The 54,650-nt window shown below is 68.7% G+C and carries 56 protein-coding genes, 1 other RNA gene and 1 pseudogene (1 of these 58 running past the window's edge); 29 read left to right on the top strand and 29 right to left on the bottom strand.

Annotation, left to right across the window (positions count from 1 at the left end; translation table 11 throughout):
• Together MKK84_RS00795 and MKK84_RS00800 are read left to right on the top strand one after the other, a co-directional pair.
• A partial coding sequence (locus tag MKK84_RS00795; protein WP_243916135.1) for an outer membrane protein occupies nucleotides 1-737 on the top strand: 737 nt, incomplete at its 5' end.
• A gap of 230 nt (nucleotides 738-967) precedes the next feature.
• Nucleotides 968-1,720: a DUF2076 domain-containing protein gene (locus MKK84_RS00800; RefSeq protein ID WP_243916136.1), complete on the top strand. Its 753-nt coding sequence runs from the start codon at nucleotides 968-970 to the stop codon at nucleotides 1,718-1,720.
• 90 nt (nucleotides 1,721-1,810) lie between these two features.
• On the opposite strand, the gene MKK84_RS00805 is transcribed toward MKK84_RS00800, so the two are convergent.
• Nucleotides 1,811-2,626, bottom strand: coding sequence for a L,D-transpeptidase (locus tag MKK84_RS00805; protein WP_243916137.1), 816 nt, complete (start codon nucleotides 2,624-2,626; stop codon nucleotides 1,811-1,813).
• A 290-nt stretch (nucleotides 2,627-2,916) separates the two neighbouring features.
• On the opposite strand from MKK84_RS00805, the gene MKK84_RS00810 reads away from it, so the two are divergent.
• The 6 genes from MKK84_RS00810 (at nucleotide 2,917) to MKK84_RS00835 (ending at nucleotide 8,400) form a co-directional block, all read left to right on the top strand.
• Nucleotides 2,917-3,627: a protein phosphatase CheZ gene (locus MKK84_RS00810; RefSeq protein ID WP_243916228.1), complete on the top strand. Its 711-nt coding sequence runs from the start codon at nucleotides 2,917-2,919 to the stop codon at nucleotides 3,625-3,627.
• A gap of 80 nt (nucleotides 3,628-3,707) precedes the next feature.
• Nucleotides 3,708-5,774: an excinuclease ABC subunit UvrC gene (gene uvrC, locus MKK84_RS00815; protein ID WP_243916138.1), complete on the top strand. Its 2,067-nt coding sequence runs from the start codon at nucleotides 3,708-3,710 to the stop codon at nucleotides 5,772-5,774.
• A gap of 73 nt (nucleotides 5,775-5,847) precedes the next feature.
• Nucleotides 5,848-6,447 carry a CDP-diacylglycerol--glycerol-3-phosphate 3-phosphatidyltransferase gene (gene pgsA / locus MKK84_RS00820; RefSeq protein ID WP_243916229.1) on the top strand — a complete coding sequence of 200 codons (600 nt, stop codon included), beginning with the start codon at nucleotides 5,848-5,850 and terminating at the stop codon, nucleotides 6,445-6,447.
• A gap of 48 nt (nucleotides 6,448-6,495) precedes the next feature.
• Nucleotides 6,496-6,747 (top strand): molybdopterin converting factor subunit 1, encoded by a 252-nt coding sequence (gene moaD / locus MKK84_RS00825; protein ID WP_243916139.1) that lies wholly within the window; start codon nucleotides 6,496-6,498, stop codon nucleotides 6,745-6,747.
• 223 nt (nucleotides 6,748-6,970) lie between these two features.
• Nucleotides 6,971-7,201 carry a hypothetical protein gene (locus MKK84_RS00830; RefSeq protein ID WP_243916140.1) on the top strand — a complete coding sequence of 77 codons (231 nt, stop codon included), beginning with the start codon at nucleotides 6,971-6,973 and terminating at the stop codon, nucleotides 7,199-7,201.
• 185 nt (nucleotides 7,202-7,386) lie between these two features.
• A complete protein-coding gene (locus MKK84_RS00835) occupies nucleotides 7,387-8,400 on the top strand; it encodes a DMT family transporter (protein ID WP_243916141.1) in 1,014 nt (337 codons plus the stop codon).
• Here the strand turns inward: MKK84_RS00835 and MKK84_RS00840 are convergent.
• The gene (locus MKK84_RS00840) at nucleotides 8,373-9,149 is read right to left on the bottom strand and encodes an SDR family NAD(P)-dependent oxidoreductase (protein WP_243916142.1); all 777 of its coding nucleotides are present in this window, start codon (nucleotides 9,147-9,149) and stop codon (nucleotides 8,373-8,375) included. The two genes, MKK84_RS00835 and MKK84_RS00840, sit on opposite strands and share 28 nt — an antisense overlap.
• Nucleotides 9,150-9,404: 255 nt before the next feature.
• On the opposite strand from MKK84_RS00840, the gene MKK84_RS00845 reads away from it, so the two are divergent.
• On the top strand, nucleotides 9,405-9,818 hold the full coding sequence (locus MKK84_RS00845) for a flagellar biosynthesis repressor FlbT (protein WP_243916143.1): 414 nt from the start codon (nucleotides 9,405-9,407) through the stop codon (nucleotides 9,816-9,818).
• Between the two features lie 13 nt (nucleotides 9,819-9,831).
• On the opposite strand, the gene flaF is transcribed toward MKK84_RS00845, so the two are convergent.
• From flaF to MKK84_RS00870, 4 genes are all read right to left on the bottom strand, one after another.
• Nucleotides 9,832-10,203 (bottom strand): flagellar biosynthesis regulator FlaF, encoded by a 372-nt coding sequence (flaF, locus tag MKK84_RS00850; protein ID WP_243916144.1) that lies wholly within the window; start codon nucleotides 10,201-10,203, stop codon nucleotides 9,832-9,834.
• A gap of 412 nt (nucleotides 10,204-10,615) precedes the next feature.
• Nucleotides 10,616-10,756 (bottom strand): hypothetical protein, encoded by a 141-nt coding sequence (locus tag MKK84_RS00860; RefSeq protein WP_243916146.1) that lies wholly within the window; start codon nucleotides 10,754-10,756, stop codon nucleotides 10,616-10,618.
• A gap of 88 nt (nucleotides 10,757-10,844) precedes the next feature.
• Nucleotides 10,845-11,180, bottom strand: coding sequence for a hypothetical protein (locus MKK84_RS00865; protein ID WP_243916147.1), 336 nt, complete (start codon nucleotides 11,178-11,180; stop codon nucleotides 10,845-10,847).
• Between the two features lie 125 nt (nucleotides 11,181-11,305).
• A complete protein-coding gene (locus tag MKK84_RS00870) occupies nucleotides 11,306-11,815 on the bottom strand; it encodes a metallophosphoesterase (protein WP_243916148.1) in 510 nt (169 codons plus the stop codon).
• A 180-nt stretch (nucleotides 11,816-11,995) separates the two neighbouring features.
• Here MKK84_RS00870 and MKK84_RS00875 point away from each other — a divergent pair, with 180 nt between their 5' ends.
• The 6 genes and pseudogenes from MKK84_RS00875 (at nucleotide 11,996) to MKK84_RS00900 (ending at nucleotide 19,594) form a co-directional block, all read left to right on the top strand.
• Nucleotides 11,996-12,715, top strand: a complete 720-nt coding sequence (locus MKK84_RS00875; RefSeq protein WP_243916230.1) for a cytochrome c biogenesis CcdA family protein — start codon at nucleotides 11,996-11,998, stop codon at nucleotides 12,713-12,715.
• A gap of 34 nt (nucleotides 12,716-12,749) precedes the next feature.
• Nucleotides 12,750-13,796 (top strand): annotated as a pseudogene (gene selD / locus MKK84_RS00880) (selenide, water dikinase SelD).
• A gap of 99 nt (nucleotides 13,797-13,895) precedes the next feature.
• Nucleotides 13,896-15,875: a glycosyltransferase gene (locus tag MKK84_RS00885; RefSeq protein WP_243916149.1), complete on the top strand. Its 1,980-nt coding sequence runs from the start codon at nucleotides 13,896-13,898 to the stop codon at nucleotides 15,873-15,875.
• On the top strand, nucleotides 15,872-16,987 hold the full coding sequence (locus MKK84_RS00890) for a glycosyltransferase (RefSeq protein WP_243916150.1): 1,116 nt from the start codon (nucleotides 15,872-15,874) through the stop codon (nucleotides 16,985-16,987). The genes MKK84_RS00885 and MKK84_RS00890 overlap by 4 nt, the downstream gene beginning before the upstream one ends.
• A gap of 275 nt (nucleotides 16,988-17,262) precedes the next feature.
• Complete coding sequence (locus tag MKK84_RS00895; protein ID WP_243916151.1) at nucleotides 17,263-18,738, top strand: GumC family protein; 1,476 nt, start codon at nucleotides 17,263-17,265, stop codon at nucleotides 18,736-18,738.
• A complete protein-coding gene (locus MKK84_RS00900) occupies nucleotides 18,731-19,594 on the top strand; it encodes a WecB/TagA/CpsF family glycosyltransferase (RefSeq protein WP_243916152.1) in 864 nt (287 codons plus the stop codon). Before MKK84_RS00895 ends, MKK84_RS00900 begins: the two co-directional genes overlap by 8 nt.
• Nucleotides 19,595-19,776: 182 nt before the next feature.
• On the opposite strand, the gene MKK84_RS00905 is transcribed toward MKK84_RS00900, so the two are convergent.
• The 5 genes from MKK84_RS00905 to MKK84_RS00925 all read right to left on the bottom strand — a co-directional run bounded on the left by MKK84_RS00905 (nucleotide 19,777) and on the right by MKK84_RS00925 (nucleotide 23,633).
• Complete coding sequence (locus MKK84_RS00905) at nucleotides 19,777-20,340, bottom strand: NUDIX domain-containing protein (RefSeq protein WP_243916153.1); 564 nt, start codon at nucleotides 20,338-20,340, stop codon at nucleotides 19,777-19,779.
• 39 nt (nucleotides 20,341-20,379) lie between these two features.
• Nucleotides 20,380-20,634 carry a sulfurtransferase TusA family protein gene (locus tag MKK84_RS00910; protein WP_243916154.1) on the bottom strand — a complete coding sequence of 85 codons (255 nt, stop codon included), beginning with the start codon at nucleotides 20,632-20,634 and terminating at the stop codon, nucleotides 20,380-20,382.
• A 169-nt stretch (nucleotides 20,635-20,803) separates the two neighbouring features.
• Nucleotides 20,804-21,124: a hypothetical protein gene (locus MKK84_RS00915; RefSeq protein WP_243916155.1), complete on the bottom strand. Its 321-nt coding sequence runs from the start codon at nucleotides 21,122-21,124 to the stop codon at nucleotides 20,804-20,806.
• Nucleotides 21,125-21,221: 97 nt separating this feature from the next.
• Nucleotides 21,222-22,589 (bottom strand): glutamate--cysteine ligase, encoded by a 1,368-nt coding sequence (locus MKK84_RS00920; RefSeq protein WP_243916156.1) that lies wholly within the window; start codon nucleotides 22,587-22,589, stop codon nucleotides 21,222-21,224.
• 291 nt (nucleotides 22,590-22,880) lie between these two features.
• The gene (locus tag MKK84_RS00925; protein WP_243916157.1) at nucleotides 22,881-23,633 is read right to left on the bottom strand and encodes a 16S rRNA (uracil(1498)-N(3))-methyltransferase; all 753 of its coding nucleotides are present in this window, start codon (nucleotides 23,631-23,633) and stop codon (nucleotides 22,881-22,883) included.
• Between the two features lie 220 nt (nucleotides 23,634-23,853).
• On the opposite strand from MKK84_RS00925, the gene MKK84_RS00930 reads away from it, so the two are divergent.
• Nucleotides 23,854-24,333: a hypothetical protein gene (locus tag MKK84_RS00930; protein WP_243916158.1), complete on the top strand. Its 480-nt coding sequence runs from the start codon at nucleotides 23,854-23,856 to the stop codon at nucleotides 24,331-24,333.
• Between the two features lie 178 nt (nucleotides 24,334-24,511).
• A complete protein-coding gene (gene ubiA, locus MKK84_RS00935) occupies nucleotides 24,512-25,474 on the top strand; it encodes a 4-hydroxybenzoate octaprenyltransferase (RefSeq protein ID WP_243916159.1) in 963 nt (320 codons plus the stop codon).
• Nucleotides 25,475-25,487: 13 nt separating this feature from the next.
• Here ubiA and MKK84_RS00940 read toward each other — a convergent pair whose 3' ends face one another.
• Complete coding sequence (locus MKK84_RS00940) at nucleotides 25,488-25,943, bottom strand: DUF6101 family protein (protein ID WP_243916160.1); 456 nt, start codon at nucleotides 25,941-25,943, stop codon at nucleotides 25,488-25,490.
• Between the two features lie 403 nt (nucleotides 25,944-26,346).
• Here MKK84_RS00940 and MKK84_RS00945 point away from each other — a divergent pair, with 403 nt between their 5' ends.
• Nucleotides 26,347-27,162: an inositol monophosphatase family protein gene (locus tag MKK84_RS00945; protein WP_243916161.1), complete on the top strand. Its 816-nt coding sequence runs from the start codon at nucleotides 26,347-26,349 to the stop codon at nucleotides 27,160-27,162.
• A 21-nt stretch (nucleotides 27,163-27,183) separates the two neighbouring features.
• Here the strand turns inward: MKK84_RS00945 and MKK84_RS00950 are convergent, their stop codons facing one another.
• Together MKK84_RS00950 and MKK84_RS00955 are read right to left on the bottom strand one after the other, a co-directional pair.
• Entirely contained in the window at nucleotides 27,184-27,420 is a 237-nt protein-coding gene (locus MKK84_RS00950) for an AsnC family transcriptional regulator (protein ID WP_243916162.1), read from the bottom strand.
• Between the two features lie 217 nt (nucleotides 27,421-27,637).
• Nucleotides 27,638-27,847: a cold-shock protein gene (locus MKK84_RS00955; protein ID WP_243916163.1), complete on the bottom strand. Its 210-nt coding sequence runs from the start codon at nucleotides 27,845-27,847 to the stop codon at nucleotides 27,638-27,640.
• A gap of 318 nt (nucleotides 27,848-28,165) precedes the next feature.
• On the opposite strand from MKK84_RS00955, the gene MKK84_RS00960 reads away from it, so the two are divergent.
• The gene (locus MKK84_RS00960; RefSeq protein ID WP_243916164.1) at nucleotides 28,166-28,555 is read left to right on the top strand and encodes a hypothetical protein; all 390 of its coding nucleotides are present in this window, start codon (nucleotides 28,166-28,168) and stop codon (nucleotides 28,553-28,555) included.
• A 9-nt stretch (nucleotides 28,556-28,564) separates the two neighbouring features.
• Here MKK84_RS00960 and MKK84_RS00965 read toward each other — a convergent pair whose 3' ends face one another.
• The 3 genes from MKK84_RS00965 to MKK84_RS00980 all read right to left on the bottom strand — a co-directional run bounded on the left by MKK84_RS00965 (nucleotide 28,565) and on the right by MKK84_RS00980 (nucleotide 32,605).
• The gene (locus tag MKK84_RS00965) at nucleotides 28,565-28,768 is read right to left on the bottom strand and encodes a hypothetical protein (protein WP_243916165.1); all 204 of its coding nucleotides are present in this window, start codon (nucleotides 28,766-28,768) and stop codon (nucleotides 28,565-28,567) included.
• Nucleotides 28,769-29,452: 684 nt separating this feature from the next.
• Complete coding sequence (locus MKK84_RS00975) at nucleotides 29,453-31,114, bottom strand: calcineurin-like phosphoesterase C-terminal domain-containing protein (protein ID WP_243916166.1); 1,662 nt, start codon at nucleotides 31,112-31,114, stop codon at nucleotides 29,453-29,455.
• 192 nt (nucleotides 31,115-31,306) lie between these two features.
• Complete coding sequence (locus MKK84_RS00980) at nucleotides 31,307-32,605, bottom strand: murein L,D-transpeptidase (protein WP_243916167.1); 1,299 nt, start codon at nucleotides 32,603-32,605, stop codon at nucleotides 31,307-31,309.
• A gap of 270 nt (nucleotides 32,606-32,875) precedes the next feature.
• Here MKK84_RS00980 and MKK84_RS00985 point away from each other — a divergent pair, with 270 nt between their 5' ends.
• The 5 genes from MKK84_RS00985 (at nucleotide 32,876) to MKK84_RS01005 (ending at nucleotide 37,661) form a co-directional block, all read left to right on the top strand.
• Nucleotides 32,876-33,223: a hypothetical protein gene (locus MKK84_RS00985; RefSeq protein WP_243916168.1), complete on the top strand. Its 348-nt coding sequence runs from the start codon at nucleotides 32,876-32,878 to the stop codon at nucleotides 33,221-33,223.
• 41 nt (nucleotides 33,224-33,264) lie between these two features.
• Complete coding sequence (locus MKK84_RS00990) at nucleotides 33,265-34,218, top strand: DUF1775 domain-containing protein (RefSeq protein ID WP_243916169.1); 954 nt, start codon at nucleotides 33,265-33,267, stop codon at nucleotides 34,216-34,218.
• A 51-nt stretch (nucleotides 34,219-34,269) separates the two neighbouring features.
• On the top strand, nucleotides 34,270-34,686 hold the full coding sequence (locus tag MKK84_RS00995) for a hypothetical protein (protein ID WP_243916170.1): 417 nt from the start codon (nucleotides 34,270-34,272) through the stop codon (nucleotides 34,684-34,686).
• A gap of 42 nt (nucleotides 34,687-34,728) precedes the next feature.
• Nucleotides 34,729-36,849 (top strand): TonB-dependent receptor family protein, encoded by a 2,121-nt coding sequence (locus tag MKK84_RS01000; protein WP_243916171.1) that lies wholly within the window; start codon nucleotides 34,729-34,731, stop codon nucleotides 36,847-36,849.
• Between the two features lie 281 nt (nucleotides 36,850-37,130).
• The gene (locus MKK84_RS01005; RefSeq protein WP_243916172.1) at nucleotides 37,131-37,661 is read left to right on the top strand and encodes a DUF1465 family protein; all 531 of its coding nucleotides are present in this window, start codon (nucleotides 37,131-37,133) and stop codon (nucleotides 37,659-37,661) included.
• 303 nt (nucleotides 37,662-37,964) lie between these two features.
• Here the strand turns inward: MKK84_RS01005 and MKK84_RS01010 are convergent, their stop codons facing one another.
• Nucleotides 37,965-38,786 (bottom strand): MetQ/NlpA family ABC transporter substrate-binding protein, encoded by an 822-nt coding sequence (locus tag MKK84_RS01010; protein ID WP_243916231.1) that lies wholly within the window; start codon nucleotides 38,784-38,786, stop codon nucleotides 37,965-37,967.
• Between the two features lie 378 nt (nucleotides 38,787-39,164).
• Entirely contained in the window at nucleotides 39,165-39,413 is a 249-nt protein-coding gene (gene rpmE / locus MKK84_RS01015; RefSeq protein WP_243916173.1) for a 50S ribosomal protein L31, read from the bottom strand.
• 242 nt (nucleotides 39,414-39,655) lie between these two features.
• On the opposite strand from rpmE, the gene MKK84_RS01020 reads away from it, so the two are divergent.
• The gene (locus tag MKK84_RS01020; RefSeq protein ID WP_243916174.1) at nucleotides 39,656-41,500 is read left to right on the top strand and encodes an ABC transporter transmembrane domain-containing protein; all 1,845 of its coding nucleotides are present in this window, start codon (nucleotides 39,656-39,658) and stop codon (nucleotides 41,498-41,500) included.
• 27 nt (nucleotides 41,501-41,527) lie between these two features.
• On the opposite strand, the gene MKK84_RS01025 is transcribed toward MKK84_RS01020, so the two are convergent.
• From MKK84_RS01025 to MKK84_RS01055, 7 genes are all read right to left on the bottom strand, one after another.
• On the bottom strand, nucleotides 41,528-42,541 hold the full coding sequence (locus MKK84_RS01025; RefSeq protein ID WP_243916175.1) for a peptidoglycan -binding protein: 1,014 nt from the start codon (nucleotides 42,539-42,541) through the stop codon (nucleotides 41,528-41,530).
• Nucleotides 42,541-43,533: a MotA/TolQ/ExbB proton channel family protein gene (locus MKK84_RS01030; RefSeq protein ID WP_243916176.1), complete on the bottom strand. Its 993-nt coding sequence runs from the start codon at nucleotides 43,531-43,533 to the stop codon at nucleotides 42,541-42,543. Before MKK84_RS01030 ends, MKK84_RS01025 begins: the two co-directional genes overlap by 1 nt.
• Nucleotides 43,534-43,701: 168 nt before the next feature.
• Nucleotides 43,702-44,520, bottom strand: coding sequence for a TIGR00282 family metallophosphoesterase (locus tag MKK84_RS01035; RefSeq protein WP_243916177.1), 819 nt, complete (start codon nucleotides 44,518-44,520; stop codon nucleotides 43,702-43,704).
• Between the two features lie 3 nt (nucleotides 44,521-44,523).
• A complete protein-coding gene (locus MKK84_RS01040) occupies nucleotides 44,524-45,129 on the bottom strand; it encodes a 5-formyltetrahydrofolate cyclo-ligase (RefSeq protein ID WP_243916178.1) in 606 nt (201 codons plus the stop codon).
• Nucleotides 45,119-45,275: non-coding RNA, 6S RNA (gene ssrS, locus MKK84_RS01045), on the bottom strand. The genes MKK84_RS01040 and ssrS overlap by 11 nt, the downstream gene beginning before the upstream one ends.
• Before the next feature lie 363 nt (nucleotides 45,276-45,638).
• Nucleotides 45,639-45,902 (bottom strand): hypothetical protein, encoded by a 264-nt coding sequence (locus MKK84_RS01050; protein ID WP_243916179.1) that lies wholly within the window; start codon nucleotides 45,900-45,902, stop codon nucleotides 45,639-45,641.
• 435 nt (nucleotides 45,903-46,337) lie between these two features.
• On the bottom strand, nucleotides 46,338-47,867 hold the full coding sequence (locus tag MKK84_RS01055) for a formyl transferase (protein WP_243916180.1): 1,530 nt from the start codon (nucleotides 47,865-47,867) through the stop codon (nucleotides 46,338-46,340).
• 256 nt (nucleotides 47,868-48,123) lie between these two features.
• Here MKK84_RS01055 and MKK84_RS01060 point away from each other — a divergent pair, with 256 nt between their 5' ends.
• The 3 genes from MKK84_RS01060 to MKK84_RS01070 all read left to right on the top strand — a co-directional run bounded on the left by MKK84_RS01060 (nucleotide 48,124) and on the right by MKK84_RS01070 (nucleotide 52,286).
• On the top strand, nucleotides 48,124-50,223 hold the full coding sequence (locus MKK84_RS01060; protein WP_243916181.1) for a GumC family protein: 2,100 nt from the start codon (nucleotides 48,124-48,126) through the stop codon (nucleotides 50,221-50,223).
• Nucleotides 50,220-51,524: a VpsF family polysaccharide biosynthesis protein gene (locus tag MKK84_RS01065; protein ID WP_313899308.1), complete on the top strand. Its 1,305-nt coding sequence runs from the start codon at nucleotides 50,220-50,222 to the stop codon at nucleotides 51,522-51,524. Before MKK84_RS01060 ends, MKK84_RS01065 begins: the two co-directional genes overlap by 4 nt.
• A 147-nt stretch (nucleotides 51,525-51,671) precedes the next feature.
• Entirely contained in the window at nucleotides 51,672-52,286 is a 615-nt protein-coding gene (locus MKK84_RS01070; protein ID WP_243916182.1) for a septation protein A, read from the top strand.
• Nucleotides 52,287-52,289: 3 nt separating this feature from the next.
• On the opposite strand, the gene MKK84_RS01075 is transcribed toward MKK84_RS01070, so the two are convergent.
• The 3 genes from MKK84_RS01075 to MKK84_RS01085 are packed head-to-tail and all read right to left on the bottom strand — an operon-like array spanning nucleotide 52,290 to nucleotide 53,855.
• Nucleotides 52,290-52,904 carry a DsbE family thiol:disulfide interchange protein gene (locus tag MKK84_RS01075; protein WP_243916183.1) on the bottom strand — a complete coding sequence of 205 codons (615 nt, stop codon included), beginning with the start codon at nucleotides 52,902-52,904 and terminating at the stop codon, nucleotides 52,290-52,292.
• Nucleotides 52,901-53,044 (bottom strand): heme exporter protein CcmD, encoded by a 144-nt coding sequence (gene ccmD, locus MKK84_RS01080; protein WP_243916184.1) that lies wholly within the window; start codon nucleotides 53,042-53,044, stop codon nucleotides 52,901-52,903. The genes MKK84_RS01075 and ccmD overlap by 4 nt, the downstream gene beginning before the upstream one ends.
• A gap of 10 nt (nucleotides 53,045-53,054) precedes the next feature.
• Nucleotides 53,055-53,855, bottom strand: a complete 801-nt coding sequence (locus tag MKK84_RS01085; protein ID WP_243916185.1) for a heme ABC transporter permease — start codon at nucleotides 53,853-53,855, stop codon at nucleotides 53,055-53,057.
• A 405-nt stretch (nucleotides 53,856-54,260) separates the two neighbouring features.
• Here MKK84_RS01085 and MKK84_RS01090 point away from each other — a divergent pair, with 405 nt between their 5' ends.
• Nucleotides 54,261-54,650 carry the 5' portion of a trna delta -isopentenylpyrophosphate transferase gene (locus MKK84_RS01090; RefSeq protein WP_243916186.1) on the top strand. Its footprint extends 285 nt past the window's final position, so 390 of the gene's 675 nt are visible here — the first part of the coding sequence; the start codon lies at nucleotides 54,261-54,263; the stop codon falls past the right edge of the window.

Here is a 54,650-nt window from a genome sequence, read left to right on the forward strand (position 1 = left end):
TCCCGGTGTTCACCTGGACCGGCGCCTACTTCGGTATCAACGCCGGCTACGCCTTCGACGCCAGCAGCCGCTCCAACAATTCGACCTTCGTCGTGCCGGGCGGTGTCGGCCTGACCAACGGCCCGGCCGCCGTCGCCACCTTCCGCAACCGCAGCCAGGACGGCTTCTCCGGCGGCGCCCAGGTCGGCTACAACTATCAGTTCACCCCGGGCTCCGGCGTGGTCGTCGGCATCGAGGCCGACGCCCAGTACCTCGACTTCGGCCGCAGCCGGAACAACGCCTTCATCAACGGCGCCCTCGCCCCCGGCTACTACGTCACCGACCCGCGCGGCCTGTCGAGCCTCGACTACTTCGGCACCGTGCGCGGCCGCCTCGGCTACGCCTTCGACCGCACCCTCGTGTACGGCACCGGCGGCTTCGCCTACGGCTCGGGCAGCGCTGACCGCTCCTTCGGTGGCTACGCCGGCAACGACAGCTTCCGCACCGGCTACGCGGTCGGCGGCGGCATCGAGTACGCGCTCCCCACCGACTCGTTCCTGAACTTCTTCCGCTCCTCGGCCGTGACGCTCAAGGTCGAAGGCCTGTACGTCAACCTCGACCGCAACACCCGCAACCAGGGCGCGTTCGTCATCAACGCCGCCAACAACTTCCCCGTCGTCACCAGCGGCGTCGGTCGCCGCTCCGACGAGTTCGCCGTCGTCCGCGCCGGCCTGAACTACAAGTTCGGCTCGTACTAAGACCGAGCATCGGCGCGGTCTCGACCGCGCCGGTCCTTCGGGGCACTCGTGATCTGACACGTCGAAGAAGCCCGGCCACAAGCCGGGCTTCTCGCGTTTCGGCAGGATCATCGGCAAGATCAGATGAAGTTTTCGCAAGGACCCCTGACAAAGCGTCGCCGCACTCCCATGTCGTGTCAGCCATGCGGCGCGTTCGGGCCCGCGGGTTACGATTCGAGGAGGACGACTCCATGAACAGCGAAGAACGCGACGTCATCTCGGGAATCTTCCAGCGCCTGGAGAAGGCGCAATCGCAGCCCCGCGACGCGGAGGCCGAGCGCTTCATCGCCGACAAGATCCGCGCGCAGCCCTACGCGCCATACGCGATGGCGCAGCTGGTCTATGTGCAGGAAGAGGCGATCAAGAGCCTGAACCAGCAGCTTGAGCAGGCGCGCAGCCAGGGCGCGCAGGCGCAGTCCTCCGGCGGCGGCGGCTTCCTGTCGAGCATCTTCGGTGGCGGCGGCAGCCAGCGCCAGGAGCCGCAGCTGGGCTACGCGCAGCAGCGGCCGTCCGGCCAGCCCTGGGGCAACGCGGCCCCGCCTCAGCAAGGCTACCCCCAGCAGGGATACCCGCAGCAGGGTTATCCGCAGCAGCAGGGCGGTCCGTGGGGCGGCCAGCCGCAGGCTCCGGCGCGCGGCGGCGGCTTCCTCGCCTCGGCGCTCCCGATGGCAGCCGGCGCGGCCGGCGGCATGCTGCTCGGTAGCGCCCTCTCGAACGCTTTCGCAGGTGGCCATTCCAGCCTTGGCAGCGCCGCGGCGGCCGGCCTCGGCGGGGGCGGCGAGACGGTCGTCAACAATTACTACGGTGACGGCGGCAACCAGGATCTCGGCTCGGCCCTCGACAACAGCGGCGGGGGCGGCGACTTCCAGGATGCAAGCTTCAGCGATCCGAGCAGTGATTTCGGCGGCGACATGGGCGGCGGCGACGACAGTGACTGGACTTGATCGTCGACAAACGAAACGTCCAAAGGCCCGGTCGTGCTCAGGCACGGCCGGGCCTCTTCTCTTGCGCGCAGCATCGATGCGCGTCAGGCCTCAGAGAACCTCGACGCGCGTTCCGACGGGGACGCGCTCGTACAGATCGATGACGTCGTCGTTCATCATCCGGATGCAGCCCGACGAGACCGACTGCCCGATCGTGGTCGGCTCGTTGGTCCCGTGGATCCGGTAGAGCGACGAGCCGAGATAGAGCGCCCGGGCGCCGAGCGGATTCGCCGGCCCGCCCGCCATGTGGCGCGGCAGGTCCGGGCGGCGGGCCAACATCTCGGACGGGGGTGTCCAATCCGGCCATTCGGCCTTGCGGCTGACGGTCTTCAGACCGCTCCAGGCGAAGCCCGGCCGGCCGACTCCGATGCCGTAGCGCAGGGCGCGCTGCCCGGACTGCACGAGGTAGAGGTGCTTTCCGGTTGTGTCGATCACGATCGTCCCGGGCCTCTGCCGACCGGTGAACGCCACCTCCTGGCGCTGATACTCCACCGACACCGCGCGAGCGATCCGGCTGGGATCGGCCTGGGATGCACCGTAGGCGGCCGCTTGCGCTGCCCCGTAAGCCTGCGCCGGCGTCGCATAAGCCTGGACCGGCGCCGCGTAGGCCTGTGGCGCTTCGGGCTCCGCGGGCAGCAGCTCGCCGGTATAGGGCTCGACCCGCTGCGCACCCATGACCCGTCGCGGTTGCGCGGCACGCTGCGGCCAAGCTCGGCCGGCGTTGCCTGCACCGCCGCCGGTGACGAGATACTCGATCAGGCCGCCACCGTAGCCACCTTCGCTGTAGCGCGCCTGCTGCGCCTGGACGGGTGCGCTCCAGAGCGAGACGGCCGTCGCCGCCCAGAGACACAGTCGGACACCGCGCATCGTACCCTGCTCCCGAAACCCGGCTTTCAATCCCGGCGCCTGGACGATTGGACTCGCTTTCCCCGAATCAGGTGAACGAACGTGGTGAATCCCGACGCGACACCGGTCCATCCCGTCCCGGCGCTAAGCAGCGTGAATCCGTGGTAAAGTGGCCGCGCTGCCGCTCCCGCACGAAACCTGACGGCAAAGAGCTCCGCGTTGCGGCTTGAGGCAAGCTTGGCAGTCACAGTCCGTCAACCGATATGTTAGACACTGGCGAACAGGCACCCTGAACGTCGACGTCCCGGATGATGACCCAGAAGCGCTACCGCATCGAAGACAGCCTCGGGCTTGCCGCAGCGCCGCCATCGGCTCCTCCCGCGTCGAACGAGCGCCTGGAGGAGATCTTCTCCGCCATCCAGGATCTGCGCCGCATCACGCAGATGAGTGCCAGCGAGACCATCGAAGCCTGCCGGCGCGACCTGCATGAGGCGCTGGCGATGCGCTCCGAGCTGGACGTGATGAAGGAGGCCATCACCCGCACCAAGTCGGAATTGGCCACGCTCCATCGGACCGAGTACAGCGGCAAGGGCATGCGCCGGGCGGCCGACGAGCTCGACGCGGTGGTCGATTCGACCGAGCGCGCCACGACGCAGCTCCTCGGTGCGATCGAGGAAATCGAGAGCCATGCCGGCATGCTCAACGCGGCGACGCTGCCGCCGGGCATGAAGCAGCACGTCGACGTGATCCTGGAGCGGGTAATCTCGGCCTACGAGGCCTGCAACTTTCAGGATCTGACCGGGCAGCGGATCAACAAGATCGTCGGCGTGATGAAGTTCATCGAGGAGCACCTCGATCGGCTCATCGACACGTGGTCGGAGCTGGACAGCTTCAAGGAACTCATCGCCGTGATGCCGGTCTCGACCGCCCTAGACGATGAGAGCAGCCTGCTCAACGGGCCGAAGCTCGATCACGATATCGGCCACGTCGACCAGAGCGACATCGACTCGCTGTTCGACTAAATCGGCGTCCGTCAGGCGGCACGCCAAATTTATTCGCCGCCCCCGTCCCGCTCGGGGGCGGGAAGGCTTAAATCGGAGGGATGAGCCGCAGAGCCCTCTCAGACCTGCCCCCCGACACGTTCGACGACGGCCGCGACGCCGAGCGGGACGAAACCGCCGACGCGCCTGAGGCCGGGACGCCGGACGACACGGCGGCGGAGATCGATTTTGATTTCGAGCCGGGTGCCGTCGAAGCGGGCACCGAGGTGATCCGCCGCTTTTGGTCGACGCTACCGGGCTCGCCGGGCGTCTACCGGATGTTCGATCATCGCGGCGACGTCCTCTACGTCGGCAAGGCCAAGAACCTGAAGGCCCGCGTCGGCTCCTACGCCCGCGGTCAGGCGCATTCGAACCGCATCGCCCGGATGATCTCGCAGACGGCGGCGATGGAGTTCGTCACCACCGCGACCGAGACCGAGGCGCTGCTGCTGGAAGCCAACCTGATCAAGCAATTGAAGCCCCGCTTCAACGTGCTGATGCGGGACGACAAGTCGTTCCCCTACATCCTGGTCACCGATGACGGCCCGGCCCCGCAGATCGTGAAGCATCGCGGCGCCCGGCGGCGGAAGGGCAATTATTACGGGCCCTTCGCCAGCGTCTGGGCGGTGAACCGGACGGTGAACGCCCTGCAGCGCGCCTTCCTGCTGCGCACCTGCACCGACAGCTACTACGAGAACCGCAGCCGGCCCTGCCTGCTCTACCAGATCAAGCGCTGCTCCGGCCCCTGCACGGGCGAGATCGCGACGGAGGATTACGCCGCCATGGCGGATTCGGCGCGCGCCTTCCTGGCCGGCAAGTCGAACGCGGTGAAGGATCGGATGCGTACCGAGATGCAGACGGCTTCCGAGGCCATGGAGTTCGAGCGGGCCGCCCGCTTTCGTGACCGGATCGCCGCACTCTCGGCGATCCAGGGGGTGCAGGGCGTCAACACCCAGGGTGTGGAGGAGGCGGACGTGTTCGCCCTCGACGATCAGGCCGGGCAGTTCTGCATCGAGGTGTTCTTCTTCCGGAACTTCCAGAACTGGGGCAACCGGGCCTATTTCCCGAAGGCCGACCGGACCATGACGGCCGACGAGGTGCTGGGCTCGTTCATCAGCCAGTTCTACGACGACAAGCCGGCGCCGCGCACGGTCCTGACCAGCCACGCGATCGAGGATGCCGAGCTCGTGGCCGCCGCCCTGTCGAGTCGCGTGGAGTATCGGGTCGAGCTTCACCGGCCGCTCCGCGGCGAGCGCAAGAACCTCGTGGACTACGCCCAGCGCAACGCCAAGGAGGCACTGGCCCGCCGCCTCGCCGACACCGCCTCGCAGGGCAAGCTGCTCACGGCGTTGGGCCAAGCCTTCGGGATGGACAAGGCGCCGCGCCGGATCGAGGTCTACGACAACTCGCACATCATGGGCACGAACGCGGTCGGCGGCATGATCGTCGCCGGCCCCACGGGCTTCATGAAGACGCATTACCGCACGTTCAACATCAAGTCCGAGGAGCTCACTCCGGGGGACGATTACGGCATGATGCGCGAGGTGCTGCAGCGCCGCTTCAAGCGGCTGGTCAAGGAGGCGCCGCGCACCGCCCAGGAGGCGGAGGTCGCGGCCGCCGAGGGCGGCATACCGGAGCCCGTCCCGGCCCCCGCCGAGGAGAGCGAAGCCTTCCCGGCCTGGCCGGACCTCGTGCTCATCGACGGCGGCAAGGGCCAGCTCGACGCCGCACGGGCGGCCCTCGACGCGGTCGGCGTGACGGACGTGCCGCTGATCGGCGTCGCCAAGGGTCGCGACCGGGATGCCGGACGGGAGACGTTTTTCGTCCCCGGCCGGCCGCCGTTCAAGCTTCCGCCGCGCGATCCGACGCTCTACTTCGTGCAGCGACTCCGCGACGAGGCCCACCGCTTCGCCATCGGAACCCACCGGGCCAAGCGCAAACGTGAGATGGTGAGGAATCCCTTGGACGAGATTGCCGGCATCGGCCCGAGCCGCAAGCGTGCGCTGCTGCACCATTTCGGAACCGTGAAGGCGATCGAGCGCGCCGCCTTCGAGGATCTGGCCAAGACCCCCGGCGTGAACGCCGCTACGGCGCGGGCCGTCTACGACTTCTTCCATGCCGGCACCTGAGAACCCCGGCGCCATGGCCGAGCCGAACACAGAAGCGTTGACGCCCGGGCCGGGCTCTGATTTCACCCCGACCATGAACGCCGTCCTTCCCCGACGACGGTCGCCGGCCTGGACGCTCGCGAACTGCCTGACCTACGGGCGCCTCGTCGCGGTACCGGTGATGGTCGCGCTGCTGTTCTGGCCCGAATCTCACACCGCCCGGTGGACGGCGCTGGGGGTGTTCGTGGTGGCCGCGATCACGGACTACCTGGACGGGTATGTCGCGCGGACCTACCACCAGAGTTCGGCGCTCGGCCGGATGCTCGATCCGATCGCCGACAAGCTGCTGGTCTCGGCATGCCTGCTGATGCTGGCGGCCGATCACACGATCATCGGCTCCAGCGTCTGGGCGGCGATCGTGATCCTGTGCCGCGAGGTGCTGGTCTCCGGCCTGCGGGAATATCTGGCTGAGCTGAAGGTCGGCGTGCCGGTGAGCAAGATCGCCAAGTGGAAGACGACCGTGCAGCTCGTGGCGCTCGGCTTCCTCGTCGCCGGCCCAGCCGGCGAGACGGTGCTGCCGGGGACGGAGCAGATCGGCATCGCGCTCTTGTGGCTCGCCGCGGTGCTCACGATCTGGACCGGCTGGGACTATATGCGGGCCGGGATCAAGCACGTCATCGACGATCCGCGCTGACGGGCCGGACTGCGCTTCCCGTCCCCTGACGCGTTACGGTGTGATCCGATGAAGCTCGTCTATTTCGCCTGGGTCCGTGAGCGGATCGGCCGGCCCGAGGAAGAGCTGACGCCCCCGCCGGCGGTCGGCACCGTGGCCGATCTCGTCACATGGCTTCGGGGGCGCGGCGAGGAATACGCCTATGCGTTCGAGGATCCGGGCGTGGTGCGTGCCGCGATCGACCGGGTCCACGCCAAGCCGGATGCGGTGATCACGGGCGCGCGCGAGATCGCCTTCTTCCCGCCGATGACGGGCGGCTGACGGCCAGCTACGGTCTCGGCGCCGGTAGTCTTCGCGGATTTGCGCCGGCCCGGGCCCCGGCCTCTATGGAGCCGTCGCTCCGGCTGTCCCCCATGCCGAACGGCGCGCGGACCGAGCCAAGTTGTTTACGGGTTCGGTCCGTTTCACGGGTCTCTCGATCGGCGGAACGCTTAAGCTGCGATTGCCGTTATTCGGTGCCGAATTCCGGTACTGGAGCCCCCGAATGCGCACTGCACTGCTCGCCACCGCCGCTCTGTTGAGTGTCTGCGCCTCCGCGCAGGCTCAGACCACCGTGATCGAACGCGACAGCCCCGCCGTCGTCGTCGAGCGCCCGGCCACCGAGTCGAAGTCCGTCACCGTCCACGACCACGGCGACGGCTGCGTCAGCAAGACGGTGCGCAAGGAGAACGACATGGGTGATTCCAAGACGGTGAAGAAGGAGTCGTGCGACTGAGGCACGGTTCGGCGCCGGTGCGGTTTCTTCCGCCCGGCGCCCCAGATTGAGCTCATCGCAAAGGACCGCCACGCCACGACGGGCGGTCGACGGCAATTTCTTCGATCACGTTCGAGCGCAAGAACCGCGTTGCGGCGCCGATCAGCCAAGCCTCAAGCTTACTCCGAATTGATCGGAGATTCGCCATGTGGGCCACCGGCACGCATAGGATGACGGCGACCGAATGGGCGTTGCTCGTCGGCCTGTCGATCCTCTGGGGCGGCTCGTTCTTCTTCACCCTTGTGGCGCTCGCCGCTCTCCCGCCGTTCACATTGGTCGCCCTGCGGGTCGGACTCGCTGCCCTCGCGCTCAACCCCGTCCTCGCACTGAGTGGAACGTCCCTCCCGCGCGAACGGGCGATCTGGGTGGCCTTCCTGGGTATAGGCCTCCTCAACAACGCCGTGCCGTTCAGCCTCATCGTCTGGGGACAGACGCAGATCGCCTCCGGGCTCGCCGCGATTCTCAACGCCACGACACCGCTCTTCACTGTCGCGATGGCGCATTGGACGACGGCTGACGAGCGGATGACCGGCCATCGGCTTGCGGGCGTCGTCATCGGTTTCATCGGCGTGGCCGTGATGGTCGGGCCCGATGCGCTGGCCGGCCTCGGCAGCACGGTCCTGGCGCAACTGGCGGTGCTCGGCGCCGCCCTGTCGTACGGGGCCGCGAGCATATTCGGCCGGCGCTTCAGGCGGATGGCGGTTACACCGCTGACCGTGGCGACCGGACAGGTCACCGCATCGACGCTGTTGATTCTGCCCATCGCGCTGGTGATCGATCGACCCTGGACCCTGACGATGCCCGGCCCGACCGTCTGGTGTGCAGTGCTCGGCGCGGCGCTGCTGTCCACGGCCCTGGCCTACATCGTGTTCTTCCGGGTCCTGGCGACGGCCGGAGCGACCAACATTTCCCTCGTCACCTTCCTGATCCGGGTTTCCGCGATCCTGCTCGACGCCCTGGTCCTGGGTGAGCGCCTCGACCCCCGGCATGGCGTCGGCATGGCTCTGATCGCCGCGGGGCTCGCGGCGATCGACGGGCGTATTCTCGATCGCCGGATCTGGTTCACCGGTCCGCGCGCGGCGACCGGGCACGGACCCGATCGGGATCGTAACGGTGCCGAGGCGGCACGCCTTCAGCGCCAGCCGGCATCCACGAAATAGCCGTGCCCCGTGCACATCCGCGCGTCGTCCGAGGCCAGGAACAGGACCAGAGCGGCGACGTCGGCGGGCTGGATCCGCCCGTCGAGGCATTGCGCCGCGACGATCTCGGCCTCACCCTCCGGCGTGTACCACTTCTCCTGGCGTGGGGTCTGGACGTTGCCGGGCACGATGGTCGCCACCCGGATGCCGTCGCGGCCGAGATCGCGCGCGAGCGCCCGCGTCATCCCCTCGATCGCCGCCTTGGCGGTCTGATAGACCGGCATGTTCCTCGAGCCCAGGTGCCAGCTGATCGAGCCGAAGTTCAGGATCACCCCGCCGCCGGCTCGTTGCATGCCCGGCACGGCCGCCTGAGCGGCGAAGAACAGGTGGCGCAGGTTCACGGCCATCCGGTCGTCCCAATAGGCCGGCGTCACCTCCTCGAGACTGTGGCGGTCGTCGTTGCCGGCGTTGTTCACCAGAACATCCAGGCCGCCCAGGGCCGCTTCGGCCTCGGCCACGAGGCGGCGGACCGCCTCGACGTCGGTCAAATCGCAACGCCGATAGAGCGGTGCGTGCGCCGGCGCCGGGGCGAGACGCGCGACCAGCGCGGCGGCGGCATCGTCCGCGACGTCGCAGAAGACCACGCGGGCGCCCTGCCCTACGAAAGCCTCCACGAGCCCGGCCCCGATCCCGGACGCGCCACCGGTCACCAGCACGCGCTTGTCCCTCAGGCTCGGATAGAGGGCGCGGCCCTCGGACGATGCCGACATCAGACAATCCCTCCCAACACGTCCGCGACCGGACCGGGACTTGTCTGAGTTTTAGCATGCTGGCGGCGCCTCGCAATGCGGACGTTCTTTCGGCGGGTTCGTGAAACGTTAACGACTGACAAATCAGAACAGCGTGTCGCTCCGAGCCGCTCCCGATCGCAGCGCGATTAAGGGCGGCGCCGGGCCGTTGCTTCGACACGCTCTCACCGCCGGACATTCAGCGACGGCGGTCAGCGCTCCAGAAAGGACCGCGCGATGCCCCTGCGTCTGGAACTCAAGCCGTTCGAGCGGCTGATCATCAACGGCGCTTTGCTGCGCAACGGCGACCGGCGCTCCACCTTCCTGATCGAGACGCAGTGCAAATTCCTGCGCGAGAGCGAGATCATCACGGAGAGCGAGGCCGATACGGCCTGCAAGCAGCTCCACCTGACGCTGACCGTGATCTACCTCGCCGACGATCCGGCGCAGGGGACGGACCTGTTCTTCCGCCAAGCCACCGACCTGATCCGGCAATCCCCGGCGGCCGCGCCGCAGATCGCGGCGATCGTCGAACAGCTCGAGGCCGGCGAATATTACCGCGCGCTCAAGCTAAGCCGCCGATTGGTCGAATGGGAGAGTGCGGGCCGGACGCCCGCGACGGAGCATCCGGCACCAGCAGCGGCCCCGTAGGAGCCGTCCAGGCTCAGCCCGGATTGCCCTGAAGACCGGCAGCGACCTGATTGTTGATCGAGACGAGCGTGGCGATCTTGTCCGGCGTCGGCGCGATCATCGTGTCGAGGCAGCTTTGCAGCACGAACGCCCCGAGGCGCCCGACACCCTGCTTCACATCGACGGGAAGCGGATTCTGGTCCGCAGTGGCCTCCGAACTGAGGAGGGTCCAGACGCGCTGGTTGTACGACAACGCCTCGTTGACGCGGGCGTGTTCTCCGGTGGCAAGGGCTTGGCTGGCTCCGATCAGGCGCTGCGCGGCCTTCAGCAGAAGCTGGGATTCAGCTTCGCGGGGCGTCAGCGCGCTGTGGGCGGTACGGGCGTAAGCATTGGCGGCTGTGTTCATCGGCGGTGCGGACCCCGGATCAATCCTGCCAGCAAGGCAGGCTTGGCCACAGCTGTCGCAGATCAGGAGTTAAGACAGCGTGAGCGGCAGGTCGGCCATGATAACGCCGGGTTGGACAACGAACACACAGTGTGGCCTGAGAAGCCGGCCCCGGATCACCGCGACGATGTTGAATTTCTTTTTTGGAACCGTGGCCGGAGGCCTCATCGTCGGCGTCTTGACGATCGCGGCCGCCCGGCAACCGGAGGTTCAGGTGCGCCTAGGCCTGAGGCCGGTTTTACCGCCCATGGCCCTGGCGGCGGCCCCAAAGGCACCTGAGCCGGATTGTGGGCGACGCCAGGAGGCGGCTCCGAACGGGGCGGCTCAGGAAATCCTTTTCAACCGCCAGCGCTTCTGGTCGGTCTCGCCGTGATCAAAGCGCGCCGATCAGCACCAAGAGCATCGTCGTCGCGACGGTGGTGCTGACGAAGCCGCACAAGGCGGCGGCGAAGGACGGACCGGTCCGGACAGCGGACGGCTCGAGTGAGGCGGTCGACAGGGTGGCGGGGGTCATCGGCGCAAAACCTTAGAGGCGACATGCGTCGCGCATGACGGGACGTTGCTGCGAACGCGGGCAGCTCGAAGTGCGCGAGCGCACCCGATCAGTCGCAGCGATTGATTTTCTTGGCGATCCGCAGGCCGCGCAGTTCGCTCCGCAGATCGATTGCTACGACGCCCTCGCCGCATTGCTCGAATGCGTCCCGGGCATCGTCGTAGCGGTCGCCAACTTCATCGAGCGTGTCGCAGACACGATCGTGGTTGCCGAGCTGCGCTTCCTGGCGTGCCTGGAAGCGCAGGGCATTCGCCTCGTCGACCTTGCGCTGGGCCTCCAGGCAGGCTGGCAGGGCCAGCGCCGCGGAGGTCAGGGCGAGGCCGGCCAGGAGGCCGGCCAAGGGGCCGGCGAGGCGGCGAAGAAGAGTAGCCGAACTGGCACTCACGGTTACACTCACGCACGCGTTGCAGGGCAGGCCGAACGGGCGCTGCCGGGTTTCCGAGGCAGCGCATGACCACCCCGTCTCTGTGGGCAAAAACGGTGAAGCTGCGGTGAAGGTTCCGGCCGAAATCAGCGCTTGCCCCGCAAGCGTGACGTGAGGATTGCGGGGAGCGTCACGGGCGCCGGGCCCATCGGATCGACGCCGACATCGTACTGCTTGGGCAACGGCTTGAGCTTGCCGTGGCTGTGACCGTGGAGATTGAGCGCGCCCTTGCTCATCCCGTTCCACGTGCGGAACGCGTAGTGGCAGAGCACCACCATCCGGCCCTCGACGGCGAATTCCGCGTAGTGGCGCACTGAGGCCCAGCCGGGCGCCGTGAGGGTGTCTGGCCCGTCGTTGTTGCCGACGATCAAATGTTTCTCGCCGTTGAGGCTGTCGAGGATTTCGTGGATCCGCGTGCCGCTTGGGCCGAGGGCGAAATCGCCGAGGTGCCAGACGATGTCGCCGGGCGCCACCGCGGCGTTCCAGGCCGCGATCAGGCCGGCATCGTGTGCGTCGAGGTCCGGATAAGGCCTGTGATCGAAGCGCAGGGCGCGGGAATCACCGAAATGCGTGTCGCCCGTGAAGAAGATGGTCACCGTTCGGCTCCGCTGCGGCCATGACGCGATCCGCGACCGGATGGCAGCCGAAGCGCGCTGCCCACGGCCGGGTTCCCAAGACGCTATGACACGCGGCCGTGATGCTTGGGCGCGTTGACGCCAGATCCGGCGGCGGCGAAGCCTACCGGCAACGAACATCAACTCGGGAGGACACGCTCGATTATGGGAACGGTGGCTTTCGCGTTCCTGGCCGGGCTGCTGTCGGTGCTGTCGCCCTGCGTGCTGCCGCTCGTGCCGATCGTCCTGGGCACCGCGGCGGCGGAGCACCGGCTCGGACCGCTGGCCCTGGCGGCGGGGCTCGCGATCGCCTTCACGATCATCGGCCTGTTCGTGGCGACCGTCGGCTTCGCCATAGGCCTGGATGGCGACGTGTTCCGCGCCGCCGGCGCGATCCTGATGGTGGGGATGGGGATCGTGCTGATGCTGCCGCGGCTCCAGGCCCGGGTCGCGACCGCGGCCGGTCCGGTCGGTGCCTGGGCCGAGGCACGCTTCGGCGGCGTCGGCCCGGGTGGCCTGTCCGGCCAGTTCGCCGTGGGCCTCCTCCTCGGCGCCGCCTGGAGCCCCTGCATCGGCCCGACCCTCGGCGCCGCTTCGCTGATGGCGGCCCGGGGCGAGCATCTCGGGAGCGTCGCGCTGACGATGCTCGCCTTTGGAATCGGCGCCGCACTGCCGCTGATGCTGCTCGGCTTCGCCTCCCGCGAAGCCCTGATGCGCTGGCGCGGCGGGCTCGCGGCGGCTGGCCGGACCGCAAAGGCGGGCCTGGGCATTCTGCTCGTCGTGCTCGGGCTGCTCGTGCTGACCGGGCTCGACAAGCGCGCGGAGTCGGTCATCGTGGCGGCCTCGCCGGACTGGCTCACCGCGGCCACGACGCGCTACTGACGGGAGCCCGCGCCACCCGGACCGGAGACCCGCCATGACCGATGCCCCCCGTTTATCGAGCCTCGCCCATGGCGGCGGCTGCGGCTGCAAGCTCGATCCGGCGGTCCTGCGCCAGTTGCTGGCCTGACAGCCGGCCGCCGGACCGCTCGAGCGGCTGCTCATCGGCAACGAGACCTCGGATGATGCCGCGGTTTGGGAACTCGACGACGGAACCTGCGTGATCGCTACCACGGACTTCTTCACCCCGATGGTGGACGATCCGGTGGATTTCAACCGGATCGCCGCGACGAACGCCATCTCGGACGTCTACGCCATGGGCGGCAGGCCGATCCTGGCGCTGGCGATTCCCGGCATGCCGCTCGGCAAGATCGAGCCTGAGGTCGTCGCCCGGATCCTCCGCGGCGGCGCCGAGATCTGCACCGAGGCCGGTATCCCGATCGCGGGCGGCCACTCGATCGACACGCCCGAGCTGATCTACGGGCTTGCGGTGATCGGCACCTGCCGCCGGGAGGCCGTGCGCCGCAACGCCGACGCGCTGGCCGGCGACGCGGTCATCCTGACGAAGGCACTGGGGGTCGGCGTCTATTCGGCGGCGATCAAGCGCGAGAAGCTGGACGCGGCCGGCTATCGCGACTTCGTCGCCACCACCACCCTGCTGAACCGGATCGGCCCGGATCTCGCTGCCGAGCCCGCCGTGCACGCGCTCACCGACGTGACCGGCTTCGGCATCCTCGGCCACGGCCTCGAACTCGCCCGGGGCGCTGGCCTGACCTTCCGGCTCGAAGCCGATGCGCTGCCGCTCCTGCCGCAGGCGGCGGCGCTGGCGCAGGACGGCTTCGTCACCGGCGCCTGGCACCGCAACTGGGCCGCGTTCGGCGCCGAAATCGACCTGCCTGCCGATCTTCCGGAGTGGCGCCGCCACCTGCTCACCGATCCGCAGACCTCCGGCGGCCTGCTGGTGACCTGCGCGGCCGACCGGGCGGACGCGATCCTGGCCCGCATCCGCGAGGGCGGGTATCCGGCCGCCGCCCGGATCGGCCGGATGGAGGTGGGCCCAGCCCGGATCCGCGTGGACGCCTGACAGCGGAACGCCTTCTTCCGAGAAGGACCGCGAGAAGCAATCTTCAACATTCGCGTTCAGAGTGCGGCCGGACACGATACCCGCGCCGCCCGAGCCGCCTTGCCCGACGCCTCTTCCCCATCGCCGCCCGCCCACGGCATCGCCGGCTGGCCGTTCGGCCCAGCCTTCACAGGCCCGGCCCGACCCGCCTCGCTGCCCGACGGGCTGCCCTGGCCCCGGATCCGCGTCGTCACCGTGGTTCGGGCCGGAGCGGCCCTTGGTGAGACCGTCGCCTCGGTTCTGCGCCAGGATTATCCCGAGGTCCGGCACGACTTGGTCGCACCCGGAGACGCCGGCCCGACCGTCGCGCGAATCCTGGCCGATCCGACCGTCGAGTACCTGCTCTGGCTCGATGCCGACGATCTCCTCGCCCCCGGCGCGTTGACCGCCCTGGCGTTGGAAGCAGCGCTGACGGGGGCCGACGCAGTGGCGGGCCTGCGCGTCCTGTTCGACACGGCGGTCCAGGGCCTCGACGGCCCGGCTTTCGCGGCGGGGCCGGGGGGGATCGCCTCCATGAGCGGCTCCGTGCTCTGGGCACGCGGATGCCTCGACCCGGCTGCCCTGATCGACGCCGACGGGCTGTTCGACGACGCCGCGATATGGTTCGCGATCCCGGAGGAGGCCCGCCGCTCCATCGGTCGCCCGGTTCTGCTCCACAGGCTGGTGGCGGCGCCGATACCACCGGGCGGCCTGTCCATCGTCTCGCTGACGGGTACCGGGACGCAGGGCGGGGCCGGTGTGGCGCAGCGGCGCGTCGCCGAGGCGCTCGCCCTCGCGGGCCACCGCCTCACCCCGATCGCGCTGAGCGACCGACCCGAAGCGGCCGAGTGGACCGACACCTTCCCGCAGGCCGAGGCGGATATCGCGGCGGCGGCGCCCGATCTTGTCCTGGCCGGTAACCTGCACGGGGCGACCCGCAGCCTCGACGTGATCGCCCGCCTCAGCCAGCGCGGTCCGGTCGCCCTCGTGCTGCACGACCTGTTTCCGCTGACCGGCCGATGCTGCCACCCCCGCGAGTGCGGCCGTGCCGCGCTGGGCTGCGATGCCGCCTGCCCGGGTCCGGACGAGTACCCGCAACTCGCCCCCGGCCGGATCGCCGACATGCATGCCCGCAAGCGCGCCGTCCTGGCCGCCCCGTCAGGTCCGTGGCTGCTCGCGAATTCCGACTGGACGCTGGCGCGCGCCCGGGAACTCGCGCCCCCAGGCACCGTGGCGGAGCCGATCCGGCTCGCCTTCCCGACCGCCGTATTCCGCCCGGGCGATCGCGCGGCGTTGCGCCGCCGGCTCGGCCTGCCGCCCGACGACGTGCTGATCCTGATCTCCGCCGTGATCGTCGATGGCCCCGATAAGGGTTTCGACGACCTGCGCGCCGCCCTTCAAACCGTAGCGCGGCCGGACGTCGGTGTGGTGGCGATCGGCCGGCTGGACGATCCAGCGCGGCTCGGGCTCGCCAACTTGTTCGCGCCGGGGCTGATCGCCGACGAAGAAACATTGGCCGCCTGGTACGGTGCCTGCGATCTCCACGTCACTGCCAGCCGTCACGAGACCCTCGGGCAGACGCCGATCGAGGCCGGCCTGTGCGGGGTGCCAACCCTGGCCTACCGCACCTCCGGGTTGACCTCCTCGGTGATCGACGGCGTGTCGGGTCGCCTTGTCCCCGTCAGACCCGGCGCTCTCGCCGAGGCCCTGGGGGCGCTGGTGGACGATCCAGCGACGCGCGCCCGGCTCGGCGCCTTCGCGCGCATCGCCCTGGAGAGCCGCTACAGCCCGGCCGCCGCCGCGCTGTCGCTGGAGACCGTCCTTCGGCGGCACGGGCTCCGGGATGCGGCGGCAGGACCGCATTTCGCGCCCGCGATGCTCGGTCACTTCCCCTTCGCGGCCGCGCGGCAAGCGGGCGCCGCCGGGACCGTGCCGACGGCCTCGCGGCCGCTCGTGCGCCGCCTGCGGCGTGCCAAGCAGATGGTCCTCGGGCGCCGGATGCCACTCCTCGTGCGCCGCTGCCTCTACTTCGCGGGCCGCCTGCGCCGGAGCCTGCCATGACGGCGCAGCCCGACGGCGCGGCCGCCGGCCGGATCCGGCGGATCTATCTCGACCAGACGCATCTGCGTGGCCCTGTCACCGGCATCGAGCGGGTTACCCTCGACCTGTTCGCCCCGGACACGCTCGCGCCGCATGAGGTCCGGGCGATCACCAGCCGATCGCTGCCGGGCATGATCGCCGCGCAGCACGTGACGCTACCCCTGCACGCGCTGCGGGACCGGGACGCGTTGTTCCTGTTCCCAGGCTTTCCGCCGGGCCCGCTCTGCGCCTTGGCGGCCGAGCGCTGCCTGCTCTACGTGCACGACACCTTCCTACTCACCCGGCTCGAGGATTTGAGCCTGCGCAGCCGGCTCTACATGAGCCCGAGCTTCGCCCTGGCCCTGGGCTGGTGCCCGAACCTGTTCGTCAACAGCCGGACCACAGGCGTGGCCGTGCGCGCCGTCTGCGCGCCGCGTGCCCGCGTCGCGCTGCTTCGCCCGCCGGTGCGCGACACGTTCGGCCTCGGCGACCTGCCGGGGCCGGCTCCCTTCGGGCCGGGCGACACGCTGCGCCTCCTCGCCATCGGGACGATCGAGCCGCGGAAGAATTACCCGGCCGCCCTGGCTCTCACGGCGGCGCTGATCCGCGCTGGAATTCCCGCGGAACTGCATCTGGTCGGCCGGGTCGGCTGGGGCCGTCACGCCTTCCTGGACGATCCGCCACCGTTCCTGCACCGGCACGGCTATCTGTCGGACACAGAACTGCGCGGCCTCGCGGCGTCGTGCCATATTCTGCTGTCGACCTCGAAGGCGGAGGGGCTCGGCCTGCCGCTGCTGGAAGTGCAGCATGGCGGCCTACCCGTTGTGGCGCCGGACGACGCCGTGTTCCGCGAAGTTCTGGGTCACTCCGGCCTGCTGATCCGGCCGGAGGCGCCGGATGCGGCGGCCCGAGCGCTGACGGATTGGATCACCGGGGGCGGTCTGATCCACGCGGCCGAACTCAGCCGGACCAACTTGGCACGCTGGAACGCGGCGGCGGCCGAGGACGGAGTGCGCTTCCGCCGGTTCCTCGCGGGCGACGCCGCGGCCTATGCTGCCCCGGATTCGATCGTCGCCGATCACGGCGACGTGTGAGGTTCGTACGTAGTCCCCGGCGGGCTGGCGGCTTTGATCGCCATAAAGGTGCGGCAGTTTACGTCGTCTCTCACCCCGTCATCTACAGGCTTTCAGCCGCCGAAGACGGCTCAAGGTGAGATTACTTTAGCGGTACACGGATTGCTGCCGTACCATCGAAGACACTGCCCACGGCGGGGTCCTGTCCCGAATTGGTACGAAGCTGATCGGAACGGGGACAGACGACCGGGACGGTGGACAACCGATCCGTCTCAGAGGGTCAGGGAGCGAGGCGTATGTTCGACTTCTCGACACGAATAAGTGGTGAGCAACCCATCCGGATTGTGCTTCCGGAGGTCGCGCCCCGCAACGACCCGAAGGTGATGCTGCGGCGCCTGTGGCGCGGCCGCAGCTTCATCGTGCTGAGCACCCTGTTCATGGTCGCCGTCGCGATCGCGGTGCTCGGCCTGCTCCCGCCGCGCTACACGTCCAGCATCCAGATCCTCGTCGATCCGAGCGATCTACGGGTCGTCGAAAACGACGTGAACGCCCGCCAGCCGCAGGCTGACAGCGGCGTCTCGATCGCCGAGAGCCAGGTGCGGGTGATCCAGTCCGACAACGTGCTTCGCCGGGTTATCGCGCGGCTGCATCTCGATCAGGACGAGGAGTTCGTGCTGCCGGACGGCGACAACCCGACGGTGAACTGGATCAAGGGCGCGCTCGGCATGCTGCCGCCGCCCGGAAGCCGGAACCCGGTCAACATCGCCCTCGACACGCTCCAGAACCGCCTCAGCGTCCGGCGCGCCGAGCGGACCTTCGTGATCGACGTTTCCGTCCAGTCTCGCGATCCCGAGAAGGCCGCGCAGATCGCCAACGCGATCGGCGACGCCTACTTTGCCGAGGAGGCCTCGGCCCGGACCGACACCGCCCGCCGCGCCTCGGATGCCCTCGCGGGCCGCCTCGCCAGCCTCAAGCGGGACGTCGAGCAGGCCGAGGGCGCGGTCGTGCGCTATCGCGAGGATCACAAGCTCGTGGCGTCGAGCGGGCGGCTGCTCACGGATCAGCAGCTCGGCGACCTAAACCAGCAGCTCGTCACGGCCGCGATCAAGACCGCGGAGGCGAAGGAGCGGCTCGACCAGGCGCGCAGGATGCGCTCGTCGGATCCGAGCACCGCCCTGCCCGAGATGCTGCAATCGCTGGAAATGCAGGCGCTGCGTCAGCAATACGCCACGCTCTCCCGCAACACCGCCGAGCTAGCGACCCGGCTCGGCGAGCGCCACCCGGCCATGGCCGAGCAATACGCCCAGCAGCGTGACCTTCAGCGCCTGATCCAGCGCGAGAAGGAGCGGATCATCGACACCACCCAGAAGGACTACGACCGGGCCGCCGCCAGCGAGACCGCGATCCGGGGGAGCCTCGACCGGGTCAAGACCGAGACGGTGTCGAGCGACCGGGCCTATGTCGGCCTGCGCGAGCTGGAGCGGACGCTCGAAGCCCGCCGGGGCGTCTACGAGGCCTATCTGAAGCGCGCTCGCGAGGCGAGCGAGCAGGAGCGGCTCAACACCACCAACGTGCGCATCATCTCGGTGGCGACGCCCGCTCGCCAGCGGACCTTCCCGCCGTCGCCGAAGATCGTGCTGCCGCTGGCCCTGGTGCTCGGTCTGCTCATGGGCGGCGGCATCGCCCTGATGCTCGGCGCCGACAGCGACCGACGCCGGTCGCAGCGTGCCGCGCCCCGTCCCGCCGCGAGCTTCCGAGCCGCCGATGCGTAATTTTGGGCGGCTCCGACTCGATCTGGAAGCGGCGGACCCGCTTCCACGGGAGGTGCGCAGCGCACGGTTGCCCACCGCCCTGCTCCCCGGCTCGGCCCTGCCGGGTGCCACCGTCGAGCTGTTCGGCCTGCGCTTCCAGACCGGCAGCGCCGAATCGATCGTGGCCGCGGTGGCGGCCCGGCGGGACGACAGTCCTCGGATGATCGTGACCGCCAATGTCGATCACATCGTTCAGCTCAGCACGGATCCAGCCTTTCGGGGTGCCTACAGCCGGGCGGCCGCCCGGACCCTCGACGGGATGCCACTGGTCTGGCTGGCGCGGGCGGCCTGCCGCCGGCCGGTCCACCGGGTGACCGGTCACGACCTGATGGGCTGCGTGATGGCCGATCCACCCGCCTTCGCCCGGCGGATCTTCCTGGTCTCGGCCCGCCAGGACGCGGCGGACGCGCTCGCGACCCGGCTGCGGGACAGGGGCCTTCCGGATGGGGCGGTGGCGAGCGCGGTTCCGCCCTTCGGCTTCGAGGCCGATCCGGACTACAGCGCGGACCTCGCGGTGCGGATCCGGGCCCACGGGACGACATTGCTGGTGATGGGCGTCGGGGCACCGAAGTCCGAGATCTGGATCGACCGGTACCGGGCCACGCTCGGCGACCCCGTGGTGTTCTGCATCGGCGACGCGCTGAACGTGGCGGCGGGGTATCTGTCGCGCGCGCCGGGGCTGATGCAGCGCCTGGGCCTCGAATGGATCTTCCGCTTCATTCAGGCACCGCGACGGCTGTTCCGGCGCTACTTTGTCAAGTCCTGGCGCTTCATCGGCATCGTTGCCCGGGGCCGGCTCGTGGATCGCGGGGGTTGAGGGGATTCCCCAAGGGCATCTTTCGGAAACTCAGGCTTCGGGAAACAACGCGTTCCTCCTCCCTCGATATCCACAATCGTAGTTCGGCTGTGACACGCGCCCTCCCTCCCCCCTTCGCGGGGGAGGGAGAGAAGCAGTTACTGCTGCTTCTGTGAGCCCGGCAGGCGCCGCCGCCCCGAACCTCAGAACAGGTCGGGCCGCCGCAATTGAAGCGCGTACAGCAGCACCAGCGACTTCATGTCGGTAAGCCGACCATCGCGGCCCATGGCGGCCAGTTCGCGGAGCGGGATCTCGTGGACTGTGACCGCCTCGCCCTCCGAGGCCAGACCGCCGCCGGTCCCGGCCTGGTCGGCGGCCCCATAGGCGGCCAGGAACAGGTCCATACGCTCGGTTGAGATGCCCGGCATCGACCACGCGCTCGCGATGGGGTCGAGTTGGCTCAGGCGCAGGCCCGTCTCCTCCATGGCCTCGCGCCGGGCTTCATCCTCGGCCGCGCCCTCGTCGAGCAGGCCCGCCGGCACCTCCATGTGGGTCGGTGGACCGTCGGAATAGAGAACCGGCGCCCGGAACTGCGAGACCAGCGTGGCGACCCGCCGATCTGGATCGTACGGCAGGACCGCGACCGCCCGGCCGTGATCCTCGATCTCCCGCGTCATGCGGGTCCCATCCTCTTGGATGACTTCGGCCACGAGGAAACGGGCCCAGCCGTCGTGCACGAGGCGCACGCCCCCGATCCGTGGTGCCATGCCGGTTTCATCCCGTCCCTGGAAAGTCTGACGGATCGTTCAGGAATGCGGCGGCATCGCGGAACGCGCGATACGGAAGCACAGGCGATCACCGTGTCGCTCCGCCGCGTCGAGCCGTGCGCCCTCCTCGCGAACGAGATTCGGGATATCGATCATCGCCATGGGATCGGTGCAGGTGACGACCAGAATCCTCCCTGCGGCCAGCCGGCGCAGCGCCTTCCGGGTTCGCAGGACCGGGAGCGGGCATTTCAGGCCGCTGAGATCGAGGGCGACGCTATCCGTCTCATCCTGCATGCGGCGCGCTCGCGATCCCGACCGGGAGCGTCTTAGAGCTGGGCCCGATCGCATTGCAATCGGGCGCGGCGCTAAGCTTTCGTTTCAACGCGCTCTCTTGCGCCGAACCGGTATCCACACCTCGGCGCAGAGCGCTCCAGGCCTTACCGTTTCGGCGAACCGGTTCCGCTCACCATTCGGGATGGCTGAAGGCGGGCCCGTCATACCAATCCGGGTCGGACCACGCGTAGCGGGGGCCGTAATAACCGTACTCGAAACCGTGGGAGCGCGTCGGCGCGTAGGCGTAGCCGTACCCGAACGGCACCGGGTACTGGTACTCGCCGTAATAGCTGTAGAATGGCGGCCGGGTCGGCCCCGGCGGCGGGCCGGCGATGCGACGGCCCAGATTTGGTCCAGCGCGATACTGCGGCGGATCGGCGGCGAAGCCGGGACCGGCACTGACCGACAGGGACGCCATCCCAGCCAGCAGGGCGGCGGCGTAGCGAATCATGGAACACTCTCCTGCGCATGACAGCATGCTTCGGAACGTTCCATTATTGCGCTTCGGGCTTGCGTCGCGCTGGCGCGTTCGCGCCGTCAACGCAGGCTTAGAACACGCATTCCGAGAAGGTCGCGCGCACGCAGGCGCCCCAGCGGCCCTCATAATCGGCGAGCAGATCGTCGGCTCGGGTCCGGCCGGCCGCCACGATGGCTTCGAGCGGCTGAAGATAGATCGTCTCGTCGCGACCCTCGGCGTCGCGGCAGCCGCGCGCGCGCAGGCCCGACCGTGCAATCGCCAAGGCCTCGGCGGCGACCGCGCCCAGCGTGGTGTTGGCCACGGGGGTGGCTAGGCCGAGCCGCGGCGCCGTGGCCCGTGCGGCCTCGCGGTTGCCGGCGTTCCAGCCCTTCACGAGATCCAGGGCGGCGTCGAGGGCCGATTCGTCATAGAGCAGCCCGGCCCAGAAGGCCGCCTGCGCGGCGATCATCCCGGGATCGCCGACATCGGCCCCGCGCATCTCGAGGAAGCGCTTGAGCCGCACCTCGGGGAAGGCGGTCGAGGCATGGTTGGCCCAATCCGCCACCGTGGCGTACTCGCCCGGGAGTTGAGGCAGCTTGCCGGCCATCAGGTCGCGGAACGAGGCGCCCGACACGTCGTGGTAGGTGTCGCCGCGCTTGACGAAGTACATCGGCATGTCGAGCAGCCAGTCGGCGTAGGCCTCGTAGCCGAACCCGGCCTCGAACGCGAAGGGCAGCATGCCGGTGCGGTCGGGATCGGTGTCGCGCCAGATCTCGGAGCGGCGGGACAGGAACCCGTTCGGCCGCCCGTCGGTGAAGGGTGAGTTGGCGAAGAGCGCGGTGGCGACCGGCTGCAGCGCCAGGGAGGCGCGCATCTTGCGCACCATGTCGGCTTCGGAGGCGAAATCGAGATTCACCTGGACGGTGGCGGTGCGCAGCATCATGTCGAGGCCGAGCGATCCGACCTTCGGCATGTAGGACGCCATGATCTTGTAGCGGCTCTTCGGCATCACCGGGGTCTCGTCCCGGCGCCACTTCGGGCTCATGCCGAGGGTCAGGAATTCGATGCCCAGGGGATCGGCCACCCGCTTGGTGGCCGCGAGGTGTATCGCCAGTTCCGCCGCGGTGCCGTGGACGTCCGGCAGGGCCGCGCCCGACAGCTCGAACTGCCCGCCCGGCTCGATCGAGATCGCCCCGCCCTCCTCGGCCGCGAGGCCGATGATATGGCCCACATCGAGGATCGGCTCCCAGCCCGTCTCCCGAGCAAGGCCCTCCAAAAGGGCTTTGATGCCGCGGTCCCCGTCGTACGGCACGGGCGCCCGGTTCTCCCGGTAGAACGGGATCTTCTCGTGCTCGGTCCCGATCGCGAATCGCGCGCGCGGCTTCTCGCCGGCCGCGAACCATTCGATCAGTTCGGCACGCGAGGTAATCGGCGTGCTGTCGTTGCTGTCGCGCGCCATGCGCCACCCGTCCGTGCGTCTGACCTGAGCCTGGGATGAGCGCGCCGGGTTGCTCCGGCGGGTCCGTCCGGTTCCCCCACTCGCGAACGGGTCCCGGGCGGACGCCCGCCCCCGACCCCGACAAGCGCGCGGCGCAGGCGGCGTCCGTTCACGCACATAGTCGAGGCGCCGAAAACCCACAACGCGGCGCCGTCGACCGACATGCGCGAACACGTCCGTACAGCGGAAACAATCAGACGCCTTCACGCCCTGATGTGCGCGGGCACACATGAAATCGGGCCGACCCGTCCATCACCGCGCGTCGCCGAGCACGGCCTGGACCAGCGTCAGGACCGCGACCGCTGCGGTGTCGGCCCGCAGGATCCGTGGGCCGAGCGACAGGGCGACCGTGTTGGGCCGGGCCCGGATCAAGGCCCGCTCCTCTTCTGAGAAGCCGCCCTCCGGCCCCACCAGCACGGCGAGCGGAGGCGGTGCCTGGGGATCGGCTGCGGCCGCGAGCGCCCGCACCGGATCGCGCACCGGCGCGTCCTCGTCGCAGAACACGACAAGCCGCTCGGGATCCAGGCCAGCCAGCACGTCGGGAAGCCGCTCGGGATCCGGACAGTCCGGGATCGCAAGGATGCCACATTGCTCGGCGGCCTCGACGGCGTTGGCGCGCAGCCGGTCCATGTTGACCCGGTCACCCTGCGTGTAGCGGGTGATCACCGGCCGGATCGTGCCGGCCCCCATCTCGACCGCCTTCTGCGCGAGGTAATCCAGGCGGGCGCTCTTTAGCGGGGCGAACAGGTAATGGAGATCGGCGGGCGTAGGCTGCGGGCGGGTCTGCGCAGCGACGCGCAGGTCGGCGCCCTTCCGTCCGGTCTGGACGAGGTGGGCCCGCCACTCGCCGTCGCGGCCGTTGAAGACCAGAACGGGGTCGTCCGGCCCCCGGCGCAGGACGTTCAGCAGATAGTTCGCCTGCGCCCGTTCGAGCGGCAGGCTCACACCCTCGGCGAGGCCGGCGGCGACGTAGAGGCGCGGAGCTGTGAAATCGTAGGCCGGCATGCCGGCGTGGTCGCAAGGCGCCTCGAACCTGTCAACGCGCAAGGCGTCGGCGAAAGTGTTGCCAAAGGGTTACGGCCGCGGCTTTTCGGCCTTCGATGCACAGACGCCAGGGAGAGCCGGTTTGTCGCTCGATTGACGCCACATTCCTATGGCGAACCCATCAATACGGAATTGGGCCGGCCGCACGCGGATTCGGCAGGGGCGTCGAGGGAGTTGCGGGATGGTGAAGGGGCGCTTGAGTCTGGGAGCGGCGGTGCTGGTCGGCACCGTGATGTTCGGCACGGCAGCCTCCGCGCAGGGCGCTGCGCCGGAATGCGGCACGATCCAGAAGACCCTGGCCGAGCGCAAGGCGCTGGTCAGCAAGGCAAACGCGGCCTCGCAGACGAAGAAGAAGATGACCCCGCAGGAGGCCTGCGCCCTGTTCGGGCGGCTCCAGTCCAACGGCGCCGAGGGTATGAAGTGGATCACCGCCAACAAGGAGTGGTGCTCGATCCCCGATTCCTTCGCGGAGGGCTTCAAGGCCGACCACATGAAGGTTAGCGGCATCCGCACCAAGATCTGCAGCGTGGCGGCCCAGGCAACCAAGATGGAGGCCCAGGCCCGCGCGCAGGCTTCGGCTCAGGCCAGCGGCCAGGGCGGCGGCCTGCTCGGCGGTCCGGGCCTGACCGGCAGCTTCAAGCTGCCGCAGGGCGCGCTGTAAGGGCGTCGCCCGCGCTCGCCGCCGAATCGGTGCGAGAGAGCGACTTAATGCAAACTGCGAGAGCCGAGCCCGATTGCATCACGATCCGGCACGGCTCTAAGGGATTGCGGATCCGACGCGAATCCTTCCTCCGCGACGGCGGAAGGATCGATATGCGGGACGACCGGAGACCCGACCGATGAGCGGGCAGCCGACGGGCGGTGTCGTGATCGAGGATCGACGTCCGGCCGATGCGGTCGCCGGTCATTGGGTCGAGCGGGTCGCGCCGCGATCCTGGCGCCCCTATCTCCGCCTCGCGCGGATCGACAGGCCGGTGGGCTGGTGGCTGCTTCTGCTGCCGTGCTGGTGGTCGGCCGCGCTGGCCGCGATCGCGGCGGACCAAGCCTTCCCCGATCCCTGGCACTGCCTGCTGTTCCTGATCGGCGCGGTGGCGATGCGCGGAGCGGGCTCGACCTACAACGACATCGCCGACCGCGACCTCGACGCGCAGGTCGAGCGCACGCGGATGCGCCCCCTCCCCTCCGGTCAGATCCGGCCGCGCCACGCGGCCCTGTTCCTCGTGGTCCAGGCCCTGGTGGGGCTCGCGGTGCTGCTGCAGTTCAACGAGCAGGCGATCCTGATCGGGCTGTGCTCGCTGCTGCCGGTCGCGATCTACCCGTTCATGAAGCGCATCATGCCGCTGCCCCAGGGCGTGCTGGGGCTGGCCTTCGCCTGGGGTGCGCTGATGGGTTGGGCGGCGGTGTTCGCGCGCCTCGATGCGTCGCCGCTGCTGCTCTACGCCGGCGCATGGTTCTGGATTGTCGGCTACGACACGATCTACGCAGTCCAGGACATCGAGGACGACGAGATGGCCGGGATTCGCTCGTCCGCCCGGCTGTTCGGCCGGCATGTCCGCGGCGCGGTCGGCCTCTGCTACGCGCTCGCAGCCGCGCTGGTGGGGCTGGCGGCGTGGCGGGCCGGGGCGGGCCCCGTGGGTTTCGTGGGTGTGGCGGCCTTCGCCGGGCATCTCGCCTGGCAGGTCCTGTCCCTGCGGGAGCGTGACGGGCGCGGGGCGCTAACCCTGTTCCGCTCGAACCGCGATGCGGGCCTGATCCTGTTCACGGGCCTCACGGCCGACGCACTGCTGCGCACCCTCTCGTGATGCGCCGTGCGGATCAGGTCCGGGCGATGATCTCGTTCTCGCCGCGATAGATCTGCGGCCGTGCCGGCAACCGGCCGGTCTTGCGGCGGGCGAGGAAGCGGGGGCGGCGACCGCCGAGCCCGGCATGGCGCCGACGGATCCGGACCCGGCCGAGGATCAGCCGACCGATCTGCTCGGTGACAGGCTGGAGCACGCCATCCTCGCGGACGATCATCCGCACCAGTCCGGCGCGCGCCGCGATGTCGCGCCAGATAGCGACGACGTCATCCTCGTCGAAGCAGCCGAGGCGGTGCAGTTCCTCACCCGCAGCGTCGACCAGGATCAAGCTGAAGCGATCGGCCCCGGCGATCTCGGCCTCCTCGACGGCGTAGGCGAGCGCGATCCCGGCGGCGCGACGGGCGCCCGGGATGCGGCCGATCACCGGCAGCGGCGAGGCCGTGAGATGAAGCGTGCCCTCGGCACCCGGCATGCAATGTCCTGCGCGACGTTCGTCCGTGTACGGGGAAGTGTTCATCGGTCCGAGTCCCTGGGGCAAGTGGCGGCCCCTGTCAGGCCGTCCGTTATGCCAAGCAAAATCGCATCCGAACTCCTCCGCACCGCTTAAGAGCCGTCGTTAAGCGATTCTGGACAGGGCTGTCATTTGTGGAATGCTCAATGCTTCCTTGAATGCTCAACATTTCCTTGCGCGGATTGGTCGTTATCGATTGATCAACCAGCATCCTTGTGGCGGTGCGGGCGGCGCCTTACAACGGAATGGTCGGGCGTGCGATCCTCCGTGCCCTGCCCTCTCAGCCCGAACGCAAGGCCATCCGCGCGACCGGGTGGACGGCGTGACAGGCCCTTCGGCCCCCACGAATCTTACGCGGAGCACGATGCCCGAGCCCCTCACCGACGACGCCGTATCCGCCTTGATGCCGGAGCTGCGCGCCGTCATGCGCGAGGCCGCCGACATCGCGCGGCCGTTCTTTCGGCTCGGCGGCAACACCACCGCGCGGATCTGGTCGAAGGCCGGTGGCTCACCGGTGACCGAGGCCGACGTCGCGGTGGACGCCTTCCTGAAGGTCCGCCTGAGCGCGCTCGTCCCGCGGGCGGCGTGGCTGTCGGAGGAGACAGCCGACGACCCGGCGCGCCTCGGCCACGACCTCGTTTGGATCGTGGATCCGATCGACGGCACCCGGGCGTTCCTGTCGGGCCACCCGGATTGGTCGATCGCGGTCGCGCTGCTGGCGGACGGCGAGCCGCTGATCGGCTTCGTGCACGCGCCCGCGCTCGAAGTCGATTACGAGGCCGTGCGCGGTCGCGGCGCGACCCGGAACGAGACACCGATCCGGGTGGATGCGCGACAAGACTTGCCAGGAGCACGCGTCACCGGCCCGAAGCCGATGCTCGACCGCTTGGCGCGGGGTGCCGGGCCGAACCCGGACTTCACCGTGATCGCGCGGATCCCGTCGCTTGCCCTGCGGCTCGCGCGGGTAGCGGAGGGGAGTGTCGATGTGGGCATGATCTCGGGCCATGCCCGAGATTGGGATCTCGCGGCCGCTGATCTGATCCTGCGCGAGGCCGGGGGGATCGTCTGCGACCTCCATGGCGTAGCGACCCCTTACAACCGGGCCGATCCGGTCCACAACGAACTGCTCGCGGTCCCGGCGGCCCTGCGCGATCCCGTCCTCGCGGCCTGGGGCCGCTGAGTCGGGATCGCTGCGCGCGCCTCAGTTCGCCCGCGTCTCGCGGAGCGTCACCGCAGTCGGGGCGAGCCCGAGGCGGTCGGCGAGATGCCAATGCAGCTCGCGCGGGGAATGGTAGTTGTAGGAGCGATCAATCAGGTGGCTGATGTCAGCCCCGGTCTGGTCCGCATTCCGGGCCTCGGCCAGCTTGCCGACCCGGAAGGTCGGGGCATCGGTCACGGGGGAACGAAGACCGCGGCGGCGTGTGTACTCGAATAACATAAACGTCTTTTCTTTTCTGATCTTTTCTGAACCGGATGCTTGCTTGATCCGGCATCGTTTCTGGGATGTTGCCTCCGGCGCGACCTGCTTCCGGACAATTTTGCCGGGATCAATAGCGTCGGAAGGGGAGCCGCATCTTGCGGCCGGCTCGCGATCCTTGCCTGAAACCCCGTCGCGTCATGCGCAACACGAGGGCAGGGTCGGATCCACCGAGGGATCAGGCCGCCTGAAGGTTGCCCGCGGCGTCCTTGCCGCTGCGCTTGTCGGTCAGGATCTCGTAGGTGACCCGCTGACCTTCGATCAGGTTGCGCATTCCAGCGCGCTCGACAGCCGACACGTGGACGAACACGTCCTTGCCGCCATCGTCAGGCTGGATGAAGCCGTAGCCCTTGGTTTCGTTGTACCACTTTACAGTACCGGTATTCACGTAGTGTACCTCATTGGTCCATAGGCGACCGGCGCGGCGCGAGGGCCGCGTGGTGCACCACGGTCTTTCTGGATTTGGCCAGTGTGGCGGGGCGCGAGTCGCTGAACCTAAAACGGCGTCAGCCTCGGTGGGTAAGCCCCCCACACACCTATTTAGGCGAGCGCTGCGGCGGCAACAAGGCGCCGGCTGCGTATCTTCTGCGTCGCAGGCCTAAGCGGAACGTACATCCGGGATGCACGGCCCCCTGTGATTTCGGGGCTCCGCGATGCATATACGGTGTGCGTGCAAACAGTTACGGCGCGCGGCTCTGGACGATACATGGCAGGCATATCGGTCTCGCTGGACGGTGCGAACATCCAGCTGTCCTTCCAGAAGGACGATCAGGCGACGGCGGTGGTGATGGATGCCCGGGCCGCCCGCGCCCTCGTGCGCGCCGTCGGTCAGCTCCTCACGGCGATCGACGACACCGACGAGCCCGATTTGGGGGACGAGATGGGCGACGAGGAGATCGCGATGCTCGACGTCACGTCATCGGCAATCGAGGTCGGCACCGATGAGGAGGGACAGGCCGTGGTCGCGCTCCAGGCCGGCGCGCTGCCGCCGTTCCAGCTGCGCCTCACCGACGAAGAGGCCCGCCACGTCGTGACGAGTCTCTCCGAGATCCTCAGCGCGCCACGCGACGTTCGCACCTCGCACGGCGGCCACTGACCGCCCGCGTCACATGCGCGTACCGGGATCGGTCGGCGCACCCGGGAAGATGTCGGGCTCGGAGCCTGGGCCACCCGGCTCACCGATGCCGGGGTCGTTCACCGGATACGGCGTGCGCGGTCCGGTCGGGCCGATATCGGGCTCCTCATCGGGGATGGGCGGGGGCGGCGGCAGATCGCCGGGCGTAGGCTCGGGTAGGCCGGGATTGGCCATTACGCGGCTCCTGATGCACATGGAATGGTGACCAACAGTGCGGGCCAGCATGGGTTCCGTGATCGGCCCGTGTGATCGCTGACCGCTGTTTGACCATGGGAACGCGGGATTCGACCCCCTTTTGGTCGGGCATATCCCCGCAAGCAGGGAAGCTCGCCATGCCAGACATCAAGCACGGCAAGATCCCGATCCTCGCCACAGACGGTTTCGCGAGAGCCGAGTTGACGTTGCTGTACGCCAAGCTGTCCGAGGTCGGCGCGACGGTCACGGTTGCGGCCCCACAATCGCGCCAGGACAAGGGTCGATCCGCGGCTGAGACAAGACCGATCAGAGCCTCGTCACGAGCCGCAATCCTGGCGATCTCGATGTCTGCTGCGCCGAGATCCTCAAGGAAATCCAGGAAAGCCGCCACGGCGCGCGGCAACTCGCGGCCTGAAGGACGCGGCGCCGACGATGCGACTCTCTCCTGAGCGGGGTTCTCGCGTTACCGGTCCGCTCCAGGGACACGCTGTCCTCCCCCTTCGTGGGGAGGAGTTGGAGGTGGCGGTGGTGCAGGATCGAGCGGCGCGGTGCCTCCTGCATCAACCCCACCCCCGGGCCATTCCCACAAGACGGAGGGAATGTGCATCTCGCCTTTCGAAGATCTCAGCACCGTCATCCGTCACAAGGTGCTCGCGAACGCCTCTACCCGCGGCCGCGCTCGCCAAGGATTTCCAGCACGGTGCAGCTGCGAATCGGGCGCCCGTACTCGTCGGTCCCCTCCACGGTGACGCGATGGGCGCCTGGCGCGAGGTCGTCGGGCAGCCGGGCCGTCCAGATATGGGTGGACGGTATGGCCTGCACCCAGCTCTTCTTGGTCTCGGGATAGCGGGCGAAGAGTTCCGACACGAAGGGATCGGGCCGACGGGTACGGGTCATTGCGAGCGTCGACCGCTCGCCGATCCGGAAGCTGAGGTTCGTGCGCGGGCCGCCGTCGAACACGTTCACCACCAGATTCGTGTCGGGCAACGCGTCCTGCGGGACCGGCGGACGGAGACCTTGGACCGGCCGGGTGTGGCGGATCACCTCCACGGCGCCGACCCGCGCCTCGCTCTCGAACAGGATGCGCATCGTTTCGTCCGGCTGGCCCTGCGCCGGGACGTAGCGGGTCGTGTAACCGGTCCCGCGCACGGACAGGACGTGGAAGCCGTTCGGCGTACCGTCGCGGCTGTCGGCCGAGGGGATGCCGGTGCGCGTTTCGGGCCCGCTCCACCATGAGCCTGAGACCGCCGTCAGCACGTGATGATGGTGCGCGTCGGCCGGGTAATGGTGCTCGGTGGTATGGGTGTGGCCGGCGAGGCTCAGGACCCTGCGCCTTGCCAGCAGATCGAGGAGCGCCGCGCGGTCGGTGGTGATGCCATGCGGATCGTCCGGCGTCGTGTCGGTAACGAGTGGGATGTGCATGGCGAGCACGATCAGATCGTCCTGCGGGATTTCGGCGAGCAGGTTGCGCAGGAAGGTCAGGCTGCGCTCGCCGATCCGACCCCGGTAGGTGTTGGCCCCGACCGGGACCGGCGGCCCCAGCCATTCGACATTGTCGAGCATCACGAACCAGGCCCGCCCGTGGCGGAACGCGTAGGTCGGCGCGCCGAACACCCGCTTCCAGGTCTCGCGGCTGTAGCGGGCATCGGGCGCCTGCATGTTGAGGTCGTGGTTGCCCGGCAAGCTGTACCAGGGCAGCCCGATCCGCCCGACGATCCGGTTCGAGCGGCCGTAGAGTGAGAGGTCGTCGAACAGCACATCGCCCATGGTCATGCCGAAGGCGGCCGGGATCGCCATGGCGCGGGCGATTGCAGTGTCGCGCACGTGATCGAGCTCGAACCGGCTCTCGGGCTGCGGGTCGGTGAACAGGACGACGTCGAAATCCGTAGGCTCATCGACGCGGATCAGGGTGAAGTCGATCGAGGCCGGCAGGGGGCCGGTCGGCGCGACGCCAGGGTAGCGCAGGCCCACGCTTGCGGGGGTGCCGTCCGGCTGATGGATGTAGGAATGGCGCGGCACGTTGTCGGCGTCCCGCGGCAGGGCGTAGCCCGGGGGCTTGATCACGAAGACCGCGCCGTCGCCGACCATCGGCAGCCGGTAGCGGCCCTGGTCGTCGGTGCGCGCGATCTCGCGGCCGTTGGAGACCAGCACCCCGGGTAGCGGGGCCCGGTCACCGCCCATCCCATCCACGGCGTAGACGATCCCGGTCGCCTCCGCGGCACCCTCCGCGTCGGCACGTCCGGCCACGAGGCTCAGGCCTGCGAGACCGACCACGGTCTCGCGGCGGGTCAGGCGTCCGTCTCCGGGTATGGGTTCGCGCGACATCAGGGCTCCTGAACAGAATCGTGCTCCGCCGCCGGCCAAAGCCGGCAGGGCGGCTCCCGCGACGCGGTTTCGAGCGGCCAAGCAGACGCAGTTGACCGGGGGATGACAAACACCCTCGGAAACGCGCGAGGCCCGCATCTCGGTGGAGATGCGGGCCTCGAAATGTCCGAACCGAGCGTATCGGCCGGTTGCTTACTCTTCGTCGCCGGGCTCGAAGCTCTGCGGCATCGGCTCGGCGCTGGCGACCGGGGTCGGCGCGCCGATGGTCGAGGGCACGTTGACGCCGTCGCGCTTGTAGATGTCGTCGCGGAACTGGACGATGCCGTCCGGGGTCGACCACGCGGTGATGTAGGTCCAGTAGACCGGCACCGGCTGGGCGATGTTGGCATCGACGCGCTTGCCGCTCTCGATCGCCTCCTCGACCTTCTGGCGGTCCCAGCCGGGGGTGTCTTTCAACAGCCACGTGATGTACTCGCGCACGTTCTGCACGCGCACGCAGCCCGAGGAGATGAAGCGGAAATCGTCGCCGAACACACCCTTGGTGTTCGTGTCGTGCATGAACACGCCGTAGGGGTTCGGGATGTTGATGCGCACGATGCCCATCGAGTTGAAGTCGGCACCCGAATCCTGCCGGTAGGTGAAGCGGGTGCCCTCGTCGGAGAACCAGTTCACGGATTTCGGCGAGACCTCCTGACCGTTGGCCAGGATGCGGATCTTGTTGTCCGTGAGGTAGTTCGGATCCTTCTGCATCTTCGGGATCAGGTCCTTCTTCACGATGGAAGCCGGGACCGTCCAGGTCGGGTTGAAATTGATCTGCGTCGCCTTGGTGTTCATGATCGGCGACTGGCGATCGATCTTGCCCACGCCCGCGGCGTGAAGCGTGACGACCTGGCCGTTCTCCACGGTCTCGACGAGTGCGGCCGGGATGTTGGTGATCACGAAGCGGCGGCCGAGATCGCCCGAGTAGGAGCGCAGGCGCACCACGTTGGTCTCGAGTTGGCGCAGGCGCACGTCGGCGGGCACGTTCATCGCCTGCTGGGTGGCGAGGCTCATCGTGCCGGTCTGGCTGAGGCCGTGGCGGGCCTGGAAGCGCTTCACGCCGGCGGCGACATAGGAATCGTAGACACCCGAGCCGCCGGCTGCCGCGTCGAGGTCGCCGGTGACGATCAGGCGCTGGCGCACGGCGGCCACGGCCGGGCCGCGGGAGCCGATCCGCAGATGCTCGGCGCCAGCCACGGGCCGCCAGCCGCCGCGGGTGACGATGTCCTTATAGCGCTCGACCATCTGCTCTGTCGCCGCCACGGTCTGGGGCGAGAGGATCGGCACGGTCTCGCGCTGAACCTGCATGCCGGCCGGGGAGGCATAGTCCTGCGCCCATTCGGCCTGGGCATAGTTGCCCTGGTCACGGGCTTGAGCGGTGCCGATTCCCAGGGCGCCGAGGGCGGCCACGCTCAGGAATGTGGTGAACCGGTTGTGTGCCGTCATGCGCATCGGTCGCTGGCTCTGGTCCGGAGTTCGTTCGGATCGTGGCGGGAGGGGATGGTCTCGGCCGTCACGGTGTTGGGTTGTGGCTTAAGACTCCCTATCGAAGGGGCCGGAATATGGCGTCGCGGTGCGCCAGCGCACGCGGCCTGCGGATGCGGCAGCCTGGCAACAGCCACGGGCTCTCGGGTGTGGCAGGGATGCCATAGCGGTCCGGAGCGGTCCGCGAACGGGCGCAGCATGGACCAAGCTTCGGCCAGAAGGAGACGACGCGACGGCGTGCCCGTGGCGCCCCTGCGCACCGCGATCGCCGTGCTCGCGCTCTACGCCTTCGTGTTGCAGGCCTTCCTGGGCGGGATGATGCCGCTCCCGGCCGCGGCCGACGGGCTCTGCGCGCAGCATGCGGCCTCCGATACGATACCGGACAAGCTGCCTGCGCACGGCCACAGCGATTGCTGCACGGCGGCGCAGATCCCGGTCTCCGCACTCCCGTCCCGCGTCGCACCCACCATCGTGGCCTGGACGTCCGAGGCCCGTGGTGGGGCCGCCTATCGGACCGTCAGCCAGATCGGCGCCCGTGCCCCGCCCGACCACAGCGTCTCCCCCCGTGGCCCCCCATCCGCCTGAGCGATCGTTTTCCGACGAAACCCTCAGAACGGATGCATCCCATGAAGATTCTCATTCCGGCCGTGCTCGGCCTCGGCCTCGTCGCCTCTGCGGCGCAGGCCCACGCGGTGCTGGAGCGCAAGCAGGCCAGCCCCGGCGCGTCCTATCGCGGCGTTGTCCAGATCATGCACGGCTGCGACGGCAAGCCAACCACCCAGGTCAGCGTCAGCATCCCCGAGGGGCTGATCGGCGCCAAGCCGATGCCGAAGCCCGGCTGGACGGTGGCGACCACCCGCGGCGCCTACGCGAAGACCTACACGACCCATCACGGCACCGCCGCGGAGGGCGTGAAGGCGATCACGTGGAGCGGCGGCAGCCTCCCGGACGACGACGTCGACGAGTTCACCTTCCTGGCGCAGGTAGCCGATACGTTCGAGCCCGGCGCGACGGTCTACGTGCCGGTGCAGCAGGATTGCTCCGAGGGCGGCTATTCCTGGTCCGAGATCCCGAAGCCCGGCCAGGACGTCCATGACCTGAAGGCGGCGGCGCCGGCTTTCCGGATCGTTCAGGCGGCCCAGGCTGCACCCGCGAAAGCCACGTCCGTCAAGGCCGGCGACCTGACCATCGAGACGCCGTGGCTGCGTGCCACGCCGAACGGCGCCAAGGTGGCGGGCGGCTACGTGCGCATCACCAACACCGGCAGCACGCCGGATGTGCTGACCGGGGCTGCGGTGCCCTTCGCCAAGACGGGCGACATCCACTCCATGTCGATGGAGGGTGGTGTCATGAAGATGGCACCGGTCTCCGAGGGCCTGACCATCAAGCCCGGCGAAACCGTCGAGTTGAAGCCCGGTGGCTATCACCTGATGTTCGAAGGCCTCACCGGCGCACCGAAGGTCGGCGAGACCGTTGCGGGGACGCTCACCTTCCAGCGGGCCGGCACCGTGCCGGTGACCTTCTCGGTGGCGCCGATCGGGGCGGCCGCGCCCGGCGGCCAGCATCAGCACCAGCACTAGCAACTCGGCGGGAGCAGCGCTCCGCGATCGGCCCGTCACGAGCGCCCTCAGGTGTGCGCCCGATCCTACGGCAGCGAGACCGGAACACCGGGGCGTCGTCCCCGGCTGATCCCGGCTGCGCGGCGCGTGCTGGCGATCGTCGTCCTGTACGCGCTCGCGCTCCAAGGCGTCCTCGGCGGCCTCGCCATGGCCGCCGCGGCGGGGCCGGAACACGCCCTGTGCTTGACCGGCGGCACCTTCGACAGGACAGGGCCGGACGATCCGCACCTCCCCGCCCACGAGCCGATGGCCTGCTGCGTCGCGTGCCATGCCGCCGCCCCGGTCGCCCTCCCCGCCCCTACGCTGGCTGAGGCCATCCCGGTTCCCGGCCCAGTCGTGCTCATCCAGAGACGGCCAGCGCGCATCGCCCTGCCGCGGGCACCCCCTCGAACCGGTCACCACGCTCGCGCCCCGCCCACCGTCGTCTGATCCGATCGCCCCTCCCCGATCCTCAGACACGGATATGAGTCCATGCCCTCCCCCAGCCGTGCCGCCTTGTCGCTCCTCGCCTGCGCGATGCCCTCGTCAGCCTTCGCCCAGGACGCCGCCGTGGCGCTCCCCGAACTCAGCGTCGTCGGCAGCGCCACGCCGACCGGGCCGCTCCCAGGGGAGGCGCGCAGCTCGCTCTCGGTGCCGAGCGTCGATCGCCAGCGTGCGACCCTCTACCAGACGGTCGGATCGGTCGCCTTCGTGGACGCCGCGACGCTCCAGGACCGCTACATCAACACGATCCGCGACGTGCTCAAGGACGTGCCGGGCGTCTACGTGCAGGAGCGCTATGGCCAGGAGATCCGCCTGTCGGTGCGCGGCTCGGGCGTCGCCCGGAACTTCCACCTGCGCGGGCTCGAGATCCTGCAGGACGGCATCCCGTTCAACCTCGCGGACGGGAGCGGTGACTTCTATCAGATCGATCCGCTCGCCGTGCGGTCCGTCGAGGTCTACAAAGGCGGCAACGCCCTGACCTTCGGGGCGACGACGCTCGGCGGCGCGATCAACTTCGTCACGCCGACCGCCTACACGGCGCTCGCACCCAACCTCCTGCGCATCGACGGCGGCAGCTTCGGCACGATCCGCGAGCAGGCGCAGATGTCCCGCATCGACGGGCCGCTCGACGTGCTGGTCAACGCGACGCTGACCAACTCCGACGGGTTCCGCGCCCACGAGGCGCAGGCGACCAAGAATTTCAACGCCAATATCGGCTACGGGATCGCGCCCGATATCGAGACGCGCTTTTATCTCGGCACCTACCTGACCGATCAGAAGCTGCCCGGCAGCCTGACCCTCGGCCAGAGCCTCACCATGCCGACGCTCGCCAATCCCACCGCCATCACCGGCAACCAGTCGCGCAAGGTCGAGACCGAGCGGATCGCCAATCGCACCTCGTTCCTGCTCAATGTCGGCAAGCTCGACGTGGATACCTGGGCGATCCACAAGAGCCTGTATCATCCGATCTTCCAGGCGCTCGATCAGGATGGCTGGACCTACGGGATCAACCCGCACTGGGCCGGCAGCTTCGATCTCGGCGGATTTCGCGACGACGTGGTGCTGGGTCTGCGCGCCTTCGCGGGCCAGAATTCGGCCCTGCAGTTCGTCAACATCCGCGGCCAGCGGGGCGCCCAGACGCTGAATGCCCTCCAGAGCGCGTCGAACTACGAGGCCTATGGCGAGAACCGGTTCTGGTTCCTGCCGGACGTGGCGCTGATGACCGGCGCCAAGGCGTTCTCGTCGAACCGCACCTACAGCGACAAGGGCGGGTTGCCCGGAAACCTCTGGCCGCGCTTCGCCGAGCAGACCTATGCGGGGATCAACCCGAAGATCGGCCTGATCTGGCAGCCCATCGCCGACATCCAGGTCTTCGGCGACATCACACGGTCCCGCGACGTGCCGGATTTCTCCGATCTCGTGCAGCAGAACCTCCTGAACACCACCTTCGTGCCGCTGCGGGCGCAGCGCGCCTGGACCTACGAGGCGGGTGCGCGCGGCCGGATCGACCGCCTCGCCTTCGACCTGACGCTCTACCGATCGGACCTGCGCGACGAGCTCATCAACTTCTCGACCAATCCCGGACTCAACATTCCGGCCGCAACCTTCAACACGCCGCGCTCGGTTCACCAGGGCGTCGAGGCGGCCGTGACCCTCGATCTCGCCCGCAATCTCATAGCTCCCGCCGACGGCCTGAGCGTGACACAGATCTGGACCCACAACGACTTCCGGTTCGTGCGCGATCCGGTGTTCGGCAACGGTCGCATCGCCGGCATTCCCACGGACGTGCTCCGTACCGTCCTAAATTACCGCCATCCGAGCGGCTTCCACATCGCTCCAGCGGTCGATTGGGTACCGGAGGGTGCCTTCGCCGACCACGCAAACACCCTGCGGGTGCCAGGCTACGCGCTGCTCGGCATCGAGGCCGGGATCGACTTCGCGAACGGCGTCGCCCTGTTCGTGGATGCGCGCAACCTCACCGACGCGCGCTACGTGTCGGACATCGCTGTGGTGGCGAATGCCCGGACGGCTGGGAGCCCGGCGGCCTTGGCGGCGTTCTATCCTGGAAGCGGTCGCAGCATATTCGGCGGTCTGCGTGCTGCGTTCTGAACGTGAGAGCCGTGCCGGATCGCGTTACAATCGGGCACGGCTCTCAGCCTTTATGTGACGCGCTTTCCCACGCCGAACCGGTGTCCAGTTCGGCGGAGAGCGCTCTAGCATCCCCCGGTAGACCGCTTATCTTGAAGATCCGCGGTCCGTTAAGGTTAAAAAAGGTTGAAGCCTGCTGCCAGCGTCGATCGGCGCTAGGATTGCAGCGTCGTCGGATAGCGCGGGGCAGCGCGTCCCGATTCGAGACGGACGGCGCCGTCTGACGGCACGGGAGAGGCAGGATGAACGGCTTCGATGTTACGTTCCGGCACGATCAGGATTGGGTCGATTTCGGCAAGTCCTACGTCAACTCGGACGCCTTCAAGTCTCTGTTCCGTGAGGGCATGAGACTTGTCGAGGAGACGGCCGCCTATCTCGACGGCGAGGGCCGCGACGAATCACGCCTCATCTCGCGCGATGCGACGCTGAGCTACGCGGCGGAGAGCATGCGACTCACGACGCTGCTGATGCAGGTCGCCTCCTGGCTGCTGGTGCAGCGTGCGGTGGCCGAGGGTGAAATGACCCCGGCCGAGGCACTGCAGGAGAAGCACCGGGTGAAGCTTGCCAGCAGCGAGCCGCCGAAGCCGCAGGATTTCAATCTGCTGCCGGTGCGGCTCCAGCAGCTGATTATGCGGGCGCGACGCCTGCACAGCCGCATCCTGCATCTCGACGTTCTGATCACCGAGGACCGGCCGACGCCCGCCCCGGTGGAGAGCCCGGTCGCTGCCCAGCACGGCCTTCTGCGCATGGCGTTCCGCCTCGGCGAGGGCTGAGGCGCCCTAAGGCGGATCGGGCTGTGGCAGATGTTGCCGGCCGCGTCGCAAGATGGTCCACGACGCGAGGTCGGGAAGGCCTCGGGTCGGTTGTCCGACACACTCCCTCATCCTGCGGTGCAAGAGCGTAGCTGAGGCCTCGAAGGAACCTTCCAGGGACCGCTCCCCTGGCTGGAGGCCCCCTTGGAGGCTCACTGCGCTCGCACATCCGAATGAGGGCAGCGGGTGGGATCGCCCCGGCACGGCGCGCGCTGGAGTACCGCGCTCCTGCGTTGAACCCTCATCCAAGGTGGCTTGGAATGTCTAGAACGCCGGGAACTGGCCGGGAAACTGCTCCTTGAGGAGTTGGCGGATGGCGTCGTTCTGGAAGGCCCGCACCAGCCGGGCCACCCAGACGGCATTCCTGTCGGTCTCTCGCACCACGATGACGTTGTTGTAGGGATTGGCGACTGCAGACTCGACGGCGATCGAGTCCTTGCCGGGCGTCAGGCCGGCCGCCACGGCGTAGTTGGTGTTGATCACTGCCGCGTCGAGATCGTCGAGACTGCGCGGGAGCTGCGCGGCGTCGAGTTCGTGGAACTTCAGCCGCTTCGGGTTCTCGATCACATCGAAGACCGTGGGCAGCAGATTGACGCCATCCTTCAGCTTGATCAGCCCCTGGGCCTGCAGCAGCAGGAGCGCGCGCCCACCGTTCGACGGGTCGTTCGGGATGCCGAGTTCGGCCCCCGGCTTGAGTTCGCCCACAGCCTTCACGCGCCGGGAATACAGGCCGATCGGCGTGACGATCGTCTCGGCGACCGGGACGATCTTGTAGCCGCGCACCTTGATCTGATTGTCGAGGAAAGGCCGATGCTGGAAGGCGTTCGCGTCGAGATCGCCGGCGGCCAGGGCCTCGTTCGGCAAAAGATAATCCGAGAAGACAACCAACTCGATATCGAGCTCGTCCCGAGCGGCGATCTCCTTGGCTTTCGCCCAATGGATCTCGGAATCGCCCCCTATGATGCCGAGCTTGACCCGGTCCCGGGCGAAAGTGGGCGTAGAACTCGCGACCCATAGCGCCAAAGCCCGAACAACCCACCGAAGAAGCTTATTCCTCACGGAGGTGCGCAAATCATCACGGCGCATCGCCATCAAAGAACCCAAACTCCGCACCGTCTTCCTCCCGTTCGCCGGATCAACAGGCCTAGGATCTACGATGTTGAGACGATGCCGAGAATGGACCAGATCTACGAAAGACTGCGCGCACAGGTCAAAAAGCGGCGCATCAGAGAAGGATCAACTCCGGCGCGACGGATAAACAGCCGCATCATCGTACGACCGGCCGCATCTTCGCGATACGGTTCTGTGGACAACACCCGGGTGGCCGGTCCTTCGAGGCGGCTCCGCCGAACCAGGGCGCGCAAGCGCACGCCCGGCTCAACCGAAACAAAAAACGGGCGGCCCCGCAAGGAAGCCGCCCGTTTTCGAGATTGGCCGCACCCCGGGGCGCGGCCTCCGCTTCGCTCAGCGCTTGCCGAGGTTGCCGAAGCGCGAGTTGAAGCGCGAAACGCGGCCAGCCCGGTCGAGCATCTTCTGCTCGCCGCCGGTCCAGGCCGGGTGGGTGAGCGGATCGATGTCGAGGTTGAGGGTGTCGCCCTCCTTGCCGTAGGTCGAACGGGTCCGGTACTCGGTGCCGTCCGTCATCACGACCCTGATGAAGTGGTAGTCGGGGTGCTCTGTCCCCTTGGCCTTTGCGGCCGCGTCCTTCGCCATGACCTGTCGTCCCTAATCTGGCACGCCGGCGGGAAGCGCAGGAGGCGCCGCCCGGCCCGGAATGCGGAAGATGACACCGGTTGCACCGAACCGTGGGTTCGTGCAACGGCACGTACAAGCCGACCGTGGTGGCGGCCCGCGGCCATTGAACACACGCAATCGGATGAGCGGCGGCGTATACCGCACGCGCTTCCCGGTCACAAGCGCCGCGGACCGGGAGAGTGAGGGACACGAGAGGCGTAATGGCCCGCAAACCCAAGGTGGCCGTTGAGGGGCGGCCCAAAGCTCCGCTGAGCGCGCTTCGGCCGCTGCTCCCATTCGCGCTGCGCTATCGCGGCCGGATCATCGGCGGAGTCCTCGCCCTCGCCTGCGCGTCGGCCTCGACGCTGGTGGTCCCCATCGCGATGCGCCGGGTGATCGACCACGGCTTCACGGCCGACGGCTCAGGCGTGATCGACGCCTATTTCCTCGCCCTGCTCGGGGTGGTGGCGGCCTTCGCGCTGTCGAGCGCGGCCCGGGTCTACACCGTGGTGACGCTCGGCGAGCGGGTCGTGGCGGATCTGCGGGCAGCCGTGTTCGCCCGGCTCACGATCCTCGATCCCGCCTTCTTCGACCGGGCGCAGTCGGGCGAGATCGTCTCGCGTCTCACCGCGGACGCGACGCAGATCAAATCGGCTTTCGGAGTCTCGGTTTCGATCCTGCTGCGCAACCTGTTCCTGTTCGTGGGCGCCACCGCCATGATGGTGATCACGAGCCCGCGGCTGTCCGTGATGGTGCTGGCCGCGATTCCACTGATCGTCTTCCCGCTGATCCTGTCGGGCCGCGGCGTGCGGCGCCGGTCCAGGGCCGCCCAGGACCGGCTGGCCGAGGCCTCCGCGTATGCCGCCGAGGCGGTCGGGGCCGTGCGGACCATGCAGGCGTTCGGGCGTTCGGGCAGCACGGCCGCCCGGTTCGCAGCGGCGTCCGAGGAGGCTTACGGGGCCGCCCGCGATTCGATCCGGGCGCGGGCGCTGCTGACGGGGGTCGCGATTTTCCTGATCTCCGCCTCCGTGGTCGGGGTGATGTGGTACGGCGCGCAAGGCGTGCTGAGCCACACGATGACCGGGGGCGAACTCTCGCAATTCGTGCTCTACGCGGTGTTCGGCGCCGGGGCACTCGGCCAGCTCTCCGAGGTCTATGGGGATCTCGCCATGTCGGCGGGCGCCGCCGAGCGGCTGACCGAGATCCTGGCCGCCGAGCCAGCGATCCGCGCGCCCGTGCCGCCCCTCCCGCTGCCGGAGCCCGCGCAGGGCGCGGTGACCTTCGAGGCGGTGCGCTTCGCCTATCCGACGCGGCCCGGCCACACCGCGTTGGGCGGCCTGAGCTTCGCGGCGGCCCGCGGCGAGCGAATTGCCATCGTGGGCCCGTCCGGCGCCGGCAAATCGACGGTCTTCCAGCTGCTGCTACGCTTCTACGATCCCCAGGACGGTCGCGTCCTGGTCGACGGCGCGAACATCGCGCAGGTCGATCCCGAGCACTTGCGCGCCCGCATCGCCCTGGTGCCGCAGGATCCGGTCGTGTTCTCCGGCACCGTGACCGAGAACATCCGCTACGGCCGGCCCGAGGCGAGCGAGTCGGAGGTCCGGCATGCCGCCGAACTCGCCCACGCGCATGGCTTCGTCACAGCCCTGCCCCAGGGCTACGACACGCAGGTCGGCGAGCGCGGCGTGACGCTCTCGGGCGGCCAGAGGCAGCGGATCGCCATTGCAAGGGCGATCCTCAAGGACGCGCCGATCCTGCTTCTCGACGAGGCGACCTCGGCGCTCGACGCCGAATCCGAGCGCGCCGTGCAGGCGGCTCTCGACACGCTGATGCGGGGGCGCACCACCCTGGTGATCGCCCACCGGCTCGCCACCATCCGCGCCGCCGACCGGATCCTGGTCCTCGACGATGGCCGCATCGTCGAGACCGGGACCCACGAGAGCCTGCTGGCGCAGGGCGCGCTGTACGCGCAGCTGGCGAACCTGCAATTCACGGATGCGCTCGACGAGACCGCCCGGGGCAAGGAGCCCCGCACCCGGGGCGAGCGTCTGCCGGCGGCCGAGTAAGTTGCCCCTACGAAAGGGAGAGACTCGCTATCGCTCGGTGAGCTTCATCTCGATCCGGCGGTTGCGGGCATAGGCGTCTTCGGTGGTGCCGGCATCGAGCGGCTGAAACTCGCCGAAGGCGCCGGCCAGGAGATGCTGCGGCGGGATGCTCTTGCCGGCGAGGTACTGAACCACCGCGATGGCCCGTGCGGCCGAGAGCGCCCAGTTCGACGGGAATTGCGACGTGCTGATCGGACGGGCATCGGTGTGGCCGTCGACACGCAGCACCCAGGGCAGATCCGCCGGGATCTGCTTGGCCAGGTCCGAGATCGCTCCGGCGATTCGGTCGAGCTCCGGCCCAGCCTCGGGCTTGAGGGTCGCCGAGCCAGCCGGGAACAGCACCTCCGATTGCAGCACGAACCGGTCGCCGACCACGCGGATGTCGGGGCGGTTGCCCAGGATCTGGCGCAGGCGCCCGAAGAAGTCGGACCGGTAGCGCGCGAGTTCCTGGACCTTCTGGGCCAGGGCGACGTTCAGCCGGCTGCCGAGCTCGGCGATGCGGGCCTGCGATTCCCGGTCGCGGCTCTCGGAGGCGGCGAGCGCATCCTCCAGGGCGGCGAGCTGGCGGCGCATGGCGCTGATCTGCTCGTTCAGCAGGTCGATCTGTGACAGCGCCCGCTTGGTCGCGCCCCGCTCGGCGTCCAGTTGCTTGTCGAGCGCGCCCGTAGCCCCCTGAGTGACGGTCGCGGCCTCGGCCTGGGTCTTCGCCCGATCGCGCTCGGCCTCGACGCCGGCCAGCGTCGTGCGCAAGTTTCGGACTTCGTCCTCCTGCGTGCGGCGGCTGGAGCGTTCCAGGGCGAGGAGATCGGTCAGATCGGCGATCTGGCGGTTGAGCTTGGCCAGCGTCTCATCCCGACCGGTCAACTCCTGCGACAGGAAGAACTGACCGACCACGAACACCGTCAGCAGGAACACGACCGCGAGCAGCAGCGTCGCCAGCGCATCGACGTAGCCCGGCCAGACATTGAGGGTGCGCCGGGAGCGTGCCGCCCTGGACGCCATCAGACCCGCTCCCGGCCGAGCCGGTCGAGCACCTGCTTCAATTCCCGCTCACGGCTGGCCTGGGCCTCGACCCAGTCGCGGATCATCTGCTGCTCGGCGCGCATGTGCTGCACGAGCCCCTGGATGCCCTCGGCGAGGTTGGTCATGGCGAGCGTCGCGGCGCGGCTGCCGCCGCCCTCCGCCACCAGGGCGGTCAGACGATCGATCGCCTCCTTCAGTTCCTGCGTTCCGGCCCCTCCCGCTATCCGGACCGGCACCGATGCCCCGTCGCCAACGGCCGCGACGGCGGCCTCGCCGGACATCAGCCAGTCCTGCAATTCGTTGTGGAAACGCGCATGGGCCTGGCCCGCCTGCAACTCCAGGAAGCCGGTGATCAGCGACGAGGCAAGTCCGAACAGCGAGGCGGAGAACGCCAGACCGATTCCCGACAGCGGGACCGCAAGGCCTGATTTCAACTCGTCGAACATCACCCCAGCATCGCCGCCGCCGCGCATACCCTTGATCACGCCGCCCACGGCCGAGAGCGTATCAATCAGGCCCCAGAAGGTGCCGAGCAGGCCGAGCAGGATCAGGATGCCGGCGATGTAGCGCAGGATCTCGCGCCCCTCGTCGAGGCGGGCCGCAATGATGTCGAGATAGCCGGCGGTGCCCGGCAGCGTCGCCCCCGCGTTCCGGGCCGCGATCATCGGCACCATGGGCGCCAGAAGGGCGGGCGGACGTTTCGACTGCGCATTGCGCGCGGCCGCGTTGACGTAGGCGACCTCGCGGAACAGCCGGATCACCTGCCCGAAGGCGATCACGACCGCGATGAAAAGAACGCCGAGGATGAGGCCGTTCAGGCCGGGGTTGGCCAGGAAGGCTGGCGTGATCTGCTTGAACAGAATGAAGGCGAGGAAGCCGACCAGGATGAGAAAGACGATCATGCGCCCGAGATAGATTCCGGGCTGAGCCAGCGGCCCCTTGGTGTTCTCGCCGGTATCGCGGGCGGCCATCGGTCGCTCTAGCCTGATCTCAGAAGATGCGGTCGCCGGCGGCGCCCGTCACGGTCACTGTGGCGGCAGGGCCGGACGCGATCAAGTCGCGCACAGGACGCAGTCGCGTCGCGTGGTGAACGGCAGGCGGCTCCGGGGATCTCCCGCGCGATGCGATCGGGACGATGCCTAATCCCAGAAGTTTGGCGCACTCTCCTCCAGATGCGGCCCGAGCCGGAGCGCCGCAACCTGGGTGGCGAGCCCCCGCGCATCGATCTCGACCGCGATGCCGCTGAGCGTGCCTTCCCCGGTGGCGACCTCCCAGCGGGAGCCCGGCGTCTTCTGGATCATCCGCCGGATCGGCTCGTCTTTCTGCATGCCGATCACCGAGTCATAATCGCCGCACATGCCGGCATCCGACATGTAGGCGGTGCCGCCGGGCAGGATCCGGTGATCGGCGGTCGGTGTATGGGTGTGGGTGCCGACCACGAGGCTCGCCCGGCCGTCGAGGTAATGGCCGAACGCCTGCTTCTCGCTGGTTGCCTCGGCGTGGATATCCACCACCACGGCGTCGGCGGCGGCCCCCAGCGGGCAGGCCATGATTTCGCGTTCCACGGCGGCGAAGGGGTCGTCCATCGCGTCGAGGAAGACGCGGCCCATCACGTTGACGACGAGGACGCGGGCGCCCCCTTGCGTCTCGACCACGGTGGCACCCCGTCCCGGTGTTCCGGGCGGGTAGTTGGCTGGGCGCACCAGACGTGGCTGGCGGGCGATGAACACCAGGGCCTCGCGCTGGTCGAAGCTGTGGTTGCCGAGCGTCACCGCGTCGGCACCGGCCTGGATCAACTCGTCGCAGATCGATTCAGAGATGCCGAAGCCGCCGGCCGCGTTCTCGCCGTTCACCACCACGCAGTCGAGCCGCCACCGGTCCCGCAGGCGTGGCAGCTTTTCGCAGACCGCGATGCGGCCAGAACGGCCGACGACATCGCCGAGGAAGAGCAGCCGCATCGGTCAGACCGTCCTGTCGAAGCGGATCAGACCCGCCTCGGTGATCACGCAATCGAGGGGCCGGTCGTGCGGCTCGGCCGGCACGTGCGCAACCTCCTGCACGGCAAAGCCAATGCCAACGGTGAAGACCGGGTGGCTGCGGGACAGGCGCTCGATTGCGCCGTCGTAATAGCCGCGGCCGTATCCGATCCGCTGGCCGGTCCGGTCGAAGGCGGCGAGCGGCACGATCAGCGCGTCGGGTTCCACCGGTGGCAGGGCGGGGTCGGGTTCACTCAGGCCGAAGCTGCCCGAGACCAGCGCATCCCCGGCGCGCCATTCCCGAAACACGAGACCGTCCTTGGTGACCTGCGGCAGGGCCACGGCCTGGCCGCGGGCGAGCAGTCCCTCGGCGGCGGGGCGAGGATCGACCTCGCTGCGGATCGGCCAGAAGGCTCCCACGAGCCGGGCGCGCGTCAATTCGGGTAGGCTGAGGAGTGCGCGGGCGATCGCCGCCGAAGAGGCCTGCCGGTCTTCCGCGCCGAGCGCGTCACGAGCCGCCAAGGCTGCGCGGCGCAGCTCGGGTTTGCGCGCCGCATCGGCAGGATCGGAGAAAGACGAGTGCGGAGCCACGTGAGCCGTTGGAGGATCGATCCCGGGAAACCTACAGAGTAGGTGGGCGCCGTATTGGCCAGGTCCAGGGACGAGGCCAGGGACAGCTCCCGAGGGAGTCGATAAGGCCCCGGGGATAGTGCTCCTGACGAACTCTGCAGCCCCGCCTCCGATATGTAGCGGGCCGGACGCCGTCCCGCCAGGGCTATGCGGCTAAGAAATTGGTGCCCAACGCGGGAGGGGCCAATCCCCCGCGCACTCGCCCGCAGCCTGCGCAAAGCGTCGGACCAACCCTAGGCCGCCGCCGACGCAACACTGAAGACCCGGGCGACAATCACCGGGTCGCATTGCACCGGCGTTCCATGAGCCCGGGTATCCATCTGCTCAGGACGAAGGCGGCACGGCCAAACGCGAATGCGATCGACGGCCGTGGATTCTATTCGACTCTCCGGTTCGGTCCCGCCGGGCTCGAACCGGGGATCAGGCATGCTTCCACGCCGTCGCGCGCGCCACCCGCGCTGGATGGCTTGCTAGGCGCGATCGGCGGCCTGCGCACCGGTCCTATCACGCGCCTCATTCTTACGCAGAAGCGAGATCTTCGCGTGATCCTCAATGGCCAAGTTCAGTACTGCATCGCTTTGCCGAGGAGAAACCTTCTGCGCGGATCGGGGATCGGCGGATTGCACATGCTGCGTGGTCTTGGCGCTGTCCGACTGCTTCGTCTCGGACTTCACGGCATGCGCTTGAACGGCATGCGTGTGGGCGGTGGATACCGGAGCGATGGACGTACTCATCGGAAAACTCCTGTTGAGCGGCTAGCCTCCAGTGAGTCGTCTTTAAACTGATTGACTCGCCGAGCGGATGCGTGATCGAGCTGAAGAACTCAGACTTGGCTTTGCCCAGTTTGAGTCGGCATCCGGCACGATCAGCCGTTTTCGGCACCCGCGGATCGGAAACTTGACAAACATCGAGCAAATGTCAAGTATCGGCCTATGAAGCAAAGATACGACTTTATCTGATAATACATCCTTTATAGATGCGCAAAATACCAATCCCATGGTCTGAAGCATATAAAGTTGAATTGCAGAATATTTAGAGCATTAAAAATTCTTGACCGCGCGGGCCGCACGGCGCTGCCCTGTCTCGAAAGTTGTTCCGCTCCAAGTTTCGGTCTAACGGCGGCCGCCCAGAGCCACAAAACGGATGCCCCTGCGACAACTTGGTCCGGATCACCCCGTGAGCCGGGCGCGGCCCGGGATCGTGACACGCGGCGCGCGCCCGGCCCCGTCGATGCACTCGATCCCGCCACCCGCGTTCAGGGTATGCAGCCGGTTGCCGGGCCATGCCGGGCCGGGCTCGACTCGGCCGATCACGGTCTGGGCGAATCCCTCCGGATCGAGGCGGTCGATCCGCGCGAGCACCACAGCGCGGCCGTAGCCGGCGGCGCAATCCTGGATCGGGCGGATCAGCCGGCCGCCCCGCGACACGATCCGGCCCGCCGGCCGCGCCAGGGACGGATCGACCAGGACCGGATTGGCCGGATGCGGCGTGTAGGGGCCGCGGAAATCGGGCGCCGACCAGAGGTGCAGCGCGTCGTGGAAGGAGCCCGCGCCGGGCGGCGCGTTGAGGCCGGCATCGCGCACGGTGGCGAAGATCCACCAGCGGCCTGCGTGCTCCACGAGGGTCGCGTCGCTCGCCACCACGCCGGAGAGGAGCGTCGCCTCCTTGACCCAGCCGCCGGGGAAGCGCGTGGCGCGGTAGAGGTCGACCGTCCCGGCGGCGGAACTCTCCGGCACCATCCAGACGGCTCCGTCCCGCTCGAACACGAACGGGTAGGACAGGTGATGCGCCTCCTCCAGCACCGGCACCGGCACGCCCTCCGGCCCGTCCGGCCCGAAGCAAACGGACGAGATGATCGCCTTGCCCGTGGCGTGCGGGAAATCCTCGACGAAGAGGTGCGTGCTGCCCCCGACGGAGATCGGAAAGGGATCGGCATAAAAGCGCCGGCCGTCATCGGGCAGGACGGTCCATCTCGCCTCGGGATGACGGCCGAGATCGATCAAGTCCGGCCCGGCAAGGCGCCGCCAGCCGCAGCGCCAGTGCGGAGCGTTGTAGCAGAGGCGATAAAGCCGATGGATCAGGGCGCCCGCGAGCATGCGCCCGGCCCGCACGCCGAGGCGCGGAACCGTCAAGACCACGCGATGATCAACGGACGCGTCGCCGGCGCCCCCTGCCCCGGCCCCTCCCGCTATGTGGTCGCGCAGAGCCGCGGCAACCAGCGTGATCGTCCGGGCGAGCGCATCCTCGAAACTGGCCAACACGATCCCGGGCCGGTCGGCACCAAGGCGGCCAGCGGCGCGGATTGCGCCATTCTCCACGAGGGTGAGACGCGGCACTGCATCGGCGAGCAGGCTGGCCAACAGGGCGTCCGCGCCGACCCGGCCGTCATACGCGATGTGCCATGTGGCCGGTCCGGACGGGACATCGCCGCACAGGTCGAGGACGATATCCGGTCGGGCGGCGGGCTGGCGCCAGAGCTCGAGTTCGGCGCTCGGAACCGGCTCCGTGCCGGGGCGAGGCAATCCATGAACGAGCGCCTCGAGCCGGAACAGCAGCTCAGCCGTACGCGGCCACGCCCCGGATGCCGGCGCGTCGTCGACGCTGACCGCGGTCAGGCCGGGGATCTCGACGATCCGCCGCAGCAGGGCCACGTGCCAGTGCTGCGGGTTGGAACCGTCGAGGCGAACGCGCACATGCATCGATCAATGCACCCTCATCCAGCACCGTGCCGCGTCACGCAATGAACCACGCCGCTCCAATCCCCAACCGTAACGCGCGTGATACATGGTAAATATCATTCGAAGTTGCGCGAGGTGTTTACCGGAAACGCAGTAATGGATACGTCTTGTTGGGACAACTTCAGTTTCGGCAGCTTATCACCCACATGCGCGACTCTTGCAGGCTCGGGTACGGCCCCCGCGGGTCTGGCCAGGATTGAGACGACGGTGACCGATCGTGACACGGATCGACCCTAACCTCGCTGTCGCGACTTGGCTGGCGCCGGTGCAGCCTGCTCTGCCCGAGCGGCCCGTCCGGCCGGAGACGAGCGCCGAGGCCAGCGACCTGTGGCGCATCCTCTGGCGGCGCAAGACGCTGGTGATCGGGACCGCCCTGCTGCTGGCCCTGCTGGCCCTGACCTATGCCCTGCTTACACCATCCCTCTACACGGCGACCGCCCAGATCCTGATCGACCCGCGCGACCGTCAGGTCGTGTCCAACGACGTCAACCCGGGCACCCTCTCGCCGGATGGCGGCATCGCGCAGGTCGAAAGCCAGGTGAAGGTGATCGAATCCGACGCGGTTTTGGGCCGGGCCGTGGCCCAGACCGGGCTGGAAACGGAACCGGGCTTCGGCGCACCCCGCAACCTCTGGCTGACGCGCACCGTGGCCACGCTGCGGGCGCTGGTCACTGGGCCGCAGCCCGAACGGAAGGTCGACGCGCAGGGCCGTGCCCTCGCGCAGCTCCGGCGCAAGCTCGCCGTGAAGCGCGCCGACAAGGTGTTCGTGATCGACGTGATCGTCACCACGGAGGATCCCGACCTCTCGGCGAAGATCGTCAACGCGATCGCCACCGCCTACCTGACGGACCAGACCGAGGCGCGTGCCGATGCCGCCCGACGCGCGGCGGGCGATCTTCGGGGCCGGCTCGACGAGTTGCGCCAAGCGGTCAACGTCGCCGACAAGAAGCTCGAGGATTACAAGGCCCGCGCCGGCCTGATCACCGCCAGCGGCCGGCTCGTCAACGAGCAGCAGCTGACCGACCTCAACACCCGGCTGGTGGCCGCCCAGGCCCGGACCGCCGACGCGCAGGCGCGGCTTCAGGGGATCCGCGACGCCCGCGGCCGGGCGGTCGGGGCCGGCGCGATGCCGGAGGCGGTGCAGTCCGCGGCGATCGACCGCCTGCGCGGGCAATACGCCGAACTCGCCGCCAAGGAGGCGGACCTGCGCACCAATTTAGGCGAGCGCCATCCGTTCATCGCCGCCGTGCGCACCCAGATGCAGGATGTCCGCCGCCTGATCGACGCCGAGCTCAACAGGATCGCAGGCGCGGCCGAGACCGAGGCCCACCGCGCCCAGGCCAACGAGCGGACGCTCACCGCCGAGTTGACTCGGCTCCGGCAACAGGCGGCGGTCAATTCCCAGTCTTCGGTGCAGCTGCGCGAACTAGAGCGCGAGGTCGAGGCGGCGCGTTCGGTCTACAACGCGTTCCTGGTCCGCGCCCGAGAGATCAAGGAGCAGAGCAGCATCGACAGCTCGAACGCACGGATCATCACGGCGGCCCGCCCGCCGGAGGATCCGAGCTGGCCGCCGCGGCTGATCCTGATCGCCGCCGCGCTGTTCGGCGGGATCGGCCTCGGCGCCGGGCTCGCGCTGATGCGGCAATATCTCGCCCCCACGGTGCTGTCGCCGCGCCAGCTGGAGCGGATCTCGAACGCGCCGGTCGTGGCGGTCCTGCCAGGCCTGCGACCGCGCGGCGCCAACGCGACGGCCGCGGGCATCACCCTGGACCATCTCGCCGCGACCGCCGGCAGCCTCGGGCGCTCGCTCGTGCTGATGGTGACGTCGGGCGAATCGGACCAGAAGCGGCGCCGGGCCGTGATCGGGCTTCTCGCCGCGGTAGCGGTCGGGCGCGGTGACCGGGTTCTGCTCGTGGACGCGGATCTGCGCGGCTATGGGGCGAGCGCCGGCGGCCTGCTCGATGTGCTGCGCGGCGAGCAGAGCCTCAACGCGGTGACCGACACTGATTCGAAATCCGGCGCGCGGCGAGTCGGGCTCGGCGACACGAGCAAGCCGGTCCGTGAAGCCCTCACGGTCGATAACGTCGAGCGGTTCGTGGCCGGCGTGAAGGCCCGTTTCGAGCTGGTGATCGTGGATGGCGGGGTCCTCAGCGAGAACCTGCGGCTCGGCCCGCTCGCGAACGCTGCCGATCGGGTGCTCATGGTGGCCTGCAATGGCGCGACCCGCCAGCGCGACCTGATCGACCTCGTCGACAGCTCCGAGGCTTTGGGCCGGCCGATCTCCGGCTCCCTGTTCCTGACCCGGCGCCGGGCGTGAGGCTCGCGCGGGCCGAACCCGCGGCCGAGCGAATCGCGCCGCTGCGGGCGGGCACACCACGGCGCGGCGTAATCGCCCGTGCCGAGTCCCTGGTCTTCGTCCTGTGGGCGGCGCTCCTCGTCGGTGTCTCGGGGGGCCTGCTGTGGGTGTTCGGGCTCAACTATGACGGGCTCACCGGCTCGGCCGCCTCCAAGATCCACCCGGCGACCTACCTCGCGGTCGCGCTGTTCGGCTGGACGCTGCTGCGCGCTGGCAATCCGGTGATTCCCGTGGCGCAGGCCCTGAACCGCCGGCCCGCCAGCGTGCTGCTCGCCGTCTGTGGCGTGCTGCTCCTCGCCCTGATCGCAACTCGCGGCGGGACCGGGCTCGCGGGCTCGATTGATACCTTCGTGCTGGCGGGCCTCCTGCCGATCCTGCTGCTCGATCGCGACGCGGAGACCCTCGGGCGGATCGAGATCGTGATCCATCTGGTGATGCTCGCCAACGCGCTGCTCGGCCTCTACGAGCTCGCCAGCGGCCAGCGCTTCTTCCCGTTCCGCCTCGACGGCGCGGATTTCGACTGGGACACGCGCTCGGCGGCCTTGCAGGGCCACCCGCTCAGCAACGCGACCGTCACGGCCTGCTACATCCTGGCGCTCGCCGCGGGCGGTGGCCGGCTGGGGCCGGCCCTGCGCACCGGGATGATCGCCCTGCAGCTCGTGGCGCTGGTGACGTTCGGCGGGCGCTCCGCCATCGTGATTACGCTTATCCTCGGCGGCGCGGTCGGGCTCGTTGCACTTGGGCGCGTCCTGCGGAGCGGGCGGATTCCGCTGATCGGTGCGGCCTGCGCCTGCTTTGCGCTGACGCTGGTACCGGTCGCGGTGGCGGTGCTGGCGGCGCTCGGCTTTTTCGACACCTTGCTGGACCGATTTGCCTCCGACGGCGGCAGCGCGCAGGCCCGGGTCGACATGCTGGAAATCTTCCGCGCGATCCCGTTCCGGGAGCTGCTGGTCGGCCCGGATCTCCAGCAGGTCACCACCCTACGGCGGATCTACGGGCTGGAATGGGGCATCGAGAACTCGATCCTCTCGACCCTGCTCTACCAGGGCATCCTGATGACGACGCTCCTCGTGGTCGCGGTGGGCTTGTACCTCGCCGAGGTTGCGCGCGTCTGCCGGCACGGCGTCTGGCTGCCGATCCTCGCCTTCGTGATCCTGGTCAACACCTTCGAGGGGCTGGCGGGCAAGACCACGCTTCTGGCGAAATTCGCCCTGGCGCTGATCGTCCTGTTCCCAAAGGTGCCGATCCGCGGACGCTCTTGAGGCCGCCGGCATCCAATCGGTCGAGGCGTCGCTTCTCGGCAGTCTCGATCGTGATGGACAACGCGCGCGCAGCGTTCCACACACCCCACGAATCCAGTCCGGCCCCTGCACGTCCCGCGGGTGCCGCATCCGAGCCAACTGACGCGCATGCAGATCGAATCCGTCCCTCCGCGCCGCCACCTGCCACCGCTGATGAAGCTGGCGCTCGAACTCGGCCCGCTGGTCCTGTTCTTTCTCGGAAACGCGTACTCGGAAAAATTCGGCGTCGCCCCCGACCAGAAGTTGTTCGTGGCCACCGGCCTATTCATCGCGGCGACCGTGGTGGCGCTGGCGATCCACTACGTGCTGATGCGGCGCCTGCCGATCATGCCGCTGGTGTCGGGCGCGGTCGTAATCGTCTTCGGCGGGCTGACCGTGGCGCTGCAGGACAAGACCTTCATCATGGTCAAGCCGACCATCGTGAACGCCCTGTTCGGCACCATCCTGCTCGGTGGCCTCGCCTTCGGACGGCCGCTCCTGTCGGTGGTGCTCGATTCGATGTTCAGCCTCACCGAGGAGGGCTGGCGCAAGCTGACCTTCCGCTGGGGCCTGTTCTTCTTCGTGCTGGCGGCGCTGAACGAGATCGTGTGGCGGACGCAGACCGAGGATTTCTGGGTCAACTTCAAGGTGTTCGGCATCATGCCGATCACCGTGCTGTTCGCCCTGGCGCAGACCCCGCTGCTCTCCCGCTACGAGAACAAGGCGCCGCAGCCGGAGGCGTGAGCCCTACTGGGCCGCCGCGACCTTGCCGGCGGCCCGGATCCGCGTGAGCACGCTCGCAAAGTTATCGGGCGTGAGGATGCCGACGAGCTTGTCGCGGATCACCCCGTCCGGCCCGACGATGAAGGTCTCGGGCACGCCGTAGACACCGAAATCGATCGCCGCGCGCCCGCTCGCATCGGCGCCGACGGCGCTGAACGGTACGCCGTGCCGGGCGAGGAAGCGCTGCCCGGCCTCCGGGTTCGGCTCCTTGTAGTCGATGCCGACGAGCCGGATGCCGGGCTCCTTGGCTAGCCGCATCAGCATCGGGTGCTCGACCTGGCAGGGCGCGCACCACGAGGCGAACACGTTGATCACCGTGATCTGCCCCTTCAGCTCGGCGCTCGACAGCCCCGGCACGGGAGCCCCGGCCGCGGTCAGCCCCGGCACGGCCGGCAGGTCGAAGCTCGGCACGGGCTTGCCGATCATCGCCGAGGGCAGTGCGGCCGGGTCGACCCCGGAGCGCAGGCGCAGGAAGAACACGGCGGCGAGCAGCACGAAGGCGAGCGCCGGCACGATCAGCAGCAGGGAGCGGCGAACCGGAAGCGGCCGCTCGGTCACGTCGTCATGCAGGTTGGTCATCGGCGGTCCTCACCGAAACCCTTGAGCGCCCGTAGCTGCGCCCTTCGGTCGCGGATCGCGTTGCCAACCAGCGCGACCATCACCAGCGCGGTGAAGGCGTAGGCCACCAGGATGAAGCCGCCGTGAGACCCGAGATCCATCGTGCCGATCCTAAACCGGTTGGCCCACCGGCAGCCCGGTCGAGGGCTGCGGCGTGATGCGGGGCTGAACGCGATCCAGGCGCTCGGCCTCGCGGATGGTCAGCGTCCGGACCCGGCGCCGCATGATCTCGGTGCGCATCGCGTAGAGATGCAGCGTGGTGCCGCCGAGCGTCGCGGCGCCGATCATGATGAGCAGCGGGTAAAGCATCGAAGGGTCGATGGTCGAGCCGCCCATGCGTAGGATCGAGGCCGGCTGGTGCAGGGTCGACCACCAGTTCACCGAGAACTTGATGATCGGCAGGTTCACGGCGCCGACCAGCGTCAGGATCGCGACCGCGCGGGCGGCGCGGTTCGGATCCTCCAGCGTGCGCCAAAGGGCGATGATGCCGCAATAGATCAGCAGCAGGATCAGCATCGAGGTCAGCCGCGCGTCCCAGACCCAGTAGGTCCCCCACATCGGCTTGCCCCAGAGGGAACCGGTCACGAGGCAGATCAGCGTGAAGGCCGCGCCGATCGGCGCTGCCGCGCGCTGCGCCACGTCGGCCAGCGGATGGCGCCAGACCAGGGAGCCGATCGCCGACACGCTCATGGCTCCGTAGAAGAACACGCCGAGCCATGCCGCCGGGACATGGATGTACATGATCCGCACGGTCTCGCCCTGCTGGTAGTCGGGCGGCACGACGAAGAAGGTCTGATACAGGCCGACGGCCAGCACAGCGAGCGATAGGACCGTGAGCCACGGCACCGACGCTCCCGACCAGCGCATGAAATGGCTGGGATTCGACAGGCGGGTCCAGAGGGAAGGCGTCATCGCGGCTGCTGTCTCGGACATCGTGATTGCCGGTCTACCCTAGGGTGCGGTGCAGCAACAATGCGGGTCGTCGGCGCAGTCTGTCTGGTCGCTGATTTGTGGTCGCTTCGGGCTGGTAAGGGCTCGGGTGACGGACAGGGCATCTGCAGGGGCTGAAATGGCACTCAACGTAGATTGGCCGCCAGCCTCATACGGCTTCGCGTTCCTCCTAACCCCCGGCGCCGAGTCGCGCGGGTGATGATGAGGCGCATCCATCGCACGCCCCCCAGGCCATGGCTTTTCACGTCCCGACCTTGCAAGCGGCGGGACGATCACGCATATAGATACGAACAAAAAGAGAACAAAAGAGCGTCGCCTGAGAAAGCTGTGGACGACGCGGCCTGATCCTCCCGGAACGAGCCCCGCATGCGCACCGCCGACAAGCAGATTGCCGACATTCTCGTCCGCTACGGCGAACCCTTCGGGGGCAACGTCTGGCGGGTTCAGGGGACGGCCGTCATCTACCACAAGACGCTCGAGCGGATCGCCGCCCAGGCCGGGATCGTGTTCGAGCCGCCAACGGTCATCCGTGCCGAGCGCGACGAGGCGGTGATGCTCGTCACTGGCCGCCTGCCCGGCGCGAAGCCCGGGACAGAGCGGGTCGAATGGTCGATGGGCGAGGCGCTGGTCAACGTGAACTACCGCGTGTCCGGCAAGCAGGCGGCCTACGTCTACGCCATGGCGGAGAAACGCGGGAAAGATCGCGTGATCCTCAAGCTCATCGAGTTGCACGGTCTCGTCTACTCAGAGGAGGAG

Origin of the sequence: Methylobacterium sp. E-065, from assembly GCF_022829605.1 — a bacterium.
Taxonomy (GTDB): domain Bacteria; phylum Pseudomonadota; class Alphaproteobacteria; order Rhizobiales; family Beijerinckiaceae; genus Methylobacterium.

Excerpts from the sequence above, each read along its gene's own strand:
- moaD (WP_243916139.1), top strand. The coding sequence starts at position 6,496 with ATGAAGCTCGTCTATTTCGCCTGGGTCCGTGAGCGGATCGGCCGGCCC.
- MKK84_RS00900 (WP_243916152.1), top strand. The coding sequence starts at position 18,731 with ATGCGTAATTTTGGGCGGCTCCGACTCGATCTGGAAGCGGCGGACCCG.
- MKK84_RS00800 (WP_243916136.1), top strand. The coding sequence starts at position 968 with ATGAACAGCGAAGAACGCGACGTCATCTCGGGAATCTTCCAGCGCCTG.
- MKK84_RS00915 (WP_243916155.1), bottom strand. The coding sequence starts at position 21,124 with ATGATTCGCTACGCCGCCGCCCTGCTGGCTGGGATGGCGTCCCTGTCG.
- MKK84_RS00940 (WP_243916160.1), bottom strand. The coding sequence starts at position 25,943 with ATGCCGGGTGCCGAGGGCACGCTTCATCTCACGGCCTCGCCGCTGCCG.
- MKK84_RS01085 (WP_243916185.1), bottom strand. The coding sequence starts at position 53,855 with ATGACGCCTTCCCTCTGGACCCGCCTGTCGAATCCCAGCCATTTCATG.
- MKK84_RS00990 (WP_243916169.1), top strand. The coding sequence starts at position 33,265 with ATGAAGATTCTCATTCCGGCCGTGCTCGGCCTCGGCCTCGTCGCCTCT.
- MKK84_RS00905 (WP_243916153.1), bottom strand. The coding sequence starts at position 20,340 with ATGGCACCACGGATCGGGGGCGTGCGCCTCGTGCACGACGGCTGGGCC.
- MKK84_RS01005 (WP_243916172.1), top strand. The coding sequence starts at position 37,131 with ATGAACGGCTTCGATGTTACGTTCCGGCACGATCAGGATTGGGTCGAT.
- MKK84_RS00895 (WP_243916151.1), top strand. The coding sequence starts at position 17,263 with ATGTTCGACTTCTCGACACGAATAAGTGGTGAGCAACCCATCCGGATT.
- MKK84_RS00890 (WP_243916150.1), top strand. The coding sequence starts at position 15,872 with ATGACGGCGCAGCCCGACGGCGCGGCCGCCGGCCGGATCCGGCGGATC.
- MKK84_RS00965 (WP_243916165.1), bottom strand. The coding sequence starts at position 28,768 with ATGGCCAATCCCGGCCTACCCGAGCCTACGCCCGGCGATCTGCCGCCG.
- MKK84_RS00980 (WP_243916167.1), bottom strand. The coding sequence starts at position 32,605 with ATGCGCATGACGGCACACAACCGGTTCACCACATTCCTGAGCGTGGCC.
- MKK84_RS00840 (WP_243916142.1), bottom strand. The coding sequence starts at position 9,149 with ATGTCGGCATCGTCCGAGGGCCGCGCCCTCTATCCGAGCCTGAGGGAC.
- MKK84_RS01025 (WP_243916175.1), bottom strand. The coding sequence starts at position 42,541 with ATGGCGTCCAGGGCGGCACGCTCCCGGCGCACCCTCAATGTCTGGCCG.
- MKK84_RS01035 (WP_243916177.1), bottom strand. The coding sequence starts at position 44,520 with ATGCGGCTGCTCTTCCTCGGCGATGTCGTCGGCCGTTCTGGCCGCATC.
- MKK84_RS00805 (WP_243916137.1), bottom strand. The coding sequence starts at position 2,626 with ATGCGCGGTGTCCGACTGTGTCTCTGGGCGGCGACGGCCGTCTCGCTC.
- flaF (WP_243916144.1), bottom strand. The coding sequence starts at position 10,203 with ATGAACACAGCCGCCAATGCTTACGCCCGTACCGCCCACAGCGCGCTG.
- MKK84_RS00810 (WP_243916228.1), top strand. The coding sequence starts at position 2,917 with ATGACCCAGAAGCGCTACCGCATCGAAGACAGCCTCGGGCTTGCCGCA.
- ubiA (WP_243916159.1), top strand. The coding sequence starts at position 24,512 with ATGAGCGGGCAGCCGACGGGCGGTGTCGTGATCGAGGATCGACGTCCG.
- rpmE (WP_243916173.1), bottom strand. The coding sequence starts at position 39,413 with ATGGCGAAGGACGCGGCCGCAAAGGCCAAGGGGACAGAGCACCCCGAC.
- uvrC (WP_243916138.1), top strand. The coding sequence starts at position 3,708 with ATGAGCCGCAGAGCCCTCTCAGACCTGCCCCCCGACACGTTCGACGAC.
- MKK84_RS00945 (WP_243916161.1), top strand. The coding sequence starts at position 26,347 with ATGCCCGAGCCCCTCACCGACGACGCCGTATCCGCCTTGATGCCGGAG.
- MKK84_RS00845 (WP_243916143.1), top strand. The coding sequence starts at position 9,405 with ATGCCCCTGCGTCTGGAACTCAAGCCGTTCGAGCGGCTGATCATCAAC.
- pgsA (WP_243916229.1), top strand. The coding sequence starts at position 5,848 with ATGAACGCCGTCCTTCCCCGACGACGGTCGCCGGCCTGGACGCTCGCG.
- MKK84_RS00930 (WP_243916158.1), top strand. The coding sequence starts at position 23,854 with ATGGTGAAGGGGCGCTTGAGTCTGGGAGCGGCGGTGCTGGTCGGCACC.
- MKK84_RS01075 (WP_243916183.1), bottom strand. The coding sequence starts at position 52,904 with ATGACCAACCTGCATGACGACGTGACCGAGCGGCCGCTTCCGGTTCGC.
- ccmD (WP_243916184.1), bottom strand. The coding sequence starts at position 53,044 with ATGGATCTCGGGTCTCACGGCGGCTTCATCCTGGTGGCCTACGCCTTC.
- MKK84_RS00975 (WP_243916166.1), bottom strand. The coding sequence starts at position 31,114 with ATGTCGCGCGAACCCATACCCGGAGACGGACGCCTGACCCGCCGCGAG.
- MKK84_RS00920 (WP_243916156.1), bottom strand. The coding sequence starts at position 22,589 with ATGGCGCGCGACAGCAACGACAGCACGCCGATTACCTCGCGTGCCGAA.
- MKK84_RS00960 (WP_243916164.1), top strand. The coding sequence starts at position 28,166 with ATGGCAGGCATATCGGTCTCGCTGGACGGTGCGAACATCCAGCTGTCC.
- MKK84_RS00830 (WP_243916140.1), top strand. The coding sequence starts at position 6,971 with ATGCGCACTGCACTGCTCGCCACCGCCGCTCTGTTGAGTGTCTGCGCC.
- MKK84_RS00925 (WP_243916157.1), bottom strand. The coding sequence starts at position 23,633 with ATGCCGGCCTACGATTTCACAGCTCCGCGCCTCTACGTCGCCGCCGGC.
- MKK84_RS01030 (WP_243916176.1), bottom strand. The coding sequence starts at position 43,533 with ATGGCCGCCCGCGATACCGGCGAGAACACCAAGGGGCCGCTGGCTCAG.
- MKK84_RS01000 (WP_243916171.1), top strand. The coding sequence starts at position 34,729 with ATGCCCTCCCCCAGCCGTGCCGCCTTGTCGCTCCTCGCCTGCGCGATG.
- MKK84_RS01070 (WP_243916182.1), top strand. The coding sequence starts at position 51,672 with ATGCAGATCGAATCCGTCCCTCCGCGCCGCCACCTGCCACCGCTGATG.
- MKK84_RS00860 (WP_243916146.1), bottom strand. The coding sequence starts at position 10,756 with ATGACCCCCGCCACCCTGTCGACCGCCTCACTCGAGCCGTCCGCTGTC.
- MKK84_RS00950 (WP_243916162.1), bottom strand. The coding sequence starts at position 27,420 with ATGTTATTCGAGTACACACGCCGCCGCGGTCTTCGTTCCCCCGTGACC.
- MKK84_RS01055 (WP_243916180.1), bottom strand. The coding sequence starts at position 47,867 with ATGCATGTGCGCGTTCGCCTCGACGGTTCCAACCCGCAGCACTGGCAC.
- MKK84_RS00835 (WP_243916141.1), top strand. The coding sequence starts at position 7,387 with ATGTGGGCCACCGGCACGCATAGGATGACGGCGACCGAATGGGCGTTG.
- MKK84_RS01010 (WP_243916231.1), bottom strand. The coding sequence starts at position 38,786 with ATGCGCCGTGATGATTTGCGCACCTCCGTGAGGAATAAGCTTCTTCGG.
- MKK84_RS00910 (WP_243916154.1), bottom strand. The coding sequence starts at position 20,634 with ATGCAGGATGAGACGGATAGCGTCGCCCTCGATCTCAGCGGCCTGAAA.
- MKK84_RS01020 (WP_243916174.1), top strand. The coding sequence starts at position 39,656 with ATGGCCCGCAAACCCAAGGTGGCCGTTGAGGGGCGGCCCAAAGCTCCG.
- MKK84_RS01050 (WP_243916179.1), bottom strand. The coding sequence starts at position 45,902 with ATGAGTACGTCCATCGCTCCGGTATCCACCGCCCACACGCATGCCGTT.